43 protein-coding genes, 1 rRNA gene and 1 pseudogene are annotated in these 43,919 nt (G+C 34.1%); 28 read left to right on the forward strand and 17 right to left on the reverse strand.

The annotated features are described in order from the left end of the window. A 16S ribosomal RNA gene (locus ACH6EI_RS26550) occupies window positions 1–219 on the reverse strand; the annotation flags it as partial. Between the two features lie 1,029 nt (window positions 220–1,248). Here ACH6EI_RS26550 and ACH6EI_RS26555 point away from each other — a divergent pair. From ACH6EI_RS26555 to ACH6EI_RS26570, 4 genes are all read left to right on the forward strand, one after another. Next, window positions 1,249–2,589, forward strand: a complete 1,341-nt coding sequence (locus ACH6EI_RS26555) for an FAD-binding oxidoreductase (RefSeq protein ID WP_049166408.1) — start codon at window positions 1,249–1,251, stop codon at window positions 2,587–2,589. 494 nt (window positions 2,590–3,083) lie between these two features. Continuing rightward, window positions 3,084–3,365, forward strand: coding sequence for a hypothetical protein (locus tag ACH6EI_RS26560; RefSeq protein WP_014462143.1), 282 nt, complete (start codon window positions 3,084–3,086; stop codon window positions 3,363–3,365). Between the two features lie 72 nt (window positions 3,366–3,437). Next, complete coding sequence (locus ACH6EI_RS26565; RefSeq protein ID WP_014462142.1) at window positions 3,438–3,680, forward strand: hypothetical protein; 243 nt, start codon at window positions 3,438–3,440, stop codon at window positions 3,678–3,680. A gap of 208 nt (window positions 3,681–3,888) precedes the next feature. After that, window positions 3,889–4,077 (forward strand): hypothetical protein, encoded by a 189-nt coding sequence (locus ACH6EI_RS26570; protein WP_014462141.1) that lies wholly within the window; start codon window positions 3,889–3,891, stop codon window positions 4,075–4,077. 152 nt (window positions 4,078–4,229) lie between these two features. Here the strand turns inward: ACH6EI_RS26570 and hepT are convergent. Next, window positions 4,230–4,633: pseudogene (gene hepT, locus ACH6EI_RS26575) on the reverse strand (type VII toxin-antitoxin system HepT family RNase toxin). A gap of 555 nt (window positions 4,634–5,188) precedes the next feature. On the opposite strand from hepT, the gene ACH6EI_RS26580 reads away from it, so the two are divergent. From ACH6EI_RS26580 to ACH6EI_RS26605, 6 genes are all read left to right on the forward strand, one after another. Further along, window positions 5,189–6,436, forward strand: a complete 1,248-nt coding sequence (locus ACH6EI_RS26580; protein WP_053086232.1) for a S8 family peptidase — start codon at window positions 5,189–5,191, stop codon at window positions 6,434–6,436. Window positions 6,437–6,648: 212 nt separating this feature from the next. Then, the gene (locus ACH6EI_RS26585; RefSeq protein ID WP_049166409.1) at window positions 6,649–7,329 is read left to right on the forward strand and encodes a DUF1796 family putative cysteine peptidase; all 681 of its coding nucleotides are present in this window, start codon (window positions 6,649–6,651) and stop codon (window positions 7,327–7,329) included. A 185-nt stretch (window positions 7,330–7,514) separates the two neighbouring features. Further along, on the forward strand, window positions 7,515–8,165 hold the full coding sequence (locus tag ACH6EI_RS26590) for a DUF1796 family putative cysteine peptidase (RefSeq protein WP_309301333.1): 651 nt from the start codon (window positions 7,515–7,517) through the stop codon (window positions 8,163–8,165). 403 nt (window positions 8,166–8,568) lie between these two features. Continuing rightward, window positions 8,569–9,660, forward strand: a complete 1,092-nt coding sequence (gene wecB / locus ACH6EI_RS26595; protein WP_033580837.1) for a non-hydrolyzing UDP-N-acetylglucosamine 2-epimerase — start codon at window positions 8,569–8,571, stop codon at window positions 9,658–9,660. Continuing rightward, window positions 9,653–10,639, forward strand: a complete 987-nt coding sequence (locus ACH6EI_RS26600) for a polysaccharide biosynthesis protein (protein WP_014462133.1) — start codon at window positions 9,653–9,655, stop codon at window positions 10,637–10,639. The genes wecB and ACH6EI_RS26600 overlap by 8 nt, the downstream gene beginning before the upstream one ends. Beyond that, on the forward strand, window positions 10,640–11,464 hold the full coding sequence (locus ACH6EI_RS26605; RefSeq protein ID WP_033580838.1) for a dTDP-4-dehydrorhamnose reductase family protein: 825 nt from the start codon (window positions 10,640–10,642) through the stop codon (window positions 11,462–11,464). 204 nt (window positions 11,465–11,668) lie between these two features. Here the strand turns inward: ACH6EI_RS26605 and ACH6EI_RS26610 are convergent, their stop codons facing one another. The 4 genes from ACH6EI_RS26610 to ACH6EI_RS26625 all read right to left on the reverse strand — a co-directional run bounded on the left by ACH6EI_RS26610 (window position 11,669) and on the right by ACH6EI_RS26625 (window position 15,183). Then, window positions 11,669–11,857: an SPOR domain-containing protein gene (locus ACH6EI_RS26610; protein ID WP_033580839.1), complete on the reverse strand. Its 189-nt coding sequence runs from the start codon at window positions 11,855–11,857 to the stop codon at window positions 11,669–11,671. Window positions 11,858–12,166: 309 nt separating this feature from the next. Beyond that, the gene (locus ACH6EI_RS26615; RefSeq protein ID WP_033580840.1) at window positions 12,167–12,790 is read right to left on the reverse strand and encodes a DUF1796 family putative cysteine peptidase; all 624 of its coding nucleotides are present in this window, start codon (window positions 12,788–12,790) and stop codon (window positions 12,167–12,169) included. Window positions 12,791–12,927: 137 nt separating this feature from the next. After that, window positions 12,928–13,845 carry an NAD-dependent epimerase/dehydratase family protein gene (locus ACH6EI_RS26620; protein WP_028412738.1) on the reverse strand — a complete coding sequence of 306 codons (918 nt, stop codon included), beginning with the start codon at window positions 13,843–13,845 and terminating at the stop codon, window positions 12,928–12,930. Between the two features lie 114 nt (window positions 13,846–13,959). Continuing rightward, a complete protein-coding gene (locus ACH6EI_RS26625; RefSeq protein WP_049166411.1) occupies window positions 13,960–15,183 on the reverse strand; it encodes a glycosyltransferase family 4 protein in 1,224 nt (407 codons plus the stop codon). 215 nt (window positions 15,184–15,398) lie between these two features. On the opposite strand from ACH6EI_RS26625, the gene ACH6EI_RS26630 reads away from it, so the two are divergent. The 3 genes from ACH6EI_RS26630 (at window position 15,399) to ACH6EI_RS26640 (ending at window position 19,115) form a co-directional block, all read left to right on the forward strand. Continuing rightward, complete coding sequence (locus ACH6EI_RS26630) at window positions 15,399–16,289, forward strand: NAD-dependent epimerase/dehydratase family protein (protein WP_014462127.1); 891 nt, start codon at window positions 15,399–15,401, stop codon at window positions 16,287–16,289. A 277-nt stretch (window positions 16,290–16,566) separates the two neighbouring features. Further along, a complete protein-coding gene (locus ACH6EI_RS26635; RefSeq protein ID WP_049166412.1) occupies window positions 16,567–17,298 on the forward strand; it encodes a glycosyltransferase in 732 nt (243 codons plus the stop codon). Between the two features lie 572 nt (window positions 17,299–17,870). Then, entirely contained in the window at window positions 17,871–19,115 is a 1,245-nt protein-coding gene (locus ACH6EI_RS26640) for a glycosyltransferase family 4 protein (RefSeq protein ID WP_049166413.1), read from the forward strand. A 34-nt stretch (window positions 19,116–19,149) separates the two neighbouring features. Here ACH6EI_RS26640 and ACH6EI_RS26645 read toward each other — a convergent pair whose 3' ends face one another. After that, window positions 19,150–20,232: a glycosyltransferase family 4 protein gene (locus ACH6EI_RS26645; RefSeq protein WP_014462123.1), complete on the reverse strand. Its 1,083-nt coding sequence runs from the start codon at window positions 20,230–20,232 to the stop codon at window positions 19,150–19,152. Between the two features lie 154 nt (window positions 20,233–20,386). Here ACH6EI_RS26645 and ACH6EI_RS26650 point away from each other — a divergent pair, with 154 nt between their 5' ends. From ACH6EI_RS26650 to ACH6EI_RS26660, 3 genes are all read left to right on the forward strand, one after another. Beyond that, entirely contained in the window at window positions 20,387–21,103 is a 717-nt protein-coding gene (locus tag ACH6EI_RS26650; protein ID WP_034327523.1) for a glycosyltransferase family 2 protein, read from the forward strand. A 145-nt stretch (window positions 21,104–21,248) separates the two neighbouring features. After that, window positions 21,249–21,773, forward strand: a complete 525-nt coding sequence (locus ACH6EI_RS26655) for a hypothetical protein (RefSeq protein WP_014462121.1) — start codon at window positions 21,249–21,251, stop codon at window positions 21,771–21,773. A 15-nt stretch (window positions 21,774–21,788) separates the two neighbouring features. Further along, on the forward strand, window positions 21,789–22,007 hold the full coding sequence (locus ACH6EI_RS26660; RefSeq protein ID WP_014462120.1) for a hypothetical protein: 219 nt from the start codon (window positions 21,789–21,791) through the stop codon (window positions 22,005–22,007). A gap of 1 nt (window position 22,008) precedes the next feature. Here the strand turns inward: ACH6EI_RS26660 and ACH6EI_RS26665 are convergent, their stop codons facing one another. Beyond that, window positions 22,009–23,325 (reverse strand): glycosyltransferase family 2 protein, encoded by a 1,317-nt coding sequence (locus ACH6EI_RS26665; RefSeq protein ID WP_034327521.1) that lies wholly within the window; start codon window positions 23,323–23,325, stop codon window positions 22,009–22,011. Window positions 23,326–23,568: 243 nt separating this feature from the next. Between ACH6EI_RS26665 and ACH6EI_RS26670 the strand changes: the two genes are divergently transcribed. Continuing rightward, window positions 23,569–24,003, forward strand: coding sequence for a hypothetical protein (locus tag ACH6EI_RS26670; RefSeq protein ID WP_014462118.1), 435 nt, complete (start codon window positions 23,569–23,571; stop codon window positions 24,001–24,003). A 206-nt stretch (window positions 24,004–24,209) separates the two neighbouring features. Here the strand turns inward: ACH6EI_RS26670 and ACH6EI_RS26675 are convergent, their stop codons facing one another. The 3 genes from ACH6EI_RS26675 to ACH6EI_RS26685 all read right to left on the reverse strand — a co-directional run bounded on the left by ACH6EI_RS26675 (window position 24,210) and on the right by ACH6EI_RS26685 (window position 25,578). Beyond that, complete coding sequence (locus tag ACH6EI_RS26675; protein ID WP_014462117.1) at window positions 24,210–24,638, reverse strand: spore coat protein; 429 nt, start codon at window positions 24,636–24,638, stop codon at window positions 24,210–24,212. A gap of 25 nt (window positions 24,639–24,663) precedes the next feature. Continuing rightward, a complete protein-coding gene (locus ACH6EI_RS26680; RefSeq protein ID WP_014462116.1) occupies window positions 24,664–25,224 on the reverse strand; it encodes a spore coat protein in 561 nt (186 codons plus the stop codon). A 138-nt stretch (window positions 25,225–25,362) separates the two neighbouring features. Further along, window positions 25,363–25,578: a spore coat protein gene (locus ACH6EI_RS26685; RefSeq protein ID WP_014462115.1), complete on the reverse strand. Its 216-nt coding sequence runs from the start codon at window positions 25,576–25,578 to the stop codon at window positions 25,363–25,365. 296 nt (window positions 25,579–25,874) lie between these two features. Here ACH6EI_RS26685 and ACH6EI_RS26690 point away from each other — a divergent pair, with 296 nt between their 5' ends. Further along, a complete protein-coding gene (locus ACH6EI_RS26690) occupies window positions 25,875–26,696 on the forward strand; it encodes a YncE family protein (protein WP_033580845.1) in 822 nt (273 codons plus the stop codon). Between the two features lie 142 nt (window positions 26,697–26,838). On the opposite strand, the gene ACH6EI_RS26695 is transcribed toward ACH6EI_RS26690, so the two are convergent. Continuing rightward, complete coding sequence (locus ACH6EI_RS26695; RefSeq protein WP_080974307.1) at window positions 26,839–27,582, reverse strand: hypothetical protein; 744 nt, start codon at window positions 27,580–27,582, stop codon at window positions 26,839–26,841. 169 nt (window positions 27,583–27,751) lie between these two features. Here ACH6EI_RS26695 and ACH6EI_RS26700 point away from each other — a divergent pair, with 169 nt between their 5' ends. From ACH6EI_RS26700 to ACH6EI_RS26725, 6 genes are all read left to right on the forward strand, one after another. Beyond that, window positions 27,752–27,901 carry a hypothetical protein gene (locus ACH6EI_RS26700; protein WP_014462112.1) on the forward strand — a complete coding sequence of 50 codons (150 nt, stop codon included), beginning with the start codon at window positions 27,752–27,754 and terminating at the stop codon, window positions 27,899–27,901. 240 nt (window positions 27,902–28,141) lie between these two features. Further along, window positions 28,142–28,798 (forward strand): PIG-L deacetylase family protein, encoded by a 657-nt coding sequence (locus ACH6EI_RS26705; protein WP_033580846.1) that lies wholly within the window; start codon window positions 28,142–28,144, stop codon window positions 28,796–28,798. After that, window positions 28,795–30,099, forward strand: a complete 1,305-nt coding sequence (locus ACH6EI_RS26710; protein ID WP_049166414.1) for a glycosyltransferase family 4 protein — start codon at window positions 28,795–28,797, stop codon at window positions 30,097–30,099. Before ACH6EI_RS26705 ends, ACH6EI_RS26710 begins: the two co-directional genes overlap by 4 nt. Before the next feature lie 3 nt (window positions 30,100–30,102). Beyond that, a complete protein-coding gene (locus ACH6EI_RS26715; protein WP_014462109.1) occupies window positions 30,103–31,278 on the forward strand; it encodes a carboxylate--amine ligase in 1,176 nt (391 codons plus the stop codon). Window positions 31,279–31,283: 5 nt separating this feature from the next. Then, complete coding sequence (locus tag ACH6EI_RS26720) at window positions 31,284–32,339, forward strand: phosphotransferase (protein WP_028412743.1); 1,056 nt, start codon at window positions 31,284–31,286, stop codon at window positions 32,337–32,339. 140 nt (window positions 32,340–32,479) lie between these two features. Further along, window positions 32,480–33,040 carry a hypothetical protein gene (locus tag ACH6EI_RS26725; protein WP_049166416.1) on the forward strand — a complete coding sequence of 187 codons (561 nt, stop codon included), beginning with the start codon at window positions 32,480–32,482 and terminating at the stop codon, window positions 33,038–33,040. 200 nt (window positions 33,041–33,240) lie between these two features. On the opposite strand, the gene ACH6EI_RS26730 is transcribed toward ACH6EI_RS26725, so the two are convergent. Beyond that, complete coding sequence (locus tag ACH6EI_RS26730) at window positions 33,241–33,753, reverse strand: hypothetical protein (protein WP_048019995.1); 513 nt, start codon at window positions 33,751–33,753, stop codon at window positions 33,241–33,243. A 428-nt stretch (window positions 33,754–34,181) separates the two neighbouring features. Next, window positions 34,182–34,658: a hypothetical protein gene (locus ACH6EI_RS26735; RefSeq protein ID WP_033580848.1), complete on the reverse strand. Its 477-nt coding sequence runs from the start codon at window positions 34,656–34,658 to the stop codon at window positions 34,182–34,184. A 598-nt stretch (window positions 34,659–35,256) separates the two neighbouring features. Here ACH6EI_RS26735 and ACH6EI_RS26740 point away from each other — a divergent pair. Beyond that, complete coding sequence (locus ACH6EI_RS26740; protein WP_397378468.1) at window positions 35,257–35,772, forward strand: DUF4183 domain-containing protein; 516 nt, start codon at window positions 35,257–35,259, stop codon at window positions 35,770–35,772. An 85-nt stretch (window positions 35,773–35,857) separates the two neighbouring features. On the opposite strand, the gene ACH6EI_RS26745 is transcribed toward ACH6EI_RS26740, so the two are convergent. Then, window positions 35,858–36,142: a DUF4183 domain-containing protein gene (locus ACH6EI_RS26745; protein WP_028412741.1), complete on the reverse strand. Its 285-nt coding sequence runs from the start codon at window positions 36,140–36,142 to the stop codon at window positions 35,858–35,860. 318 nt (window positions 36,143–36,460) lie between these two features. Between ACH6EI_RS26745 and ACH6EI_RS26750 the strand changes: the two genes are divergently transcribed. The 3 genes from ACH6EI_RS26750 (at window position 36,461) to ACH6EI_RS26760 (ending at window position 38,365) form a co-directional block, all read left to right on the forward strand. Next, on the forward strand, window positions 36,461–36,865 hold the full coding sequence (locus ACH6EI_RS26750; RefSeq protein ID WP_028412740.1) for a DUF4183 domain-containing protein: 405 nt from the start codon (window positions 36,461–36,463) through the stop codon (window positions 36,863–36,865). Between the two features lie 201 nt (window positions 36,866–37,066). Continuing rightward, the gene (locus ACH6EI_RS26755) at window positions 37,067–37,768 is read left to right on the forward strand and encodes a DUF1796 family putative cysteine peptidase (RefSeq protein ID WP_049166417.1); all 702 of its coding nucleotides are present in this window, start codon (window positions 37,067–37,069) and stop codon (window positions 37,766–37,768) included. 108 nt (window positions 37,769–37,876) lie between these two features. Then, complete coding sequence (locus ACH6EI_RS26760) at window positions 37,877–38,365, forward strand: spore coat protein (RefSeq protein WP_033580849.1); 489 nt, start codon at window positions 37,877–37,879, stop codon at window positions 38,363–38,365. Between the two features lie 420 nt (window positions 38,366–38,785). Here the strand turns inward: ACH6EI_RS26760 and ACH6EI_RS26765 are convergent, their stop codons facing one another. Together ACH6EI_RS26765 and ACH6EI_RS26770 are read right to left on the reverse strand one after the other, a co-directional pair. Next, window positions 38,786–39,313 carry a P-loop NTPase family protein gene (locus ACH6EI_RS26765; RefSeq protein ID WP_049166418.1) on the reverse strand — a complete coding sequence of 176 codons (528 nt, stop codon included), beginning with the start codon at window positions 39,311–39,313 and terminating at the stop codon, window positions 38,786–38,788. 152 nt (window positions 39,314–39,465) lie between these two features. Next, on the reverse strand, window positions 39,466–43,899 hold the full coding sequence (locus ACH6EI_RS26770; protein ID WP_397378471.1) for an Ig-like domain-containing protein: 4,434 nt from the start codon (window positions 43,897–43,899) through the stop codon (window positions 39,466–39,468). Between the last annotated feature and the right edge of the window lie 20 nt (window positions 43,900–43,919).

Below are 43,919 nucleotides of genomic sequence, written 5' to 3' on the forward strand. Positions count from 1 at the left end.
AAACCATCTTTCAATCATCTCCCATGAAGGAGAAGATCCTATCCGGTATTAGCTTCGGTTTCCCGAAGTTATCCCAGTCTTACAGGCAGGTTGCCCACGTGTTACTCACCCGTCCGCCGCTAACGTCATAGAAGCAAGCTTCTAATCAGTTCGCTCGACTTGCATGTATTAGGCACGCCGCCAGCGTTCATCCTGAGCCAGGATCAAACTCTCCGAAGAAATGTTTGACTTGCTCATTTAAAAAATAAAAATTAACGTTGACGTTTGTCGCTTTGTTCAGTTTTCAAAGTTCAAGCGCCGCCCTTAAGCGACTTTAATATCATAACAATCCATTAAACAAATGTCAATAACTTTTTTAAAAATCGTTATCAACGCTTTCTCTCTTAACGACGCTTTACTATTATAATTCACTTATTTTTAAAAATCAATAGTTTTTTATTTTTTATTTTAGTTGTATTTTGATCTCCTACCTGAATTGGTAACGATTATATTTCAGTTCTAAAATTTATAACTCAACCCAAAATAAGAGATTTGATGAAATAGTGTTCCATAGCTTAAACGAGACTTAATTAAGGTACCATACCCTTCAGAATATATGTTGAAACAAGAAAAAAGCAAAAAGATTAATCTTTTTGCTTTAAATTAACTATTGCTCTATTCTATAAAAAATAAAAACGATTAGTCTTTAGAAGTACAAGGTATATTAGGTACACAATTTGGAACGTCAGGTACACAGTTTGGTATCTTAGGCATACAGTTTGGCACTTTAGGTAGACAATGCGGTATCTTAGGCATACAACGTGGAACATCAGGTATACATCTTGGCATCATTTTTGTCCCTCTTTTCAATATTCATTTACTTATTATATGTATAAACCTAAGGACAAGCTTGTACGCTCGTCCAATATCATAGAAATTTTTCTAACTTAATATATTGACGCAGATAGAAATAAACTTAGTATAATTCCTTAAATCGCATAATCTTCAATTAACGTAATTCATTCAAAGAAATTAGAATCATTCAGTTCAATAATTTTTATCATGTCTAAATAGGTGCAACCTCTTTTTTTTCTTAATCCATAACCTTTCTAATAATAAAAATTTCTTTTCTAAAACATATTTATTACAAACAATACCTTTAACAACCTTGGCATATATTTTTTAGTTACTAGATAACTCACCCAAGAGTTTGTCCTATTTTCACATATACTAATATTAGAAATCTAACCTTTATTGGGAGTGAAATACATGTCAACACCGTTAACAGGACGAGTCATCTTTAAGGGAGATCCTGGCTATCAACAAGCGATTAAGAACTGGAACCCTTATGTTGATGTCTATCCTCTTGTCTTTGTTTTTGCACAAAATTCTTACGATGTCAGTAATGCTATTAAATGGGCTCAGGAAAATAAAGTACCTTTACGTGTCAGAAGCGGACGCCATGCTTTAGATAAGAACCTTTCAGTAGTAAATGGCGGAATTGTTATTGATGTAAGTGACATGAATAGAGTTTGCCTTGATAAAAAAAGTGAGATTGCAACGGTTCAAACAGGAATTCACGTGGGTCCACTTGTAAAGATGCTAGCTCGAGAAGGCTTTATGGCTCCGTTTGGAGATAGCCCCACTGTTGGAATTGGAGGAATTACGATGGGAGGAGGATTTGGAGTAGTCTCACGATCAATTGGCCTTATAAGCGATAACCTTCTTGCCCTGGAAACAGTAGATGCCAAAGGCCATATTCTTCAAGCAGACCAATCTTGCAATAAGGACTTATTTTGGGCTTCTAGAGGTGGTGGCGGTGGGAACTTTGGATATAATACCGAATACACGTTTAAAGTTCACCGTGCCCCTAAAACTGCAACCGTCTTCAATATTATTTGGCCATGGGATCAATTAGAAACAGTATTTAAAACTTGGCAAGAATGGGCACCATTTGTAGACGAACGATTAGGGTGCATACTTGAGATTTACAGCAAAGTAAATGGTTTGTGTCATGCAGAAGGGATTTTCTTAGGTTCAAAAAAAGAACTGACTAAATTGTTAAAGCCTTTACTAAATGCTGGAACCCCAACACAAACAGTTATAGAAACATTGTCCTATCCAGATGCTATAGATTTCTTAGACCCTGACGAACCAATCCCTGGCAGATCCGATCAGAGTGTTAAATTTTCATCGGCTTGGGGACTTGATCTGTGGTCCGAAGAGCCTATTTCATTTATGAAAAAGTTTTTAGAAGAAGCTACTGGTACAGAAGCCAATTTCTTTTTTATAAATTGGGGTGGTGCTCTAAGCAGAGTACCAAGTAATGAAACAGCCTTCTTTTGGCGCCGTCCATTGTTTTATACAGAATGGACATCTAGTTGGGAAAATAAATCCCAAGAAGCTTCCAATCTTGCATCAGTTGAAAAAGTACGTCAGCTAATGAAACCATATGTAAAAGGGTCCTATGTTAATGTTCCAGACCAAAATATTGAAAAGTTCGGAAAAGCATATTATGGGTCAAACTTCGCAAGACTTCGAGAAATAAAGGCTAAATATGATCCTGAAAATTTATTTCATTTCCCTCAAAGCATCCCACCATCTTGTTAATTACTCAAAATTCAATCAAGCCTCAACCTATACAACTGAATATTTAATATAGAAAGAACTATTGACGGAAAAAAGCAGCAATAGTTCTTTCTATATTTAAACCCTATATAGTATAGAAATCTCTTCAATACAATGGCCTGTATATCACACATAAAAATCTTTCACCTTAAAAAATTTATCCAAATATATGAAAAAGAGCTTTACTATTACATATAACCCCTAAACCCCCTTGGCTTTTATAACAGGCTGTTTTAGAAGTCGTAGTTTCCTTAGGAAGGAAATGTTCATCCAATTAGATCTTTTAACAATAAAAACACCCCTTGTACATTTAAATGTACTTACTCTCGTATCACAACAGCCACTAGACCTAATATGAAAGGCTCTTTTTACCAAATATAGGCTTTTTCATATTGCAGCTTGTCTACCTATGAATACACTATTAATGAGTAAAAGTGAATTTACTCACGTCTTCTCCCTAACTTATCAGAAAAGAGGTGATTGAAATAGAAAGGAATAATTCTCATCATAATAAAAAATCTAATTGCAGCTCAAAAAACAAAAAGAAAAAAAGAGAAAAAAACTGCACCTATATTAGCATTTATATTTATAACCATGCAGAAACTGGAGGACAGATTAGTGGTAACCACAGTCAAAATGCTAATCAGGGCGGTCAGGTTGCTAAACATGGGGGACAAAATGCGAACCAAGACGGTGTAATTGTTAAAGAATGTGGAAGAAGAAATAAAAATGCTAAAGTAAAAAAAGTTCAGTTTTGAAGAGAAGTGAAGAAAAAACCATTCTAATAATATCTCGCAAAATCCCTCTAAAATATAAGGGGTATAGAAAAGGTGATTAAAATACAAACATATTATATGAAGTATAATTTTAAAAATGGTATGTATTATGTAGACAAGTCCTTCCCACAAAAAAAGAAGAAAAGAAGTGTAAGTATTAATCCCCCAGCAGAAACAGCCAGTAAGAACCCTAATTCTAAAATAGCTACTCATGCTTATAACGTAGGAATGGGATTTACAAACACTGAGATAATTTCTTCAAGGATAATTGTAATAGATGGCGGTATGAAGTTTTAGCTAGCATGAAAACTCCATTATATGTAAGGACTTAAAAGAGATTTCATATAACAATTCCCTCTTAAAGTCCTTATTTTCAATCACAAAAAAAGATTAAATGAAAATGATTAAATAGTACAAGCCTTTGCTTAAAACTTACATATAATAAATTAAATATAGATTCATATGATCTGTATTTAATTTGGTATAGCAAGGGGGGACACCGCGTATGATTCCAGAGGTTTTGAGAATTCTTGATCCTGGCACACCGATTGCAAGTGTACTTTTAAGCGGTACTCAAATTAATAACGTTATTTTTTCAAGCTTCGATGAGGCAAGATCTTTAGCTTATTTCGCTACTTCAGCAGGAGTGATTGTTTTAGACGCTGAAGAAATCCAAGGTCTGCAAACAGCTTAATTATTTAAATTAGGACAAGCATTTAGTAGGGAAGCTTGAAAGTATGCTTCCCTACTGTCTAAATATATATTAGATACAACTTTAAGAGATATAACTATTCATTTAGAACAAAAACGAAGATTGTAGGCCTAAAGGTTCTAACACAAACTTAATTACATAATATGTAAGTTTCTATACACCTTATATTTACCAATGCCTTTCCAAAGCCCATAATAAAGAATTTGCTTTGTATAGGTAGTAAAATCACTTAAATGTTTGTCCAAAATTTGCTGAAGAATATCTTGATTAATGGCTTGATAATCGTGAACAGCAATATTTTTGAAACCTACCATAGCTTTCATTCTATAAACAATCTCGCTTGTAATAATAGATTGAGACTCCTACATGTCAAAAGCTTCTCTGCTCGTTTTTGGAAAACCCAAACGTTCTTCAGCTACAATGTGCATCGCTAAATCAATAAAAGCTTGGCAAGCGCGTTGTATATTTAAAATAATAGAGTCCTGTTTCGTATAATCCAGTAAGTTTTGGAAATTTTGCTGGTATACGTGTAGGACATATTGCATGTTTCAATCACATTTATTTTATTTAAAATGATATCATTTTAAATAAATACTCCCAGTCTCATCTACTTTCTGCAGTACACCTTTGCACACACCTTTAAAGCCTTCATTTGCTCATTCATACGCAGCGTGTCATCATCTGAATAAATAACAATGCCTGTCGTATAATTTTGGCTAATGGCTTTTCTCATACACAAAATGACGTAGAACAACCTGTAGGAAATCAGGGCATTAAAGAAGGCAAAATTGCAGATTTAGAACACGTTTCTGGACCTTTAGATGACGATGACCTCGAAGAATTTAGCGATTTTTAAAGACTAAGCCACTAGATATACTAGTGGCTTTCTTTCTAATTACAAATTTGGTGCTTTAAAGCGAGACATAACACTCATTATCTAAAGATAAATTAGTAATATGACAGATAGGATAACTTTTCACTTTTAATAACTCTCTTAAAATACACAATTATTTGTTTAAATAAAGACTCTGTCCAAGCCCTTTTAATGCATCGTGAATACTCTATAAAGAGTGCGATTTCTAGGAGGGAACAAATGCTTCATTTATTAACTACTACTTTATCAGTTTCTGTTGTTATCCTGTTGTTTTATGCAGTGAAATATATTATTAAGATTTTAAAACAACAATCAGTCAAAAACCTAAAAACCATTCCAATAAAAAAGGCATCACCACTATTTAAGCGCCGTATCAACGCTAGTACTAAGGAATTTAAAGCTGATGATTTTCAGAACTCAAACCAAATCATTGTAAAGTTCAAAAAGAATGTGTGCTTTGAAAAACAAGTAAATATTCATCGTAAGAATAAATGTACACTGATATATCACAACAAAGATCTTGATTTTCAGGTCTTACATTCTAAAAAAAAGATTAATGACTTAATTAAACGCTATAGTGAATTAACTGAAGTAGAATACGCAGAACCAGATTATACATTTAAAGCTTCATATACCCCGAATGACCCCTTTTTTCCTTATCAATATGGTCCTCAGAAGGTACAAGCCCCAGATGCTTGGGATGTTACTACTAGTAATGGAAATATAAAAATTGCTATTGTAGACACGGGAATTCAGTTAAATCACCCTGAACTATCTATTAAGCTTTGGCCTGGCTATAATTTTGTAGATGGAAATCTAGTTCCTAACGACGGTAATGGACACGGAACTCACGTAGCAGGCATAGCTGCAGCCCTTACAGAGAATGGTTTAGGCATTGCAGGAATGGCTCCGTCAGCATCAATAATACCCGTTCGTGCTCTTGACAACAGTGGAAATGGTCTATTGAGTAACATTGCAAATGCAATTACCTATTCAACAAATGCAGGAGCAAAAGTTATTAATTTGAGCCTAGGTTCAACTCAAAGTTCAATCACTTTAGAGAATGCCGTGAATTACGCTTGGAGCCAAGGAGTAGTAGTTATAGCTGCAGCCGGAAACGAAGCTTCTAGTACCCCAACATACCCAGCTGCTTATCAAAATGTAATCGCTGTGGCCTCTACAGATAGCAATGATCAAAAATCTGATTTTTCCAATTTTGGCACTTGGGTAGATGTTGCTGCTCCAGGTTCAACAATTTTGTCTACTTATATAGGCAGCTATTACGCATATCTAAGCGGTACTTCTATGGCTGCCCCTCATGTTTCAGGACTTGCAGCCTTGTTAGCAGCTCAGGGAAAAACCAATCTCCAAATTAGAAATACTATTCAATCCACGTGCGATGTAGTACCAGGTACAGGATTATACTGGACTTATGGAAGAATTAATGCAAATCGAGCAGTTCGCTAGCATTAAACTTTAAAGAATTCATCTATTGCGGGTGTTAACAATTTTATTTAACACAGGTCTATAAAGGGTATAAAAAGCGCTGAAACCCCGATTATCAGTGCTTTTTATATTATAAGAGCAACTTACTGAATAACCATGTACATGTATGTCTTCTAAGTAAATCTACCAATCAAATATGTGTATATAAAAATTTAAATAATAGGAGAATTAATGTGAATTTACAGGATGTTAAAGGGCAATATGATTTAATCATTAGCTTAGGTAGTGCTTGTAATCCTGCACTACAACTGAATCGATTAAATTTGAGAAGTTTTACCTCAAGTCCACTTGACTGGAGCTATTCTCCGTATCTTTCAGATGTAAATAGACTACTTCAGAATAAGTTTAATGGATTTATGCAGATTGAGAATATGAGTTTAGTAGATGACAGCGGAGATTATGTATATTTTAATGATAAAATGCTTAGATTTCCTCATCAAAATCTATATAAATCAACTAAATCTTATATTATACAGGACACTTATTACAATATCTTCTCAGCTCATGATTTTGCTATAGTGCCTAATAAAGATTGGACCGATATGTATCCAAAATTCAAAAAAAACCTTGATTACAGAGTTAACAGGTTTATGAAAAAGATGATGAGCAGTAAATCAATTTTGTTTATAAGGTGGGGAGCTAAATATGAGGAAGCAACTGAATTACAAAAAATCTTATCCTCTCTTACAAAAGCGCAGATTAGAATACTTATCCTTAATCCCGTAGACGGTATACAGACTCCTACCGAAGTTGACTGGGAAATCAATAATGTATGTATGGTCAATGTACCACTCGATCCAAATAATGTTTTGACTTGGGACTATGTTCTAGATGGAATATTACTACGTCACTAAATGGACGTTATGTAAAAATCTCTCCCGTTTAGCCTCAGTGTCTTTTTAACTAACACTTTCTTATAAAGATATAGTCACTTTGTCCAATCAAATGTACAAGGTTTAGCATTTACTATAATAGAATTGCTAAATACAAAGGGATGATTATATTGAATTTACAGGATATTAAAGGATCTTATGACTTAATGCTAGGGCTAGGTAGTTGGTGTGGTCCCTCCCTTAATTTAAGAAGGCATAATTGGAGAAGGTTTTCATTCCCTTTAGACTGGATGATATCTAATTCAATTGCTGATGTCACTAGGTTGTTAAGAAATAGATTTAGTGGATTTATGGACCTCCAAAATCTGCAGCGAACTGATGGGTATGCTCATTTTCTTGATGACGGAGTCGCAATTTTCCCTGAAGAAGGTGGAACAGAACCAGTTAATGCTCATTTTATTCACGACATGCATTATAACATTATTTCTGTTCATGATTTCCCTATCATTCCAAATGTAGACTGGACTGTAATGTATCCTTCTTATAAAGAAAAGCTTAATCAACGTATCACGAGATTTTTTGAAAAAATTGGGAATAGCCCCTCTGTTTTATTTATTAGATGGGGAGCAGCTACTCCAGAAGAAGCGATAGAATTAAAGACCACATTATCAGAATTAGTAAACGGTTCATTTAATATACTACTACTTCAACCTCTAGATGGATTAAAAGGCGTAATAGATATGAACTGGACGATTGATGGAATTTGTTCAGTTCAAGTACCTCTAGACAACCCAAATGATGAAGCTGTTTGGGACTATGTACTGAGTGGATTAAGTATAACTAATTTTTGGGCGTAATTCCCACAACTATTTTCATACAATTTTATGTAATAAGAATAAAATTAAGCACCAAAGACCTTGTTTCTTTTTAAAAAGGAAGCAAGGTCTTTTCTGATTTTCAACCCCCTGTATTTACTCTTTAAATATTCGTACTTGACGGCCTAAAATATAAGATTTTAGCCCCTAGAAGAGAACTTACAGAGAAAGATTTAAACATTGAACCACAAAAAAGCAGCCATCATTCTTATTAATTTAAAGAGGAAGGCTTATTATTTTAGACTTATCACTTTTTATTGGGAAGATTAATAGATTAGCCTATAGCAAGAAAAAAGGAAAAGCATATTTTAATAAATAAGGGGCCGAATGCGAATTAGGAGAGGGTAATTATGCTTATAAATAAGGTGAATAGGGTGTGTAAAGAATGAAAGTTATGACTATTTTGGGTACAAGGCCCGAAATTATACGTTTAAGCCTCATTATTAAAAAGTTAGATGAGTATGCTTCACAGCACGTTTTAGTGCATACAGGACAAAATTTCACTCCTTCATTAAGTGAGGTATTTTTTCAAGAGTTAAACATACGCAAACCAGACTATATATTGGCTAATCAGCAGCTCTCATTAGGTGAACAGTTATCGAAGATGTATAAAGAGCTCGAACAGCTATTTTTAAAAGAAAAGCCGGACAAAGTTTTAATATTAGGCGATACTAATAGTGGTTTAAGCGCAATTCTAGCAGAAAGAATGGGTATATCAGTCATTCATATGGAGGCTGGAAACCGTTGTTTTGATTTAGAAGTGCCAGAAGAAAAAAACCGCCGGATTATCGATGCAATCTCAAGCTTCAATCTACCCTATACTCCTCAAAGTAAAGAAAATTTAATTAAAGAAGGTATCCCCTCAAATCGTATTATTACTTCTGGAAATCCAATTAACGAAGTTTTAAAACATTATGAACCTGCTATAAAAAAAAGCAGCATTCTTGAGAAACTGTCCTTAAAAGAAAATGACTACTTTCTGGTTACAGCCCATCGTGCGGAAAATGTAGATCATGAAGATCGACTGTTGGAAATCATGAAAGGCATCAATATGGTAGCTGAGTTTTACCAAAAGAGAATAATATGTAGTATTCATCCTCGTACTAAATCTCGAATAGAAAATATTTCACTGCTAGAAGTCCATCCGTTAGTAGAATTTCATGAGCCTTTTGGTTTTTTCGATTTCGTAAATTTAGAAAAAAATGCTTTTTGTGTCTTAACAGACAGCGGAACAGTTCAAGAAGAATGCTGTTTGTTTTATGTTCCTACGGTAACTATTCGTAAAACAACTGAAAGACCAGAAACCATTCAATGTGGAAGTAACATGCTGTCAGGAATAGATGCTAACCAAATCTTGACTTGTGTTCATGTAATGGTGAACCAATTAAAAAATTGGTATTACCCTGAAGGATATGGTGATGTAAATGTTTCAGACAAGGTAATTAAAGTTGTACTAGGAGGAATGAAAGGTGTTTAATAATAAGACAATTTTAGTAACAGGTGGCACAGGTTCTTGGGGATATGAACTTGTTAAGCAACTACTAACACATAACCCTAAAGAAATACGTATTTTTTCGAGGAATGAATCAAATCAATTTACCATGAAACAAGAATTTGATAACCATCCTAAATTGAATTTTATTATTGGAGACATTAAAGAAAGAGAAGCGCTAATTGAAGCATGCCAAGGCGTCAATTATATTTTTCACTTAGCTGCTTTAAAACATGTTCCGGTATGTGAAGATCAACCAATTGAAGCCTTAAAAACCAACGTACATGGTACTCAAAATGTAATAGACGCTGCAATAAGCTGTGATGTAGATAGAGTCGTTTATATCTCCACTGATAAAGCGTCAAATCCAGCTAATTTTTATGGTTTATCTAAAGCAATGGGAGAAAGATTAATCATTCACGCTAACACATTAAATACTAAAACTAAATTTGTTTGTATACGTGGCGGAAATGTGTTAGGAACTAACGGAAGCGTTATTCATGTATTCAAGAAACAGATTCAAGAAAAAGGAAAAATCGGTATTACTGATCCTGGGATGACTCGTTTCTTCTTGACATTAGAGGATGCAATAAAGCTAGTTTTCAAAGCCACATTTGAAAGTCTAGGTGGAGAAATTTTTGTCATGAAAATGCCCACTTGTCGGATTATTGACTTAGCTAATGTGTTAATAGAAGCTTCTGGAAAAGAAAAGGTTGAAGTTGAGATATTAGGTGTAAGACCTGGAGAGAAAATTCACGAGCTTCTGTTATCTGAATACGAAAGTGCAACAACTGTTACTTACGACGACGAGTATTATGTTATCCTACCTCCAATTCATATTGAAGGTTTAAAAGAACATTATTTAAATTATGCTCAAGTAAATCTAGAAAAATATGATTCAAGTAAACAAGTAATTAGTAAAGAAGAAATTAGAGAGATGTTGCTGAAAGGCGGGTTTATTTAAATGAAAGTACTAATTCTTGGTGGAAAAGGAATGGCAGGTCATGTAATCACTAGATATTTCATACAGCATACAAACCATGATGTTTTCTGTACATCAAGAGACCCTAAGGATAAAAAGGCTATTTACTTGGACGTAACTAACTTTAAACATGTTGAGGAGACCATAGAATCTATTAAGCCAGACGTCCTTATTAACTGTATTGGAATTTTAAATGAACACGCTAGCCATAATCCAATGCATGCTTTTCAAGTAAATAGCCTACTTCCACATCAGTTAGCTAAATTTGTTGAACGGCATCAAGGAAAATTAATTCATATTAGTACAGATTGTGTGTTTTCAGGAAAAAAAGGAGATTATACAGAAAACGATGTTCCAGACGGTACCTCTGTATATGCTCAGTCTAAACAGCTAGGTGAAATTATTGACGAAAAACATTTAACAATCCGCACTTCTATAATAGGACCCGAGTTAAAGAAGGATGGCATTGGTTTATTCCTATGGTTTATGACACAAAAGGGCTCAATTAAAGGGTATAAAAAGGCACTGTGGAATGGAGTAACAACGTTAGAATTAGCTAAAGCAATTAATTTCTTCTTAGAAAATAATACTTGCGGACTCTATCATTTGCACTCACCGAAAAAAATATCAAAGTTTGCATTACTAGAATTGATTAAAGATATCTTTAAAAAAGATGATGTCAAAATTATTCCTAATGAGGATGTAATATTAGATCGTACTATTATTAGTACTCGAACAGATCTTTGTTATCCAACTCCTAGTTACCAGCAGATGTTAATGGAGCTCAAAGAGTGGATGTCAAAATAACTAGTACTCACCATATGTAAGAAAAACATGATAAGATGGGAAACACTAAAAATGATTTCTCTCATACTAGCTTATGATAAACAGATAATAAAATTCATTGTATACTTCTACAAGAATAAGAATAGACAGCTAGACTATTTCTATAAAAATAGTTTAGCTGTCTATTCTTATTCTAATTTATAGTACAATGAAAATAAAGTTACATTAGAGATTAGACTCAGCTTTTTCAACGTGCTCAGGTATCACGTATACAGTAAGACCGTAGCGTTCTTTTATTTCCTTTGCAACTTGTTCTGCTATAATCTTATCAATAAATGCTCCTGTTATAATTCGATAACGTTGCTTTCCAGTTATATCGTATCCTTGTTGCAACTCTATTTGCTTATAATCCATACCCTTTCCCCCTTATCTGGTTAACAAATTAATTTTTTTAACATTGACTTTTATATAGGCACCTCGAAAAGCACCTTAACATTAGCAAGGAAAAGTTTTTTGCACTGCATCTATTTCAATTAATACAACTTGTCCATTAGTATTGTATAGAGGTTATATGTATAGAAAATATTAAATAAGCTTCAAGAGGCAAGTGAGTACATACACCAAGTAAGTATGATGGAAGTTTTCTTCCCATTCAAATCTCCTAAGGATATCATTTGAAAAACATAACCTTTTATAAATACATTAAAGGGAGAGCTAACGTACTTATAAAAGGGAAACACCATCAAGTATCCTTTTCCAATAATGATTATTAGCGTTCCATTTATCTTGATTGGGTAATTCAATAGCACAAACTTTATTTAGCGACCATTCTTTTTCAACTAAATCATTCACATCCGTATGATTAATAATCAGAATGCTAAAGTCACTTTCAATCATAGTAGATAAAATGCTCTCAAGCTCTGCAGCTTCTTCACTATTAGCTTCCGTTCTAATAAACAGAATACGCTGGCCAGTAGATAAATTCTCTAAAAACCGTTGAATTCTTCTATCGTACTTCTCTTTAACCTCCCCGTATCCTCCTAAGTGAGAAAGTGTATTTTTATCAGTCTTAAAATCGTGGTTAAACCCTATATTATAAATTTCATCCCACACTAATAAATCCCAATCAGATACGTACTGGATTATCCTTAAATTATCCGGGTTTAAAAAGTCAGCAAACTGATTTTTCAAAAGCATGTTTACCTTTTTCAAATCCGGTGAGGATACCCAATCTAAAATCCCCGCAAAGTTTCTTAAGTTATTGTCTCTCAGTTGAAGAGATGTCAAACATAAATCGCCTAAACTAAAAATGGCGCTATATGCCCCTTTTAAATCTTCTAGTTTCATATGGGTTGCTCCTTAAAGGGTCTTATTGTACAAGGCTATACAATATTAAATGCAGGCCTATCCTAAAATGTTAGGGCTAATGAGCATATAGTTAATAAAATAGACAACTAGTTAAGAAATGTAGAAAAGCTTAAATACTAAGCTTTTTTTCTAGAGAAAGTATATGTTTCCTTTAACCCCTCTAAAACAGATACTCTTGAAGACCATTCTAATAGCTTTTGTGCTTTCTCACTGTCGAGACAACTATGTTTGATATCCCCAGGTCTCCCTTCTGTATAAACAACATCAATATTAGAACCATGAATATACTCAAGGTTTTTTAATAAATCGTTCACTGAAGTTTTCTTTGTAGTACTGGCGTGAACAACCTCTTGGTTCCCTTTTTTAATTGCTGCAATATTAGCTTGAACAATATCTTTTACATATATAAAATCACGTGTCTGTTCCCCATCACCATGAATATTAAAGGAAAGCCCTTTGCTCAACCTTTCTAAAAAAACTGCTACTACTCCGCCTTCTCCTTTTGGCGTTTGCCGTGGTCCATATACATTTCCGTATCGAAGAATTGTATATGGTAAATTATACAAGTAATGAAATAGACGTATATACGATTCAGCAGCTAGTTTCGACAGACCGTAATAAGAAGCTGGCACAGTTGCATCTTGTTCAGTAATTAAGTCCTTTTGTAGATTTCCATATACAGCTGAAGTAGAGGCAAATATAAACTTACCTACCGAAGCATCTCTACAGGCTTCCAGCAAATTTATAGTTCCTTTTATGTTCACATCTGCGTCATATTGAGGCGATTGGATAGATCGTGAAACATCTGCCTGAGCAGCTAAGTGAAAGACTACGTCAGGCTTTTCATCTAGAATGATTTGTTTGGCTTGATCACTACATATATCTTCTATATGAAAAGTAGCAAGAGGGTGTATATTATCATACTTTCCAGAAATTAAGTTATCAATTATGTGGACATTAAAGCCTTGTCTAATGAGCTCTTCTACAAGATGGGAACCAATAAATCCCGCCCCACCAGTTACTACAGCCTTCATATACTATTCTCTCCTCTTTAAAGTTTTAATAGTATATGTCACCTATAGGGCTCCTGTATAAGCTACCTACCCAATCATTTCCAAAAAAGACATTTAGCTTCCTTTTCGATATATTTACATTTCACTCTTATGTGAAAGCACCTCTTTATAAACATCTAGAACTTTTTGAACTGCATCTTTCTGATCCCAATGTTTTAAAGCCCATTCTTGTGCATTGGCTCCTAACATGCCTCTATATGCTGGATCTATTAGCAAATTATAAAGGTTTTCACATAACGATGTGGCATCACCTGCCTGGAAAATTAAACCTGTAGATCCATGCTGAACCATTTCGGGTAATCCCCCTGCGTCACTTACTATTACTGGTTTTTTAGCAATCTGAGCTTCAATAACTGATAAAGGTTGATTCTCTATAAGACTTGGCAAAACAAAAATGTTAGCAAGAGAGAGTAAAGAAGGCACATCGTTTCTATTACCTAAAAATAAAACCCTCTTACCTAAACCGAGCGCTCTACTCTGAGCCTTCAACTCAGCTTTTTGATCTCCATCTCCAACGATCCAGCAGACCCAGCCTTTCTTAATTTTTTTGAGTTCACTGAGAGCCTCTAATAGATGATGAATACCTTTAATTTCAGCTAATCTCCCTGTATAAATAATTACTTGTTGACCAACTGGTGGATGAACATTAGATGGTGTTTGCATTCGCTTTAAAAAAGAATCTATATCATATCCGTAATGAAACACTTTAAGTTGATGCTCATTAACCCTAAATTCCTGAATTAAAATTTCCTTTAACCAATGATTTGCAACTATAGTACAATCAGCAGCCATAGCACCTGTATGTTCAAGTTCATTAAAATATTTAGTAGCTATATCAGCTGTAGGAGCCTTCAGAATGTCTTTGATGTAGCGATTTAACTCGTGAGCAACACAACCATGTATAGTTGCTACCACCGGCGTTTTTACACTCTTTAAGGAACGAATACACGCAGTTGCTACAACGTCTTGTGTGTGAATTAAATCATATTGGTTGATATTTAAACGAGAAACACCTCTTGTATAACCAATACGTTCTTTTTCATAAAATTTCACTACTGGATCTTTATATAGAATAGGAGTATTTTTCTCATGTTGTTCCAATTCTTCTACTAATAATAGTTCATCTTTAATTACCTCTATATTTTTATTAACAATATGAACTGATTTATTTCCAAGTCCATGTCCAAGTAAATCTACTTCATGACCCAACCCTTCAAGCTCTTGCTTTAATTGCTGCATATAATTCCAAACTCCACCTACATGGGGAACTTCCCAGAATGTAGCAAGCAGTATTTTCATTATGTTCTCTCCTCTTCCCGTAGCATTCACGTTCTAAAAGTCTCTCTATATAGGTATTCATGGAATTTGTTAATGCTATAGACCTCTGCCTGTATTTTCACTCTATGTTTTAGGATCGTGTCTTGTTGAGCATTAGATGAAATATTTAGCTTTTTAAGCATACATCTATAATAAGTTTTATTTATTAGATTATTATTCAGAGTGGGGTGTCGTGATTGGATAAGAAACCTACGTTACTAATTACCGGTGCTAGTGGATTTACTGGACTTCACGCATGTGATTATTTTTCAAGATTAGAGTTTGACGTCATAGCTATCACAAACATGAATTCATTTTCTAATAAGCAAATTAAACGCAGAACATGCAATCTATCTAATAATGAGTCGGTAAAGGAGTTAATTTCAATAACCAAGCCGGACTACCTCCTTCATTTGGCAGGTCAAAACGCTGTGGGATTATCCTGGGATAATCCCATTCAATCTCTAGAAGTAAATGCAATGGCTACAGCATACTTACTTGATGCTCTTAGAAAAGAGATGCCTTCTTGTAAAGCTGTTATTGTAGGTTCTGCTCTTCAGTTTGATCCAACGGTTCCAGCCACGTTTAATCACCCCTATGGTCTGAGTAAGACCATTCAAACCCTCATTTCGCAATTTTGGTCAAATCAATACAATATGAATGTTGTTGTCGCTAAACCATCAAATCTTATAGGTCCTGGCTTCTCTAAAGGAGTTTGTTCCATTTTCGCTAAAAAAATTATAGCTATGGAGAAAGAAGAGGGGGAAAAGTATCTGAGGGTGAGTAACTTAAATAATCGTTTTGACTTCTTAGACGTACGAGATGCTGTTAGAGCTTATGATTTTCTGCTCAGAAAAGGAGAAAATGGACGTTCATACAATGTCTCTTCTGGAAAAAGTAATTCTTTACAAGATATTATAAATATTTTCAAAAAGATAACTCCTATTAAATTTCAAGTGAAAGTGGATGATAAAAGTCCTTTAAATAATTTTGTTACTTCAAACCCTACAGCACTAACTGACTTGGGTTGGCAACCAACTACGACATTAGAATCTTCTATCCGGGACATTATTGACTTTTATCGTTAGAGATTCTTTCTGTCATTATAATTACCTATTCACCTTTATGGAAAATCAGAGTTTAGGTGCGTAGAAATAGCAATTCTCTTATAAAATCAGGTTTTTTATATGAATGAAGTTTCTGCGAAAGCATGTCACTTAAGAAGGTTTATGCATATTCTAATCAAGAGTGTGATTTCATTAATGAACTTAGAACTATCATCTCCACCTTTTATCCACCTACAAAAGTCATAATTTAGACTACGTTTCACTTATGCTATGAAAATTTTTTTTCGGAGGGGAAACAATGGGTCCAAAAGTATCAATAATTATTCCTTTTTACAACTGTGCCTTTGTCGATCAAGCAATCAAAAGTGCCTTAAACCAAACTTATGAAAATGTTGAAGTAATTGTGGTAGACGATGGTTCTACATCCCACACTGCGAAGATAGAATCCTTTAAAGATAAAATTGTTTATATAAGAAAAGAAAATGGCGGGACGGCTACTGCAATAAATACTGGTTTATTCACTGCTACAGGAGAGTATATAGCCTGGCTAAGCTCGGATGATTATTTTGTTCCTGAAAAGATTTCTAAACAACTAAACTTTATGAAGCAAAGGCACATAGATGCCAGCTTCACTAACTTTGACTATATTAATAAAGATAACCAAGTTTTAATACCTTGGTGCTGTAAACGTTTTTCTAATTTAGAAGAAGTGTATAATGCCTACTTAACTTATAATGCTATAAATGGATGTACCATTCTTATAAAAAAGAAGATCTTTGATGAAATTGGGATTTTCTCTCCGGATTTTCGTTATACTCATGATTATGAGATGTGGTTTCGTATGCTTGTCAATGGCTATGAAATCCATTATTATGATGAAGCACTCACAAAATTTCGTTCTCATGAAAAATCAGGCACCAGTAGATACCAAAATGAGATGAGAGAAGAAATGAAAACTATCGAGTTTCATTACCGCCCTCTGCTGCAAAAATATATAAGTAAATCACAATCAAATCCTTCACAAGATTAGGTGAGTTTATCCTTCTATGATTACTCCTTACACCCTCCTATTTAGTCTTCATTACAAGTATTTCCACTCGTTACTTTCATTTAATAAATGAAACGTATTATTAGGACACAAGTTTATCTTTCACTCTAAAAACTTTACATGGAAATGTGTAAAGTTTATTACATACAAATCTGTATGGAAACTTTAATAAACAAACTTTGTAAAAAATAATTTACAAAAATTGTTATTATATTTATCTACTATCAGCGTGCACTCGTCCGTGCCAATTAAAAATTTTGGACATATTATATAGATAGGAATTTGCAAAATAATAAAAAATTTAAGCATATATCAATTTTGAGAAAAGAAGGGACATACATGAAGAATAATAAGGATTCGTTATTTGATGAAAATCTAATTGAGTTTTTAAATGAAGTAAAAACTAATTTACCTACCAATTATAAGATACCTGATCCTGGGGTTGTAAGTATAATTCTTTCTCATACTCAATGAGGTGCTTTAGGCGTTGAAAATTCTTATTCTTCTCCTCTTACTATTGAATAGAGAGAAAATAATTAAAGGATGATTATAAAATGAAGATTTTATTAGTTTCCTATTACCCACTCCCCTATACCGGAGGCGTTTGGACATTTGTATCATCACTCCAACAGTCACTGAAAGAGTCAGGTCATACAGTTCATATCCTTAGCCAGACCCCTGATTTAAATAAATATCGAATCATTGGACAAAAACCAGAAATAGATATTGCTGTTCTTTCTCCCTATATTGAAGAAAAATTGCTTACTGAGCTTCCTTCACTTCCAATGAAGAGTTGGATATACAACACTGAATTATTTCGTTATAGCTTAGAGCTTTCCGCAGCATATTACAACCTTCAGCAATATGACCTTATACATGCGCTAGATGTCACAGCAGCAAACGCTATAAATCGAGTTAAACCTTCTCATATTCCACTTGTTACTAGTGCTCTTGGAAATTTATCACGTGATATCTTTTTCACACTCAAAACCATGCACCCTCATAAAACAGACGAACAAATAGAAGCTACATTTGAATATCAATATCACCAGGTGATTGAGAAGTTAGGATATCAAGCCAGTGATTTCATTCATAGTCCAACCGAATGGATGTCTCGTAATGTTGTAGATAATTTTTCTATTCCTTCAGACAAAATTGTTACCTTTCCATATGGAATTAGTAATCAACAGTTCCTTGGGGATGCCATGGAGAAGCCACTTATCGGACCCAAGCAGAGTAAAAAAATTATCCTTTATATGGGAAGGCTTGTCTATTTAAAAGGCATTCATCACCTCCTAGATGCCCTTGCTCTCTTAAAAGAAGGTAGACAGGATTGGGAATGCTGGATACTGGGGGAAGGCGAAATTAAAGGGGAATTAGAAAAACAATGCACAAACTTAGATCTAAAAGATAAAGTTAGATTTTTAGGTGCCTCGAATAATGTTCTTCATTTCCTTAGAGAAGCCGATATCTTTGTTCACCCTAGTATTCACGATACTCAGCCTTATTCTGTTATGGAAGCCCAGCTTGCAGGCCTTCCTGTTCTTATTAGCAATACAGCTGGATTACCTGAAATGATTGAAGTGGGAAGGAGCGGGCTAGTCTCTTCTGTAGGAAATATTTATGAACTGTATGAGCAATTAAAGTATTTGCTTGCAAATGATTTACTTCGAAACCAGCTAGCTTCTTGTACAAAAGAGTGGGCTCAAGATAAATGGGACCTTAACAAAATGGTTACTAATTTTTTGTCGCTTTACGAACAAGCAGAAAAACTTAACACAGAAAATCAAGAAAAATAAAATACCAGATACTAGAAAATATCTGGTATTTTATTTACTTACTGAGGTTTAGTCCCAGTGATTGAATCATTGAAATAAAATTCACACAGTATAAATCTGGGTTGAAATTTACTTTTACGTGCTCAAAAGCATCTTTACGTATCTTTTCTCTTAACTGAGAATCCGTCATTAACTCCTTTGCCTCTTTAACAGCTTCGGTAACGTCACCTAATGTATAGTATTTCCCCGTTTTATTATGAATAATTGAGCTTCTTACGCCATCGGAGTCAGTGGTTAAAACCGGACATTTACAACTCATCGCTTCAAGAAGAGAATATGGGGCTCCTTCTACCTTTGAAGTAGAGCATAAAAACCCGCCTGATTCCCCTATCATGGAAAAATAAACGGCCATTTGATCATTCGGAACGTTTGCATGAAGAAAAAGATGTTTTTCTAAATCTAACTGTTTAATTAATTTTTCAAATTGACCTCTTTCCTTAGCTTCGCTTAGAGTAGGGTCTTCAAACATATGTAATCGTATGTTTGAATTGTGATTATGGATTAATTCGCTACCGATTTTTAAGAACTCTCTCCAATTTTTGTTATCTTCGATTCGCCCAATCCATGCGACGTTAGGCTGATGACTAGTAGGTACAGCTTTATAGGAGAACTGATTAGTATCAAAACAATTGTTGAAACTAAACTTTGGAAATGAGGGGTAGAGTTCATCTAGTAATTGCACGATATGAGGAGTCTTGGGATTAAGAAATCCTGAAGCATAGTTAGTGACAAGAGGTATAGCATCTGTAAGAGCAGATTTTGCTGTACTTTTTGGGCCGTACCCTTGTATTTCAATAATCATTTTCCCTTGATATCCAAGCGATCTAAACCGAGGAAGAGCTTGAAAATCTGAGACAATGACAATGAGACTATAATCTCCTTCATCAAGTATTTTTTTAATTTCATGGTCTTCATTCGTTACAAACGTTTGGGTCCCATGGTCATTTATGCTTTTCTTTCTATTTTCATAATAAAGGCAATGAGCATTAATGTTGTACTTTTTAAGGGCTTTACACCTTTGACGATTTAACGTTTCTACTCCTCCACTTGGAACATAAAACACGAATAATACATTCATTTTCCCTCTCCACCTTTACGTGTAGAATTAATAAACTTCTATTTCATATGTAAACCGTGTTACATATGTTAATAAATGCGATGTAAATTTAAAAATTGTTATTTTCCCTAAAAACATAATCACAGATTTTTAATTCTTGAAAGGAGAAGTGAATATGTCAAAAGTATCTATTGTTGTGCCATTCTTTAATTGCTCTTATATCGATCATGCACTAGATAGTTTAACTAAACAGACCTACACCAATATTGAAATTATAGTAGTAAATGATGGATCTACTAAGCATACGGATAAAATCCTTCCCTATTTAGATAAAATCATCTATATTACAAAAGAAAATGGTGGCACAGCGAGTGCTTTAAATGTAGGAATTCAGCAAGCAACAGGTGATTATATATGTTGGCTTAGTTCTGATGATATTTATGATCATCATAAAATCGCCATACAACTAGAATCGATGAAAACTCATAATGCCTTTTTTAGTCACACAAATTACTACGCCATCAATTATAGAGGACGAATTATTAGTCCGCCTTTAGGTATTCAGACGTTAAATAAATTAGATCTTATCACTAGAATAAGCAAAGGAAATATTATTAACGGCTGCTCAATTATGATTCACAAAAGTGTGTTTGACCATGTGGGTCTTTTTGACGAGACACTTCTTTATACTCATGACTATGACTTATGGTTACGAATCATTCAAATATTCGATTTACAATACATCCCTCAGCCCCTTTTGTTATCAAGGATACATGAAAATATGGGGAGCAAAAAATATGCTTCTTTTATAAAAGAAGAAAACAAAATTGTAATTAATCGTCATAAACACGTAATGGAACAGCTAGCGTTAAAATATAAAGAACACTCTTAATTACTATTTAGTTCTTGCTACTGTATAAGAAAGGCGGATTTTTAAGTAAATTAGGTAAACCGCCGAGCACCTTAAAATCGGATAAGCATATTATAAAACATAGATAATAATGCAAAAACTTTGCTTTAAGAAAGGATGAATTCTATTGGCACTATCAAGTGAAGCAAGAGCAGCGTTGTTAAAAAACCTGCTTTCATTACCTCAAACAGTCAACACAACTACTACTTCTGCTACAGACCTTTTAAATGCTGTCAACCCTGCTACTACTGTAACTAACGCCTTAAATACTATTAATCCTACTACTGTCGTAACAGATCTTTTAAATACTGTTAATACAACTACAACTGGCCTTTTAAATACCGTTAATACGACTACAACTGATATCTTAAACACTACTACGGGTCTTGTAAGTACTACTACTACTTCTGCTAGTGATCTTTTAAGAAATCTTCTCTCCATATTAGCAGGACTACCAATTTCATCTGGTTCAGCCCCGATTAGAAACGACTTAAAAAATCGTGTTAATCAAACAGTTCAACTATCTACACCAAATGAAACCATTACAGGTGTTTTACTTGCTGTTTTATCAGACTACGTGGCAGTTGCTGAAAGTGACGGATCGTTAAACTATATCCCACTTTCTAAAGTTGAAACAGTATCATCACTTTAAGGAAGGAGTCATACTATGTTTGAAAGTACTTTAGTAGCTGAATTAACAAAGCGTATTGGTACACCAGTCGAAATCGCACTAGCAGATGGCTTTGTTGAAGGAATTATCACTGCTGTAACAAATGGCCTTATTACAATCCTTCAAACTGTGGGATATGGATATGGCGGAACTACTCTTCCTTTAACTATTGCTCTTCCATCAATTACTTCAATTAAAATTTCACCGGTTGCGTAAACTAGTCAAGGTATTTTAAGAAATCACTCCAACTGGAGTGATTTTTTTTCGTGATACTTAACGGATGTTCCCTTACGTTATAAACTGTCATATCCTTATATAACAATCGATGTGTTTTTATTAGATCATTTAATACACTTACATCCTCATACATTCGTCCTCCTTCAAAATCAATTAAAGGAAACCCGTTATTTTGTTTTAAAGTCGACGTACGATAGATGCGAGGTCCTAAGGGAAATACATAGGAAAGAAGGTCGTTTCTATTGAGAATCGCTCGTCCTTTCCTTAACCCTTTATACCTTATATTTTCTTCTCCATTCTGCTTCCATGCTCTTAAATTACCGTAGAGAACAGCTACATCTTCCTTTAAATTTTCTAAACATCTTCTTATAGTGTAAAATGCATCTGGGTCTAGCCAGTCATCGGCATCTAACTCCATGACAAATTCTGTTTCAACATATGATAGAGCCGCATTAAGAGCCCTTGCTTTCCCACCGTTATCTTTACTAAGAAACCTAAAACCTGGTGTGTTTTTAAAACTTTTTATAATCTCTAGGGAATGATCGTTTGATCCATCATCAACTACTATTATTTGTTCTGGAAGACTACTTTGCAGAATACACGAGTTAATAGCTATCCCTACATAATTAGCCATATTATAATTAGCTATAATAACAGCAATCGAAGGAGCTAAGTTCTGTTTCTCTAACTTTTGCTGATACTTCTCTATAAAATTTAACTTTTGAAGATTACTACTGGTTTTATCTATGAATGTTTGATTAACCAATTTATTCGGTGAAGAAGCGATAGATAGTTCATCTACTGTTGAAAGCCAAGATGGAAGAACAGATTCTTTAAATGGAATGTGGCATCTCAAAGAGAAGGGATGTTGTTGGAGAAAAGAAGCCTTTGACAAAAACGGTCGCTGTATAACTTTATTATTAATTGTGATATCGTAAGTCATTACAACTTTCTCATCATCTAATGCTAATTGATGCTTCGTAATACTATTATCTAAATAATCATAACTATACAAGAACATGACATATTCACAAGACAGTGATTGAATGTGATGATTTAATGTTAACCCTAAATCATTATCAAGTAAGTTTATACATTTTGTCTTTGCACCTTCAAAAGTCAATCCTAATTGGTTTAAAGACTCCGGTATGTCCAAGATAATAATTTCATCTATACGATTATTAATAAGATGCACCGAATCTATAGCTTTTTTTATCGAACTTGAGTTTACATATCCAATTAAAAACAAATGAATATCCTTCATATATACTCCTCCGCCTTTAAGAATTCTAGCCATCATGAGGCCTCATTAAGCTGTTTTCCTGACACCTAATTTATTGCTTTACATATGATCATTCTATGTGTATCTCTCAGTATGTATGGTTTAAATTCGAACACTTTTTCATTAAAAGAATCCTTAATCAGATGTTAATCTAATTAATAACAGTTTAAATAACACTATAAGGTAATTAGTTTGTCCAATCACTACAGGTCACCATTTCATATAGTAATAGTACATAGAAAGGAGGTTAAAAATACCATGACGATATTATTAGATTCTAGAACATCTCAAAATGCTAGTATAGCTAACTCTATTTCTATCCCTATTACACTTCTCTCTAATCCAGGTCTATTCGGTCAAATTGGCCTCAACGTTACAAGTGCTACAGGTGCTATTCGTACTCAATTAAGTGGTACTGTAGCTTGCCAATTACCACTCCTCCCTGTCGCAACTACTGTTACAATTACTATTGTAAGAGGTACTGCCTTTAACGACCCAGTTGTCTACTCTTCATCGGAGGCGTTGAATATTAACCTTTTAGGACCACAGCTTTTTACGTTTACTGCTTCAGATTTTAATGTACCAAAGCCAGCTTCTAATCTTTTAATTTACACAGCTTTCATCACTTGTAACATCCTAGGAACTGTGAGAGTTGGACCAGAAAGTTTTAATGGAGTTGCTTATTCGGATTAAGAATATTATTCAATTTTATTTAATAAAAAAGTCTTCGCTTTTATAAACGCGAAGGCTTTTTTACTTTCTTTTATTTACTAAAACACGCACGAATAAATTTAGCTAAATGCATTCACAGAATAAAATTCCCTGTTTATTCTGTTTTCCTATATAGGATTACAATAATTTCCCTTCCTTGTTTTTACGCTCAGAAGGTTAGTTACATATTAAAGGATGTCTAATGTAACTAAGATAGCGATTAATACTTGTAATAGTACTTGAAGATTTACAGCGATATCTGTGTCAGTAGCTGTAACATTTACATTTGTAGAGTTTTCAATAATTGTTTTTTGAGAATTTTTTTGTTTAATGCTAGCGAATTGTTTTAGTTCTTCAACGACGCTGTTTCCTTGCACATTATCACCGATTGTAATACGAACTACTACTGCAATAGCTATCTGTAAAGCTACTTGAATAGTCGCTGCAATTTGAGTATCTGTCGTTTGTACTCTAACACCTTCTGAATCTTTAACAATAATTTTCTCAAAAGATTTTTGTTCAGTAGCAGCTATTTGATCAGCTTCTTGCCATACGTCTCTACCACTGAACCGTTTATTTTCACAATGGTCTAGTGCTCTCCATTTTCTTTCACCCATTTTTCTCACCTCGTTTAATTTTTAATTAAAGAACATCGACAAGTACAATAATAGCTACTAATACTTGTAACAATACTTGAACGTTAAGAGCCACGTCTGTATCAGTCGTTGTAATTTCTACGTCTTTAGAATTCTCAATATAAATTTTTTGTTTATTTGTTTGCTCTATTTCAGATAGCTGTAATAAGTCTTGAAGCACACCATCTTTTTGAACAGTATCGCCGATGGCAATACGAATTACAATAGCGATGGCTACTTGGATAGCCACTTGAATACCGATAGCTGCTTGAGTATCTGTTGTAGTGACATTAACATCACAAGAATCTTTGATCCAAATTAATTCATCTGATTCTTGGTCAATTAAAGAAAGTTGATCTGCCTCTTGAACTACTTCTGCATTAAAACTTTCAAAACTCTCCCTACTTTCGAAACTCTCACGACTATTATAGTAATCATATTCCGTAGATTCACTTTCATAGTGATCTACTTTACAGCCATCTTTACAATGCTTCTTAGGATCATCTTTTTTATGTTTGCTTTTGCATTTTTTCTTTACATCGTAAGAATAATACTTTTTAGATGACATAACTAACACTCCTTTTTCATGGTATGTATTAATATATGAACATACCAATCAATAGGATTGGGCCAATTGACCATTGAGTGCAACCATTTTAAAAAACAACAAAAACGCCTATTTAACGGCGTTTATAAATAATATAATTTATTTTTTTTTGTTGGTAGCATTTGTTTGTTTTACAAACTCATCCACTCGTTTTGACAAATCTTCAACCATTTCTTTAAGCATTTGTTTTTTCTCTTCAGATAGGTTTCCTTTAATTTTTTCTTTATCTATGCCATGTTTAGAAAAAACATCGTTTACTAATAAGTCCATTAACTTATTTGGAACAATCTCCGGTTTTTTAGGTGAATCACTCATATTAATCGCTCCTTCTATATAAGGTCGTTATTCATAACAACATATGCAGGAATGGCCTAAAAGGAAACAATTCCCCCTTGTTTTCACATGTTGTGGAAGCGATTTTTTACTCACCAATATTTTCATTTAAATAAAAACAGTAGCATTTCTATCTTAGGTTAACTGTACTAGCCATCTCTGTCGCCTAAAAATTTAAGATAATAAAATAAATTTAACATCATATATTTGTACATAAGGTAAGTGCCTTATGTTTTCAACAATTTTCTTAACAGTATTTATGAAAAGAGTTGAGTTAAATGGGAAAAAAAGCAAAGGTTGTGCATGTTGCAGGTGATTTTTTATCTCCAAAAGGAAAATCATCTACTAATCAAATTTATACAATAAATGAGGATAACAATACGGTTTCTGTGATGGATGGATTAACTGATGATTTAATTGCCACTATAAATGTAGGACGTCAGCCAGCAAACGTAAATGGCAATCCATCTACTAATCGTATTTATGTGACTAATAAAGGTGATAATACAGTTTCCGTCATTGATGCAGGTGCAAATACAGTTATTGGAATTATTCCAGTTGGGAGTCAGCCTTCAGGTGTAGGGGTTAATCCCTACACGGATAGAGTTTATATCACAAATGCTGGGGATGATACTGTTTCCGTCATTAATGGTGCAACCAATATTGTTGTTGCCACAATACCTGTAGAAACCCACCCAATTAATTTAGATGTCCATCCCTATATTAACCGTATTTATGTAGCTAATAAATTTAAAAATACAGTCTCTGTCATTGATGGATTGACGAATGCTGTAATGGCTACAGTGCAAGTCGGTGATCAGCCTACTGACCTAGGGGCTAACCTATCTAACAATCGTATTTATGTAGCTAATAAAAATAGTGATACCGTTTCCGTCATTGATGCAGGTACAAATGCTGTAATTGGAATAGTACCTGTCATAGAACAACCTTCTATGGTTGATGTTAACGCAGCCAATAATCAAATTCACGTAACGAATGAAGAAAATAGTGTAGTCTCTGTCATTGATGGTGCCACTAATATTGTCATTGCTACCCTCCCTGTCGGTGATCAGTCAACTTATACAATAACCGATACCTAATATAAGAACATAACGTGGATACTTATGTTCTATAAGAGGTGGCATAACCATGATTTTATTTTATAACCTGTAGCAACAATAATCTTATAGAAACACAATTATTGTTGCTACAATTAATGATTTCAAATATTTCTTAAGGAGTTCACTCTTTATCAAAATTTCTCCATTTTTGATAAAGAGAAGGTTGAATATCTTTAACATGAGATAAAAATTCTTTTGATAAGTTTAATCCCTTCAAATCTTTTAGTAATTTAATAGGAGTAGGTCGCTTAGAACTAAAAGCTCTTTTAAGATCAATTATTTTTAAATTTCCCTGTTCAGTTATTAGAACATGCCGTAATTCCGTATCTTGTCTACGAAAACTTAATTTCTTTAATTCATTAAAGAGGCTTATCAATTGTACAACCAAAGCCTTTTCTATATATTGATTTTTTTTCAGATGTTTTGCCAAGGAAATTCCTTTTATATATTCCATGACTATGTAATTTGGTCCATAATCGTAGAGATGAGGAATAATAAAAGACGACTGCCCCACTTTTATTGCTTCTAACTCTTTTTTATATACCTCTTCCTTAAAAAATACTTTTACACATCGATTATCAGTCAATTGATAAATAACACCATCTTTGCCTTGTCCAACTACCTTATACCTTTTAAAATTCATAAGTTCATTTTCTTTTTCTCCTATTAATTTCTGAGAAGAGTGCCCAAATGCTTTATCATTCAACAAGTCTAATTTTTTAACGCTGTTAGACGGAACAAGCTGGACATTATTATTACTCAGCAGCTGATACTTTTTCTTATTGTGCCATTTAAAGAGAGTTTCTTTCGGAAGCCTATCCCACCTATCATGATCACTACGATAATGAAAATATGATTTTCCCATTCTGTTCCTCCTTCCCCATTTGTTATTCTATTCGTTTATAAATAAATTGCTTGTATACTTATCCATCTACATATAAGTTCGCGAAAAATTTTTGTTCAAATCCAAGACAAGCACCCTCTCCTGTTACCAACGGTTACATACTATAGTAATGAAAGAGGTGAATATTGATATGAAGTATAAAGAAGATTGGACTTTGGAAGAGAAAGATCATAAAAATCCTTGTAAAAAGTGTGAGAAACATAAAAAACATGATTCTTGTAAGGATACTTGTAAAGAAATGAGAGTTATAAATTTATGGAAATTAAACTCTAAGTATTAATTTTACCTAAAAAAGAAATAAGACCTATTGGCATTTAGCAATAGGTCTTATTTCTTTTATGGCTCTACTTTTTCTTACTACTAAAATTACATAATGAAAGAAGCAACAAATATGCCTTCTATATTAATTAGTATAGCTCTAATTTTTAATTCTCCGCCAATGACGGTTTCTAATATCTGGATAAGCTCATATATTGTTTATAGTACAAGTATAGAAGAAAAAGCTACAGGAGGCACAGATATGAGCAATTGTATATTAGTAATCGGGGCTCATCCTGATGATGAACTATTAGGAACCGCAGGAACCTTAAAAAAATTTGTAGATGAAGGGTATAAAGTAATTTCGGTAATTACTGCTTTGGGCAGAAAGGAAGAAGCTCATCATATTCAGAAATTTGGTCGACTTGCTAATAAAGAAATTGGTATTGAAGAAGTAGTATTTCTTGAGCATGTCAATTTGGAACTAGAAATGATTCCTCTTCACGAATTAACGAAAGAAATCGAGCAGCTTATCAAAAAATACAAACCGGTCAAGATTTTTACACATCACTATGGAGATCTAAATAGAGATCATCAGATCACTTTTCAGGCGGTATTAACTGCAACTAGACCACTCCCATATACTTCCCCCATAGAATTAATTACATTTGAAACCGTTTCGTCGAGTGAATGGGGTGCTTTCTCTTGTGAAAAGACATTTAAACCAAATTTTTTTGTAGATGTTACGGCCACCATGGAAAGTAAACTTAATGCCCTTAAACATTATGATCTCGAAATGAGATCGTTCCCTCATCCTCGTTCTTATGAAGGTGTTAAGTACTTAGGAAGGCTAAGAGGCATGAGCATTGGCGTACCTTATGCTGAAGCTTTTGAAATTATAAGGAGGGTTTGGAAATGAACCATGAAATTGCCTTTCCCTACCCCTATCTAATCGACACGTTAGACCAATATTATGGACTTAAGTCGCGCTCTTCTAGAAAAACCATTTCAAAAGAAAATTCGAAAAGAAGAAGCTCTTCAAGAAAAAATTCGAAAAAGAAATTTTCTATTTTAATTGCTACCTTTTGGAGCTTCCCTCACGTGGGTGGACTGTCGAATTATATCTCTACTTTAAGTAAAGGTTTAAAAAGTCAAGGACATAAAGTAGACATTATTTCTCCTAATCAATTTTCAATGTCAAAAGTAAAGCAATTCCGAGAAGTTGCTACCCCAAATTTAAAACATTTTTTTACCAAACGTTATGGAAGTTACAATGACAGAATTTTAAATCATCAAAGACTTATATATGTATATGAAAAAATGCTCGAAACAATAAATTTAGAAAAATATGATATTCTTCATGCACAAGATTTATTTACAGCAAATATCTTGGGAAGATTTAATGAATTCTATAATAAACCCTTATTTTACACGCCCCATGGAATGTTCACATCTAATAGACTCAAATTTAACATCATTAAAAAGTCGTCTGTAGAAGAAGCATATTTTACGGAGCTTGAAAGTAAAGCAATAGAATATGCAAGTCATATTATTGTTTTAAGCGATTCGTTTCGTGAACCATTAATAAAGCTAGGAGCAAAAAATAGAAACATCACTACAGTTATTACGGGAATTGATTATCCAGTGAACCAAAGGGAAGGAAAAGAAAAGGATTCACAAAAGCTAGTTATTACATGCGTAGCTAGGCTTGGTCCTCGAAAAGGACATAATTATCTGTTTGACGCACTGGCACGTCTAAAAAAATATACTTCCAATGTAGAGGTATTAATCGTCGGTGATGGACAAATGAGAGAGAAATTAGAAAAACAGAAAAAGGCTCTGGGTTTATCAATGGTAAACTTTTTAGGTTCTAGAGACGATGTACCTTCACTCTTAAATAAAACTGACATTTTTGTACTTCCAACAATCAATGATAGCTTACCCATTTCAATAATTGAAGCTATGCATAGTGGTACTGCTGTAATTTCCACAAATTGCGGAGGAATTCCTGAGCTGATAAAGCATAATAAAACAGGTATTATTGTCGAACCTGGGGACCCTGAACAGCTAGCACATGCATTAAAATTTCTCATTACAAATAAAGAAGTGCGAAATAAAATGAGCACAACTGCGAAAAACCATGCTAAAAACCACTTAACTGTAGACAGCATGGTAGGAAAAATAAAACATTTGTACACTGATTTTTGGGAGATGAATTAAAGTATGAACCATGAACACTCTGCAGTTATTCTTGATTTGAGCGCTAACGGGATTGGCATTATTAGAAGCTTAACAGCAAAAGGTATTAATGTTTACGCTTTTGACACAGAAAAACCATATAAAATAGGAAAATCACGCCTAGCTACTTGCAGTATATGCCCTAGTCCTGTAACTGAGGAAAAGAAACTATTAAACTTCTTAATTAACCTCTCTAAAAAAATTGGTTCAAAACCTGTCTTGTATACAGGAGCAGATGACTACGTACAATTCATTTCCAAAAACCGAGACGAATTGCTAAATTACTTCTTGTTTTTATTACCTGATGATAATTTAGTTGAGCAAGTGCTTGATAAAAACAAAACTTACGAGCTCGCCGTCAAGCATAATATTCCATGTCCAAAAACATATGTAATAGATAGTAAAGAGGAACTTGAAGAGGCTATCTTAAATGTTGAATTCCCATGTATTTTAAAACCTGTTCTCGGCCACGAGTTCAGAAAGAAAATCAACAAAAAAGCAATTGTATTTGATACTCCTGAGCAGTTAAGGAATGATTATTGTTTTTATAGAGAATGCGGACAATTAGTTATTCAAGAACTGATTCCTGGAGACAATCAATGCTTTTATAAAGTAGCTACTCTCTATAATGAAAATATGGAACTACTTGCATTATTCTCCTTACAAAAAAACCATCAGTTTCCTGCCGAATTTGGAACAGGTGCTCATATCGTCAGCAAAAGAGTTCCTGAACTTATCGATATATGTCTCCCATTTTTTGAAGAAATAAAGCTCAAAGGCATAGGCATGGCTGAATTCAAAAAGGATCCAAGAGATGGAATTTATAAATTCATTGAAATAAACCCTCGCTTTTGGCTTACCCATAGTCTCACAGGCCCCTCAGGTATTGACTTTGCCTACACCTATTATTTATACCTCACTAACCAAAACCCAGAGCCTAGATTGAATCAAATAGACGGTATTAAATGGATTTACCTTATAAGGTATTACCTTACTTTCCTTCAAAAGAAAAAAACTTCCGAAATGACATTCAAAGATTTTTATCTGGGGCTGCAAGGTCAAAAAGAGTTTGCTCTATTTGCATGGAATGATCCAATGCCATTTTTCAGAAGCGCATGGTCTCATTTAGTTAATACGTGGAAACGTAAGCGAAAGGAATGATTACTATGTATGATCTTAAGGCGCTCTATTATAAGATTAAAGATTTAAAAATAGCAGAAAAACTTTCTTATTCGATGGGTGAGAAAATTACAGTTATCCCTTCAGAAATTAAGTGTTTAAAATCAACAAAACGAAGTAGTATATATAAATTACTGCTTCAAAGAAAAAATGGTTATTATCCAATTATCTTTAAGGTCTACAATTCGACAGCCTACAAAAATGAAGTAGAGATTAATATTTACAAAAAATCTTACCCCATTTTAAAAGAGTTTTTGCCTCGCATTTATCTTGTAGAAACAGTCAAAAATGAAACCTGGGTCTTTATGGAATTTGTTAATCAAATACGTGGACAATTGACCTTCTCTCCGTCTCACTTTCAATATATTATTCCCAGTATAGCTAAACTTCATGGTCAAACTTTTGAAAATAGGTTTAAAAAGAATGAAAACGTTTGGAGAGATTGGCTACCTGTTTATACTTCTACAAAAAAGAATAGGGCCAAATCTATGAATCAAACAGTTGACCTATTGCATGCAGCAATGAAAGATGATCGTATTGGCCATATTATAAAACCTTATTATTCATCATTAATTAAGCTATACAATAAAGGACCGGATTTCTTTCCTGAATTAACTAAAAATGGATTAGCTATTACGCATGGCGATCTACACATGCAAAATATATGTAGCAAAAATGTTACTGGACATACACCATGGCCTATTCAATTCATTGATTGGGAGTCAGCCAAATACGCTCCAGTATGGTTTGACATGGTTGTATTAGTGGAACTATTGTTAGGCTTCAGAAAAGACTGGCAACCAAATGCAGAGAAAATACGTACTCAGTGTGTGGGTCTATACGTGGCTGAAATGAAAAAACACGGAATTACCTTTAAAACAAACCCTATGATTCTTTATAAAATGGCCTATCTCCAGCGAACCTTGGAAAGAGGCCTTCACACTCAACTGAGAAGGATTGCTGATAATCGTGAAGGTGAGCTCTTAAGTTATCACCTTGAAAAAATTTCAACATGGGGCAGGGAACTAGGAATATACGAATAAATAGATTTTGGAAAATAGCTTTTAGACTATCGATTTAACAATAGTCTAAAAGCTATTTTTACCTTAATGTACAAGCAATTTCCCTTTTCAAAAATACAATATATAGAAACACCAATTTTAAATAAAGGCAGGGAATTTATTTGACTAAATTTTATTATGATTCTAATGAAGAAAGTAAGCACTGCTTGAAAGCGATGTATGACATGCGTAAAAATAAAGAAGAAAAAGACTATGGCAAAGATAAATGCAAAGACAAACATGAAAAAGACTACGGCAAAGATAAATGCAAAGACAAACACGAAAAAGACTACGGCAAAGATAAATGCAAAGACAAACACGAAAAAGACTACGGCAAAGGTAAATGCAAAGACAAACACGAAAAAGACTACGGCAAAGATAAATGCAAAGATAAACATGAAAAAGACTACGGCAAAGGTAAATGCAAAGATAAACATGAAAAAGACTACGGCAAAGATAAATGCAAAGATAAACATGAAAAAGATCATGGCAGAGATAAATGCAAAGATAAACATGAAAAAGATCATGGCAGAGATAAATGCAAAGATAAACATGAAAAAGATCATGGTAGAGATAAATGCAAAGATAAACATGAAAAAGATCATGGTAGAGATAAAGTTGTCTTTTACGAGAAAGACTATGCTAAAAATAAATGTAGATGCAGTAAAAGTTACTACAATTAAGCTATTTGATTCTAACTCTAATTACTTGTAACTAAATAAGTATCAAGAAAGGACTATTGACTCTCAGGTTAATAGCCCTTTTCTTTTTCACAGACAGAATGTCTAAAATATAGCTGCAGTAATCAAGATACTTAAAATTTTCTAGTAATAAAAAAACCACCATGCACAAAGTAAATTGTACATGGTGGTTTTTTATTATTTTAGAAGCAACAGCCTTTATTGGATTTTTTATTTTGACTGTTACAACCAATACAAAATGTTTTCTGTATAAAGACATTTAAAGTTCCAGCCGTAGTAGCAGAAGGATTCGAAACAGTTAATTTTTCAAAGTTTTCAACTTGAAAAGCTCTTGTAGAACCTGCAGGTATAGTCGCTGAGATCGGTAGCCTAGATCCTCTAACAAAAATTGATACCGTAAGACCAGTAGCTACACCAACACCAGTAGCTGCAGCTGATAACTGAAGAAGCGTTTTGTTATGGTTTCTAGTAAAGTCTTCAAAAACAGTTACATCTATAGCATTAGCAGGAACTGCAATAGTTAATGGGATATTTCCTGTTAAATTGGTTCCAGAACCCTCAATTGTATGATTTTCAACAAAGAATTTTTCATTCTCTTTTTTCTTATTATATGAACCCTTAGATGGGTAAGCTGCTTCTACATAATATACTTCATCGTTTTTATTATGGTGACGATAGCTTTTTATAATAATCACTCCTTTTTTATTTATATACTATTTTATTCATTTGTTTATAAAATGTTTGTGTGCTTGTCCAATAATAGTCATTTTCATAAAAAAAGTGATTATTCGACTATCTAATTTCAGGTTAACAACACGGTAAAGGAATTATTTGTATGTAGAGATAAGGTAATTAGAGTAGAAATTTCGCAGAGGTTGGTTGTTTGATAAGCTAATAGAAACAGTAGTAGTGAAGTTTAAGGCGTAAACAAAGATGTAAAATTCAAGTACAATACAATGCTTTAATTGCAGAATTTCACCCCCTCACCATTTGGTGAATAGAAAATGCATTCATGCATGATTACTTTAACAATTAGAGCATTCACCTTTTGTTCCCTCTCAGGTGTCTTTCTGGAATCAAAAGGTGAATCTCCACACCTATACAAATACATATAATAAACTGTTTACAGAGTTAGTTTACGTTCATTGATCATTTTGTAAACTATATCTTCATTGTTTTCTAAAAGCTCTTTAGTAGTGGCACTATGGTTTTTGGCATGGCGAGAAAAATTCGCTTTGCTATACCATTGGTGACATAGAGGACAAGGTAATTCGTTTTCAACTTCATAATTAATTGACGTCCACCTAGTAGAAAAAAAAGGAGATTTATCTGTATTTTCCTTTGTATACGAAGTGTTTTCACGATGTATACGATTTTGTATTCGCTGTGTAGTTGCAGCAACTTCATTTGTACTGGCGTTGTATAGACCATCTTCTAATTCTTCTTTAATGAGCAAATATCCAGCTTCAGACATAGATAACCCTAACTCTTCACAACGTTGTCGAAATTGCTCATATATACTTTCAGGTAACCGAATGGGCAGAACCTTACTTGGTTCTTTTGCTTTTGATTGCCGAGCGTACTTATCCAATTTCCCCAACCTTATCACCTCATTTATACAATTTGTATATACATTCAATACAATTCTTTATTGTTCCTGCTAACGCCTTAACTACATCCTGTATACGCTATGTAGTTAAAGCGTTTTAGAGTGAAACCTATTTACTTAATAAACTTGGTGGATGAAGAGGTGAAAATTGTATCGATAATGCTCCTAAACAATGAGCCCGGATGATGCTAGTTATCAGTAGGATTCACTCTTAGGTTATAGATTCTATATCACTTATACTATCATTAGGCGCTCATTTACCAAGTAAATGAATACCATAAGTATTGGAAGTTCTATTTGAAGAAACAACTGAAAAACTTACAGTTATTTTAATATTTGTTAACAAACCTATATATAATCATTTCAGATAAAGAAGACACGTGTGAATGTATATGTTGGACAAAAGTCGCTAGAGTAATATTTCTTCATCTTTTCCTTATAACAGCTATAAAAGGTCAAGTTATAATTAACTACTCTAATGTATAAAGAACCTCAAGGTTACCTTTCTTCTTTTATCCTTCTTGTATGTCTACTCTCCCCTTCACTGATTTAAGGTAGATGAAATTGCAATAAAAGGAGGTATTGACACTTGATACGTAGATACGTTCTCTGTAAAAAGATCTCTTACAAAAAAAAGAAACGAAAAGCTCATTGTTACAGATCACCCCATTCTGTATATGTTTCCAATTCACAATCTATATTGGTATTTTGTTCCATCCATAACCTCTGTAATCAAAAGTACAGAGGGCCTCAGGGATCTCAAGGGCCTCAGGGACCTCAAGGACCTCAGGGGCCTCAAGGACCTCAGGGGCCTCAGGGGCCTCCACTCTCAGATTTAATTCCCTCCACTAATTTATTATATTTTACTTTTTCAGATGGTCAAAAACGCCTATATACCAATAATGATGGGATAGCTCAATATGGAACCACTGAAATATTGGCACCTGAAGAAGCTTCTTATATCAATTTATTTATTAATGGTATTCTACAGCCTGATATTAATTATCAAATTCAAAAAGGAAGCTTAACTTTACTCACAGAAGAAGTACCTTCAAAAGAGGTTCCCATTATTATCCAATTTGTGTTAATTAATAAGGAAGTATAAAAAAGTTTATAAATTCTAAGATAGTCATAAAAAAAAGAACTGACTTCCCCAGTTGGGAAATCAGCTAAAAAATAGAATACATTAGTTAGTTTACAACAAATTCAACCACAATAGGGGTAGCAGATGCAAGGGTGTCTCCATCAGGAATGGTAATAAAACTATTAGTAACTGTTGAAGTATCACCTGTTTGAATTTGCCCGTTAATATAAAGATTATAATAAGCAGGAGCAGTTGGAAAAACTGTAGCAGCTGTTCCTCCATCAGTAGTAAAAGCTGTAGCAAGAATACTATAGGTAGCGCCAGTACCTGTTCCTGCTCCTGCAGTGCTACTAAACCTTAAAGAATTCATAAAGGGCTTAACGATTGGCATTTATGATCCTCCCTTCTTAATTATTGAATTATTTATCGCTCTTCTTTTTTAAAAATTTTAAAATGCTTCTTTACGAATACACTTTGAAATCATTAAAGGAAATATAAAACAATGCTAATTCTCTATTTATTATTCTTCTACTTTAATTTAGAAACGGCAAAAGACCTAAATGGTAAAAAAGATTGTTCACCATTTAAAAATTTGGACTACCTCTATAGACTATTGACCGTGGCAAATAATAGAAATCTGACTATTAATAGATAGAGGGGATATTAACATTCTTTCTACATCCCATGCTTCGAAAGGAGAATAAGACATATGCCTATTATTAAACCTGTTTTTACAGCCACTAGTACAATTGCTGGAGATATTACAGTAGCAACAGCAACGAGTGTGGCTCCTACCCCAGCAAGATTTACAACATTTGTAACGGCCCCAATGGTTGCAGGAGGAGTCACATCGATACCTGCTGGAAGCTTTATTGATGATGTAGGAGCAACAATCACAGCTTTGCCTGATGTAACAGCTAATTCTTACGCTAATATATATATCAATGGAGTCATGCAACCTACTAATGTCTACACTTTATCTACTACAGCCTTAAATATTGATGATACTGTAACTGTTGGAGCACCTGTAATTGTAGAATTTGTTACTCACTCTGCAACTTCTACCTCAACTCCAACTAGTACGTTATCTGTCACTACCGTAATTAATACGTAATCCTATATAAAATAAAAAACATGACAAACCTTTAATCTTGTCATGTTTTTTATTTTATATTGGAGTGTAACATTTGAATTTCCAATATAAATAATTGCTCTTTATATAGACTCGTAAAAAAGATTCTTTTTAAATATGCCTTTTATTGTCCAATCAACTGAAAACCCTATTCTATATACTATAGTGTAAGAAAATAAAGGAGTGATTGATATAAACTTACAAGATATAAAAGGCTCTTATAATTTGGTGGCTGGCTTAGGAAGCTGGTGTGGCCCAGCGCTTTATTCCGAACGTCACGGTTTGAGAAGGCATTCGTTTCCTCTTGATTGGATGCAATCTCCTTTTCTCCCTGACGTAAATACATTATTAAGAAACAAATTTCAAGGTTTTATGGAAGTAGAAAACATAATTGAAAAAGACATACTAGCTAATTATGTAGATGATAATGGATATCCTATTTTTAAATCCGGCACTTCTGAATCAATAAGAGCTCATTATGTTACAGATATTAAATATAACATTGACTCTGTTCACGACTTTCCTATGGTTCCTAACCAAGACTGGTCTGTCCAATACCCACCTTATAAAATAAGATTAGATCATCGTATTCAAACATTTCTTAATCAAATTGCACAAAGTCAACGTACGTTATTTATAAGATATGAATGGATGCCCACAAGCTACGAAGACGTAATTAACTTAAAATCAATTTTAACAGACATGACTAACGGTAACTTTAACCTTCTGTTAGTTGAGACTGTTGACGAAGAATTACATGGAGTAAAAGACATGAATTTTGGAACACCTGAAGACAAAATTTGTTGGGTTCAAGTTTCGCGAGATAATTGCACCAATACTTCTGTTTGGAATGATTTATTAAGCGGAATAACACTATTAAATTAAACGTTACTCTTTTTTCCTATAATATATAAAAGAAAAGGGACAAGTATACAAGCAAACCTCCTTAATTTTCATATTAATATAATAGAAACATATAAAGGAGGTTACACTTTGAGTTGTTCTAAAAAAAGAAAGTGCTACTGTAGTTGTCTAAATTCCAAACCTTCAAGAAAAAAAGAAAAAAATTGTAAAAAAACAAGATGTGCAGAGAAAAATTATTTTTGTTCCAATAGATATAATAATGCACTTATTGAAACTGATACAAGACAAGAGATCCTCAGTGATCAAGTTTCTGATTCAATCATTCTTGTGAAAAACTCCTGTGATGTTACTATTACTGCAACAGATACACAGACAACCATATTTCTTCAAAGCTTCATACAAATATTAACCATTTTCTTACTTTCAATAGGTCTCGATGCCAATTCAATAAGGCTGTTTTTACAAGAAGTTTCTCAGACCGCAAGGTCACTTCAATTAAATAGACAAAGAGTTATCGTTAAAAACAGTAAAGGTGTCAATGTAACAACATCCAATAACGATACAGCTGTTTTTATACAAAATTTTTTACAAGCGTTGACCTTATTACTAACTCCTTAGAAAACCATTGACCCTTTAATAACCTGTTAATAGAATTGTTGAAAATACTATGCGAACAGAGTTATGACAATTAGTATCTTCAATATATCCTCATAAATTAACTAACAGTGTACAAGCTATTGAAAATTCTTTGCTACTACAGCCTGTACACTATTTTATTACAGAGAAAGTTATCTAAAGCCACTACATTTATAGAATGCCTATATTACAACAAAAAGCAAAACACTTTTTATAACCTCTATGTAAACGATTTTCCATAACTATAAAAGAGTTTTTCATTCATCATAAATACATATGTAATACTCATAAAAAAGAAGCGTGTTAACACACATTCCATATCTAGGGACAAATAAGTAACGCTTGAAGAAAGAAATGGAGTAATTCAGTAACTTATAAATTACCTATAAGTAAACGTTTTTTCTATCCGTATTTCCCATTTCTTAATGTAGCAAGTAATTGTTCTAAATTGTATTTTCTCGCAATAGGAAATAAGCTTTTCCCTGGTTCTCCTTCATACTTCTGAAAAAGATCCAATATAATAGGTCGGTTTTCTTCATGAAATTTATCAATTTTGTAAAAGCTTTGTTTAACCAATTTTTCAGTTATTTTTATGTGCATTTGTTTATTCTGTTCTCGTATTAAAAATCGTTCTTTAGATTCTTTAGGGACAACATCTAAAAAAATAATAATATCGGCTTTACTAAAACGTAAATCATACGTATCTAGATATCCCCATCCCTCAACAATCCAACTTGCTGTATTTAACACCTTTTCCAACCTTTTTTTAAAATATCTCTTTCTTTGCCGAATTTGCGTTATTTTTCTCATTTTAGGTTCTCTAAACCACAAATCTAAATGATGGATAGGTATATGTAATTTTTCACTTAACTGTGTAGCTAGTGTAGTTTTACCAGAACAAGAATTTCCTAATATAACAATTTTATACACAAATATCACCTCAATTCATGTATAAAATTAAATCAAGCTATTTATTACCATTTCTATACATTCAATTATGCTCGTTACGTACAAAACATCGTGAATCTTAATTCAAAAAGCTATCCAACAAATGACTTGCTGGATAGCTTTTTAACTGTTACTTATTTTCTTATAACAAATTTAATAGTAACTTGAACCGATTCTCCTTCTATACTAACTATCTGCACAACAGCTGAATCCTCTCCTATAAAGTTTACGTTAGGGATGTAAATAAACTCGCCTGTCTCCGTATTAAGTTTAAATTTACCATTCTTCGTCCCTTTGACGATTTGATATTTAAGAGGTAGGTTTTTGACTGTACAAGCATCGATTTCACCACATATTTTCTTGTTAATGGTTCCTTTTATACATTGATCAGATACCTTTATAGGACATTTACCTTTTGATTTAGTTTTGCGTGGATCTCGCAACGATTTCTTTTTAGTATTAGATTTACCAGGAACTGGTGTGGGTGCCGGCGACACTCTTCTTTCCACGATGAAAGTAAGTGCTGCTTCACTTGAAGCTCCATCCGAATTAGTAACTCTTATAATCACCGTATCGGTCCCCACAAAATTAACATTAGGGACATAAATGAACTGGCCTGTATTCTGATTAATTCTAAACTGGCCGTTTTGAGGACCTGTTATAGCTTGATAAGTTAGTGGTAAAGAATTTGGATCAAAAGCAATGAGCTGACCAGTAGTAAGGGTATTAACAAATAACTTAATTACTTGCCCTACCACATTAGGAGGCTGAGGGTCTCTGCCTACTACAACTGTTACCACTACGAGCAATTCTGTTCCTAAATCATCTCGTACTAATACAGTAAAAGTGTCTGTTCCTACAAAATTAGGTGCAGGCTGGTAGACAAACCTTCCATTGGAATCAACGGTTACGCTACCACTTAAAGGAGCTGTTGCTAGTGTGTAATTTAATGGACGTTCTAGCAAATTAGTTACCTGAATATTACCAACCACTTGAACACCCTGCAAAGTAGCAAAGGTATTATTTCCTGGAGTAATTATATTATTGCTTGCAGTAGAATTAATGGTAACAATTGAAAACGCTTGTTGTCCGTCACTGTTTCTTACAGATACCACAAATTGATCCTGACCAATAAATCCTAAATTTGGTGTATAACTAAACGTTCCATCTGATCGTAGTACAAGTACTCCATTTGTTGGTGGGGTAGCCACAGCAAAGGTAAGAGGTCTTCCAAGTGCATCTGTTGCGATGATTTGGCTTTCAATAATTTGACCAGTTGGTGTGGTTAAAAGCTGATTTTCAACTGTAATTGGATCATTAACTCCCTGAATCAAAACAGTAACACTAGTTGTTGCTGACTGACCAAGATTATTTGTAACAATTACTGTGAAAGAATCTATACCAGTAAATCCTGGATTCGACGTATAGCTAAATGAACCGTCCGGATTAAAATTCACTGTTCCGTTTGCTGGTAGACTCTGAACTTGGTAGGTTAATGGATTACCCAATGCATCCACTGCCGTAACCTGACCGGTAACAGGTTGATTCGTTACTCCTTGAAGCGTAAGAGGGGTAACAACAATGCTATCTTGTTGTTCTTGAACAACTATCCGCACAATACCAATTGCAGAGTCGCCTCTGTCATTTTGAATTAATACAGTAAAACTATCTACTCCAAAAAATGCTGGACTTGGTGTATAGCTAAACGTTCCATCTGCATTTACCACAGCTGCTCCATTGGATGGAGATGCATTTAAAGAAAATCTAATTGGTCTCCCAAGATTATCAGTAGCTGATATCGTCCCTGAGACAGTTACACCTTGCTGAGTCTGTACTGTGATGTCTTGTGGTGTAATAGTACTTTGAACCGGATCAATTATAATTGAAACTGAAGCAATTGCTTGATCTCCTTGATCATTTTGAACCAGAACGTCAAATTGATCTGTTCCACTCACACCAGGAGTCGGTGTATAAACAAACGTTCCATCTGGATTTAAAATAACCGTTCCATAAGCAGGGAGATTGTTAAGGGTGTAGGTTAGTGGCCTATTTAGCTGATCTCGAACTGAAAGTTCACCATTTACACTCTGCCCTTCTACTGTTCGAACAATGGTATTACTGGCTACAATTTGATTAGCCAATTGTGTAACAGTTATTTGAACCGTAGTAGCTGCATTTAAACCCGTTTCGTTTTGAACAGACACTGTAAAAGAATCCGTTCCGACGAATCCTGGATTTGGTGTATACGTAAAAGTGCCGTCTGGGTTTAGTATTAAAATTCCATTCACTGGTCCGCCAAGTAAGGTATAAGTTAATGCTTCTCCTTGTGGGTCAATAGCTACAATACTTCCTGTTACAGGCTGCTGTTCGGTTGTTGATAGTGCTTGATTAGCTACAATTGGCGCCTGTTCTATCGGTCCCTGAGTGACAACAGAAATAGTTGCAACAGCTGTATTGCCAAGAACATCGCTTACAAGTACTTGAAATTGATCTGTTCCAAAGAATCCAGTATTTGGCGTATAGATAAATGTCCCATCTGGGTTAACTATGACAGATCCACTATTTGGATTAGACGTAAGCGTATAAAACAATTGGTTTCCACTCAAATTTGTAGCACTTACTTGCCCAGAAACTGGCGTATTGAATAAAGTCGTTATTTCACTATTTACCACTGAAATTCTGTCTCCTACTACTACTGTCACAACAGCATTAGCAATACTTTGATTTCCAGCTGAATCTATAACAACGATATCGAAGATATCTTCTCCTGTGAATCCAGGATTGGGCGTATAAACTAAAGTTCCATCTTGATTTAATACAACAGTTCCATTTGATGGCGGAATGGCTACAGCATAACTTAATGGAGAGCCTGCTGGATTCACAGTAGCAATAGACCCACTTACAGGTTGATTTGCTAAAGTAGTTAAAGTTAGCCCTTCAGCGCTAATCGGTAAATCTTGAGACTGAACTTCTACAGTAATAGTTCCAAACCCCTGGTTTCCAAGAGGATCTCTGGCAAAAACAGAGAATGAATCTGTTCCTACAAAACTTGGGTTCGGCGTGTACGTAAATGTTCCATCTGAATTAATAATGGCAGTACCATTAAGTGGTGCTAAATTTAGACCATATACTAGTGGATCTCCTTCAGGGTCAAAGGCAGGAACTTGCCCTGTTACAAACTGACCCTGTACAGTTGATAGTGATAAATCTACGACAATCGGTGGTTGGTTCACTCGAATTACACTGATAGTTACAAGAGATTGTGCACTAGCTCCACGACTATCCCTTACCTCCACTGTGAAAGAATCCAAACCAATAAAATTAGGATTTGGGGTATATAAAAAGGTACCATCTGGATTTACCACAGCTGTTCCATTAAAAGGAGTACCCGATAAACTAAAAATGAGTAAGTTATCGTCTGGATCTGTGGCAAAAACTTGCCCACTAATTGCTACATTTTCTATAGTCTGAAGGATAACATCACTTGTAATTGGCGAACTGTTCACGTCGATAACTGTAACATTTACAATAGACACTGCTGTGAGACCTGTTGAATCTTCTACAATAACCGTAAATAAATCTGGACCTACATAATTAGAATTAGGTGAATATATAAAACTGCCATCTATATTTACTACGGCGCTTCCATTGACTGGAGAAGTGCCTAAACGATAAGTGAGCAAATCCCCATTCGGATCGCTTCCTACTACCTGGCCAGTTACAGATTGATTTTCAGGAGTGGTAACCGAATAATTAGGTACAGTGGGTGGCTGTTCAACTGGTATAACAATAACAAATACATTCGTAATAATAAACTGTCCAGCTGGATCGGCTATACGTACAGTAAATGTATCATTTCCAGCAAAATTCTCATTTGGTACATAAGTGAATAACCCTTCTTGATTGATTACGGCTGTTCCATTAGTCGGTAGATCTTGTAAGGTGTACGTCAGAGGATCTCCTTCGGGATCAGTTGCTACGATTTGGCCTGTAACAGGGCTTTCTTCAAAAGTAGTAACCGTAATAACATCTGGACCTACTGGTGGATCATTTACTGGCAGAATCGTAATCGTGATGGTGGAAACGGCTGTTTCTCCTTGGCCGTCGCTTACTACCACACTAAAGCTATCTACCCCGTTGTAATTTTCGTTTGGCGTATACGTGTAGGTCCCGTCTGAATTTACTACCACCGTTCCATTTGCTGGACCTGTCAGTAACCCATATGTTAGGGGATTTCCGTCCACATCTGTTGCCACCACTTGGCTATTTAAACTCGTGTCTTCGTTGATCACAAACTCATAGTTCGGCACCACTGGTACATCGTTCACTGGCGTGACTGTCACAAATACATTTGTCACTATAAATGCGCCCGACGGGTCGCTTATTAACACCGTAAATGTATCCGGACCATTATAATTTCCATTTGGTGTATACGTGAACGTACCATCTGGATTTACCACTGCCACTCCGTTTGTTGGCGGATCTTGTAAGCTGTACGTCAGCACCTCTCCATCTGGATCAAACGCTGTAATTTGACTCGACACTGGCGTATCTTCATTGGTAACCAACGTCACCACCACTGGACCTA

It is taken from the genome of Priestia sp. JSM ZJ58 (genome assembly GCF_044383985.1).
GTDB lineage: Bacteria > Bacillota > Bacilli > Bacillales > Bacillaceae_H > Priestia > Priestia zanthoxyli.

Excerpts from the sequence above, each read along its gene's own strand:
- ACH6EI_RS26685 (WP_014462115.1), bottom strand. The coding sequence starts at position 25,578 with ATGAGTGATTCACCTAAAAAACCGGAGATTGTTCCAAATAAGTTAATG.
- ACH6EI_RS26680 (WP_014462116.1), bottom strand. The coding sequence starts at position 25,224 with ATGTCATCTAAAAAGTATTATTCTTACGATGTAAAGAAAAAATGCAAA.
- ACH6EI_RS26690 (WP_033580845.1), top strand. The coding sequence starts at position 25,875 with ATGGGAAAAAAAGCAAAGGTTGTGCATGTTGCAGGTGATTTTTTATCT.
- ACH6EI_RS26710 (WP_049166414.1), top strand. The coding sequence starts at position 28,795 with ATGAACCATGAAATTGCCTTTCCCTACCCCTATCTAATCGACACGTTA.
- ACH6EI_RS26580 (WP_053086232.1), top strand. The coding sequence starts at position 5,189 with ATGCTTCATTTATTAACTACTACTTTATCAGTTTCTGTTGTTATCCTG.
- ACH6EI_RS26625 (WP_049166411.1), bottom strand. The coding sequence starts at position 15,183 with ATGAAAATACTGCTTGCTACATTCTGGGAAGTTCCCCATGTAGGTGGA.
- ACH6EI_RS26615 (WP_033580840.1), bottom strand. The coding sequence starts at position 12,790 with ATGAAACTAGAAGATTTAAAAGGGGCATATAGCGCCATTTTTAGTTTA.
- ACH6EI_RS26720 (WP_028412743.1), top strand. The coding sequence starts at position 31,284 with ATGTATGATCTTAAGGCGCTCTATTATAAGATTAAAGATTTAAAAATA.
- ACH6EI_RS26605 (WP_033580838.1), top strand. The coding sequence starts at position 10,640 with ATGAAAGTACTAATTCTTGGTGGAAAAGGAATGGCAGGTCATGTAATC.
- ACH6EI_RS26670 (WP_014462118.1), top strand. The coding sequence starts at position 23,569 with ATGACGATATTATTAGATTCTAGAACATCTCAAAATGCTAGTATAGCT.
- ACH6EI_RS26590 (WP_309301333.1), top strand. The coding sequence starts at position 7,515 with ATGCTAGGGCTAGGTAGTTGGTGTGGTCCCTCCCTTAATTTAAGAAGG.
- ACH6EI_RS26675 (WP_014462117.1), bottom strand. The coding sequence starts at position 24,638 with ATGGGTGAAAGAAAATGGAGAGCACTAGACCATTGTGAAAATAAACGG.
- ACH6EI_RS26640 (WP_049166413.1), top strand. The coding sequence starts at position 17,871 with ATGAAGATTTTATTAGTTTCCTATTACCCACTCCCCTATACCGGAGGC.
- ACH6EI_RS26645 (WP_014462123.1), bottom strand. The coding sequence starts at position 20,232 with ATGAATGTATTATTCGTGTTTTATGTTCCAAGTGGAGGAGTAGAAACG.
- ACH6EI_RS26750 (WP_028412740.1), top strand. The coding sequence starts at position 36,461 with ATGCCTATTATTAAACCTGTTTTTACAGCCACTAGTACAATTGCTGGA.
- ACH6EI_RS26620 (WP_028412738.1), bottom strand. The coding sequence starts at position 13,845 with ATGAAGGCTGTAGTAACTGGTGGGGCGGGATTTATTGGTTCCCATCTT.
- wecB (WP_033580837.1), top strand. The coding sequence starts at position 8,569 with ATGAAAGTTATGACTATTTTGGGTACAAGGCCCGAAATTATACGTTTA.
- ACH6EI_RS26635 (WP_049166412.1), top strand. The coding sequence starts at position 16,567 with ATGGGTCCAAAAGTATCAATAATTATTCCTTTTTACAACTGTGCCTTT.
- ACH6EI_RS26650 (WP_034327523.1), top strand. The coding sequence starts at position 20,387 with ATGTCAAAAGTATCTATTGTTGTGCCATTCTTTAATTGCTCTTATATC.
- ACH6EI_RS26665 (WP_034327521.1), bottom strand. The coding sequence starts at position 23,325 with ATGGCTAGAATTCTTAAAGGCGGAGGAGTATATATGAAGGATATTCAT.
- ACH6EI_RS26660 (WP_014462120.1), top strand. The coding sequence starts at position 21,789 with ATGTTTGAAAGTACTTTAGTAGCTGAATTAACAAAGCGTATTGGTACA.
- ACH6EI_RS26695 (WP_080974307.1), bottom strand. The coding sequence starts at position 27,582 with ATGGGAAAATCATATTTTCATTATCGTAGTGATCATGATAGGTGGGAT.
- ACH6EI_RS26610 (WP_033580839.1), bottom strand. The coding sequence starts at position 11,857 with ATGGATTATAAGCAAATAGAGTTGCAACAAGGATACGATATAACTGGA.
- ACH6EI_RS26570 (WP_014462141.1), top strand. The coding sequence starts at position 3,889 with ATGATTCCAGAGGTTTTGAGAATTCTTGATCCTGGCACACCGATTGCA.
- ACH6EI_RS26555 (WP_049166408.1), top strand. The coding sequence starts at position 1,249 with ATGTCAACACCGTTAACAGGACGAGTCATCTTTAAGGGAGATCCTGGC.
- ACH6EI_RS26700 (WP_014462112.1), top strand. The coding sequence starts at position 27,752 with ATGAAGTATAAAGAAGATTGGACTTTGGAAGAGAAAGATCATAAAAAT.
- ACH6EI_RS26705 (WP_033580846.1), top strand. The coding sequence starts at position 28,142 with ATGAGCAATTGTATATTAGTAATCGGGGCTCATCCTGATGATGAACTA.
- ACH6EI_RS26745 (WP_028412741.1), bottom strand. The coding sequence starts at position 36,142 with ATGCCAATCGTTAAGCCCTTTATGAATTCTTTAAGGTTTAGTAGCACT.
- ACH6EI_RS26715 (WP_014462109.1), top strand. The coding sequence starts at position 30,103 with ATGAACCATGAACACTCTGCAGTTATTCTTGATTTGAGCGCTAACGGG.